General features: G+C 57.4%; 54 protein-coding genes (2 of these 54 running past the window's edge). 22 read left to right on the top strand and 32 right to left on the bottom strand.

The features are described from left to right. Together GOV88_RS02405 and GOV88_RS02400 are read right to left on the bottom strand one after the other, a co-directional pair. Positions 1–989, bottom strand: the 5' portion of a protein-coding gene (locus GOV88_RS02405; protein WP_171210610.1) for an O-acetylhomoserine aminocarboxypropyltransferase/cysteine synthase family protein. 304 nt of this gene lie to the left of the window's left edge; 989 of the gene's 1,293 nt are visible here — the first part of the coding sequence; its start codon is at positions 987–989; its stop codon lies off the left edge, out of view. Between the two features lie 72 nt (positions 990–1,061). Continuing rightward, positions 1,062–2,057, bottom strand: coding sequence for a hypothetical protein (locus GOV88_RS02400; protein WP_171239430.1), 996 nt, complete (start codon positions 2,055–2,057; stop codon positions 1,062–1,064). Positions 2,058–2,226: 169 nt separating this feature from the next. Between GOV88_RS02400 and GOV88_RS02395 the strand changes: the two genes are divergently transcribed. From GOV88_RS02395 to preA, 3 genes are all read left to right on the top strand, one after another. Beyond that, positions 2,227–2,859: a cupin domain-containing protein gene (locus GOV88_RS02395; RefSeq protein ID WP_171239429.1), complete on the top strand. Its 633-nt coding sequence runs from the start codon at positions 2,227–2,229 to the stop codon at positions 2,857–2,859. A 160-nt stretch (positions 2,860–3,019) separates the two neighbouring features. Continuing rightward, a complete protein-coding gene (locus GOV88_RS02390; RefSeq protein ID WP_171121136.1) occupies positions 3,020–4,354 on the top strand; it encodes an NAD(P)-dependent oxidoreductase in 1,335 nt (444 codons plus the stop codon). 45 nt (positions 4,355–4,399) lie between these two features. Continuing rightward, entirely contained in the window at positions 4,400–5,704 is a 1,305-nt protein-coding gene (gene preA / locus GOV88_RS02385; protein ID WP_171121137.1) for an NAD-dependent dihydropyrimidine dehydrogenase subunit PreA, read from the top strand. A 30-nt stretch (positions 5,705–5,734) separates the two neighbouring features. Here the strand turns inward: preA and GOV88_RS02380 are convergent, their stop codons facing one another. Next, a complete protein-coding gene (locus tag GOV88_RS02380; RefSeq protein ID WP_171122934.1) occupies positions 5,735–6,343 on the bottom strand; it encodes a TetR family transcriptional regulator C-terminal domain-containing protein in 609 nt (202 codons plus the stop codon). Between the two features lie 171 nt (positions 6,344–6,514). Here GOV88_RS02380 and GOV88_RS02375 point away from each other — a divergent pair, with 171 nt between their 5' ends. The 9 genes from GOV88_RS02375 to GOV88_RS02335 all read left to right on the top strand — a co-directional run bounded on the left by GOV88_RS02375 (position 6,515) and on the right by GOV88_RS02335 (position 15,405). Beyond that, entirely contained in the window at positions 6,515–7,765 is a 1,251-nt protein-coding gene (locus GOV88_RS02375; RefSeq protein WP_171239428.1) for a Zn-dependent hydrolase, read from the top strand. A 91-nt stretch (positions 7,766–7,856) separates the two neighbouring features. Then, on the top strand, positions 7,857–9,311 hold the full coding sequence (gene hydA, locus GOV88_RS02370) for a dihydropyrimidinase (RefSeq protein WP_171239427.1): 1,455 nt from the start codon (positions 7,857–7,859) through the stop codon (positions 9,309–9,311). Positions 9,312–9,366: 55 nt separating this feature from the next. Then, positions 9,367–10,161 (top strand): ABC transporter ATP-binding protein, encoded by a 795-nt coding sequence (locus tag GOV88_RS02365; protein WP_171239426.1) that lies wholly within the window; start codon positions 9,367–9,369, stop codon positions 10,159–10,161. After that, positions 10,154–11,086, top strand: a complete 933-nt coding sequence (locus tag GOV88_RS02360) for an ABC transporter permease (RefSeq protein ID WP_171121142.1) — start codon at positions 10,154–10,156, stop codon at positions 11,084–11,086. The genes GOV88_RS02365 and GOV88_RS02360 overlap by 8 nt, the downstream gene beginning before the upstream one ends. After that, a complete protein-coding gene (locus GOV88_RS02355; protein ID WP_171239425.1) occupies positions 11,083–11,928 on the top strand; it encodes an ABC transporter permease in 846 nt (281 codons plus the stop codon). The genes GOV88_RS02360 and GOV88_RS02355 overlap by 4 nt, the downstream gene beginning before the upstream one ends. Positions 11,929–11,987: 59 nt before the next feature. Beyond that, positions 11,988–12,977, top strand: a complete 990-nt coding sequence (locus GOV88_RS02350) for an ABC transporter substrate-binding protein (RefSeq protein WP_171239424.1) — start codon at positions 11,988–11,990, stop codon at positions 12,975–12,977. Positions 12,978–13,129: 152 nt separating this feature from the next. Then, positions 13,130–13,843, top strand: coding sequence for an ABC transporter permease (locus GOV88_RS02345; protein WP_171210617.1), 714 nt, complete (start codon positions 13,130–13,132; stop codon positions 13,841–13,843). Further along, positions 13,836–14,570, top strand: a complete 735-nt coding sequence (locus tag GOV88_RS02340) for an ATP-binding cassette domain-containing protein (protein ID WP_171239423.1) — start codon at positions 13,836–13,838, stop codon at positions 14,568–14,570. Before GOV88_RS02345 ends, GOV88_RS02340 begins: the two co-directional genes overlap by 8 nt. A gap of 19 nt (positions 14,571–14,589) precedes the next feature. After that, positions 14,590–15,405 carry a substrate-binding domain-containing protein gene (locus GOV88_RS02335; RefSeq protein WP_171239422.1) on the top strand — a complete coding sequence of 272 codons (816 nt, stop codon included), beginning with the start codon at positions 14,590–14,592 and terminating at the stop codon, positions 15,403–15,405. Between the two features lie 2 nt (positions 15,406–15,407). On the opposite strand, the gene GOV88_RS02330 is transcribed toward GOV88_RS02335, so the two are convergent. From GOV88_RS02330 to GOV88_RS02285, 11 genes are all read right to left on the bottom strand, one after another. After that, positions 15,408–16,280, bottom strand: coding sequence for a helix-turn-helix transcriptional regulator (locus GOV88_RS02330; protein ID WP_171239421.1), 873 nt, complete (start codon positions 16,278–16,280; stop codon positions 15,408–15,410). Then, positions 16,281–16,406 (bottom strand): hypothetical protein, encoded by a 126-nt coding sequence (locus GOV88_RS20585; protein WP_256367661.1) that lies wholly within the window; start codon positions 16,404–16,406, stop codon positions 16,281–16,283. It abuts the gene before it with no gap. Between the two features lie 13 nt (positions 16,407–16,419). Beyond that, on the bottom strand, positions 16,420–17,682 hold the full coding sequence (locus GOV88_RS02325; RefSeq protein WP_171239420.1) for a c-type cytochrome: 1,263 nt from the start codon (positions 17,680–17,682) through the stop codon (positions 16,420–16,422). Then, a complete protein-coding gene (locus GOV88_RS02320; protein ID WP_171239419.1) occupies positions 17,683–18,879 on the bottom strand; it encodes a formate dehydrogenase subunit gamma in 1,197 nt (398 codons plus the stop codon). It abuts the gene before it with no gap. 27 nt (positions 18,880–18,906) lie between these two features. Further along, the gene (locus GOV88_RS02315) at positions 18,907–19,257 is read right to left on the bottom strand and encodes a putative quinol monooxygenase (RefSeq protein ID WP_171121151.1); all 351 of its coding nucleotides are present in this window, start codon (positions 19,255–19,257) and stop codon (positions 18,907–18,909) included. Between the two features lie 110 nt (positions 19,258–19,367). Then, a complete protein-coding gene (gene fdh3B, locus GOV88_RS02310) occupies positions 19,368–19,961 on the bottom strand; it encodes a formate dehydrogenase FDH3 subunit beta (RefSeq protein ID WP_037307340.1) in 594 nt (197 codons plus the stop codon). A 12-nt stretch (positions 19,962–19,973) separates the two neighbouring features. Then, positions 19,974–22,868, bottom strand: a complete 2,895-nt coding sequence (locus GOV88_RS02305; RefSeq protein ID WP_171239418.1) for a formate dehydrogenase subunit alpha — start codon at positions 22,866–22,868, stop codon at positions 19,974–19,976. A 104-nt stretch (positions 22,869–22,972) separates the two neighbouring features. Next, positions 22,973–23,161 (bottom strand): ubiquinol-cytochrome c reductase iron-sulfur subunit N-terminal domain-containing protein, encoded by a 189-nt coding sequence (locus tag GOV88_RS02300; protein ID WP_039530250.1) that lies wholly within the window; start codon positions 23,159–23,161, stop codon positions 22,973–22,975. A gap of 57 nt (positions 23,162–23,218) precedes the next feature. Further along, complete coding sequence (locus GOV88_RS02295; RefSeq protein ID WP_171239417.1) at positions 23,219–23,827, bottom strand: molecular chaperone; 609 nt, start codon at positions 23,825–23,827, stop codon at positions 23,219–23,221. Between the two features lie 4 nt (positions 23,828–23,831). Next, positions 23,832–24,431: a DUF3306 domain-containing protein gene (locus GOV88_RS02290; RefSeq protein WP_171239416.1), complete on the bottom strand. Its 600-nt coding sequence runs from the start codon at positions 24,429–24,431 to the stop codon at positions 23,832–23,834. After that, complete coding sequence (locus GOV88_RS02285; protein WP_171239415.1) at positions 24,428–24,982, bottom strand: DUF3305 domain-containing protein; 555 nt, start codon at positions 24,980–24,982, stop codon at positions 24,428–24,430. The genes GOV88_RS02290 and GOV88_RS02285 overlap by 4 nt, the downstream gene beginning before the upstream one ends. Positions 24,983–25,245: 263 nt before the next feature. On the opposite strand from GOV88_RS02285, the gene GOV88_RS02280 reads away from it, so the two are divergent. Continuing rightward, positions 25,246–27,198 carry a 4Fe-4S binding protein gene (locus GOV88_RS02280; RefSeq protein WP_171239414.1) on the top strand — a complete coding sequence of 651 codons (1,953 nt, stop codon included), beginning with the start codon at positions 25,246–25,248 and terminating at the stop codon, positions 27,196–27,198. Here GOV88_RS02280 and GOV88_RS02275 read toward each other — a convergent pair. Continuing rightward, complete coding sequence (locus GOV88_RS02275; protein ID WP_171121157.1) at positions 27,192–27,920, bottom strand: cytochrome c; 729 nt, start codon at positions 27,918–27,920, stop codon at positions 27,192–27,194. The genes GOV88_RS02280 and GOV88_RS02275 overlap by 7 nt on opposite strands. Before the next feature lie 89 nt (positions 27,921–28,009). On the opposite strand from GOV88_RS02275, the gene GOV88_RS02270 reads away from it, so the two are divergent. Genes GOV88_RS02270 through GOV88_RS02260 form a run of 3 tightly spaced genes read left to right on the top strand, consistent with a single transcriptional unit; the run spans position 28,010 to position 30,242 of the window. Continuing rightward, on the top strand, positions 28,010–29,071 hold the full coding sequence (locus tag GOV88_RS02270) for an Mrp/NBP35 family ATP-binding protein (RefSeq protein WP_171239413.1): 1,062 nt from the start codon (positions 28,010–28,012) through the stop codon (positions 29,069–29,071). Then, positions 29,068–29,763, top strand: coding sequence for a biotin/lipoate--protein ligase family protein (locus GOV88_RS02265; RefSeq protein WP_171134776.1), 696 nt, complete (start codon positions 29,068–29,070; stop codon positions 29,761–29,763). Before GOV88_RS02270 ends, GOV88_RS02265 begins: the two co-directional genes overlap by 4 nt. After that, positions 29,763–30,242, top strand: a complete 480-nt coding sequence (locus tag GOV88_RS02260) for a DUF6505 family protein (protein WP_171239412.1) — start codon at positions 29,763–29,765, stop codon at positions 30,240–30,242. Before GOV88_RS02265 ends, GOV88_RS02260 begins: the two co-directional genes overlap by 1 nt. Before the next feature lie 3 nt (positions 30,243–30,245). On the opposite strand, the gene GOV88_RS02255 is transcribed toward GOV88_RS02260, so the two are convergent. The 8 genes from GOV88_RS02255 to acs all read right to left on the bottom strand — a co-directional run bounded on the left by GOV88_RS02255 (position 30,246) and on the right by acs (position 39,642). Beyond that, the gene (locus GOV88_RS02255; RefSeq protein ID WP_171239411.1) at positions 30,246–30,746 is read right to left on the bottom strand and encodes a flavin reductase family protein; all 501 of its coding nucleotides are present in this window, start codon (positions 30,744–30,746) and stop codon (positions 30,246–30,248) included. Between the two features lie 88 nt (positions 30,747–30,834). After that, positions 30,835–32,247 (bottom strand): 3'-5' exonuclease, encoded by a 1,413-nt coding sequence (locus tag GOV88_RS02250; protein WP_171239410.1) that lies wholly within the window; start codon positions 32,245–32,247, stop codon positions 30,835–30,837. 1 nt (position 32,248) lies between these two features. Continuing rightward, a complete protein-coding gene (locus GOV88_RS02245) occupies positions 32,249–32,767 on the bottom strand; it encodes a hypothetical protein (RefSeq protein WP_171121162.1) in 519 nt (172 codons plus the stop codon). 25 nt (positions 32,768–32,792) lie between these two features. After that, positions 32,793–34,616, bottom strand: a complete 1,824-nt coding sequence (locus GOV88_RS02240; RefSeq protein ID WP_171239409.1) for a DUF294 nucleotidyltransferase-like domain-containing protein — start codon at positions 34,614–34,616, stop codon at positions 32,793–32,795. A 112-nt stretch (positions 34,617–34,728) separates the two neighbouring features. Beyond that, positions 34,729–36,513, bottom strand: coding sequence for a sodium:solute symporter family protein (locus GOV88_RS02235; RefSeq protein ID WP_171239408.1), 1,785 nt, complete (start codon positions 36,511–36,513; stop codon positions 34,729–34,731). Between the two features lie 5 nt (positions 36,514–36,518). Continuing rightward, entirely contained in the window at positions 36,519–36,803 is a 285-nt protein-coding gene (locus GOV88_RS02230; protein WP_171121165.1) for a DUF4212 domain-containing protein, read from the bottom strand. 183 nt (positions 36,804–36,986) lie between these two features. After that, entirely contained in the window at positions 36,987–37,670 is a 684-nt protein-coding gene (locus GOV88_RS02225) for an adenylate kinase (protein ID WP_171239407.1), read from the bottom strand. 7 nt (positions 37,671–37,677) lie between these two features. Further along, positions 37,678–39,642: an acetate--CoA ligase gene (gene acs, locus GOV88_RS02220; protein ID WP_171239406.1), complete on the bottom strand. Its 1,965-nt coding sequence runs from the start codon at positions 39,640–39,642 to the stop codon at positions 37,678–37,680. A 429-nt stretch (positions 39,643–40,071) separates the two neighbouring features. On the opposite strand from acs, the gene dctP reads away from it, so the two are divergent. From dctP to GOV88_RS02205, 3 genes are all read left to right on the top strand, one after another. Continuing rightward, complete coding sequence (dctP, locus tag GOV88_RS02215) at positions 40,072–41,088, top strand: TRAP transporter substrate-binding protein DctP (RefSeq protein ID WP_171239405.1); 1,017 nt, start codon at positions 40,072–40,074, stop codon at positions 41,086–41,088. Positions 41,089–41,152: 64 nt separating this feature from the next. After that, on the top strand, positions 41,153–41,785 hold the full coding sequence (locus GOV88_RS02210) for a TRAP transporter small permease subunit (protein WP_171122984.1): 633 nt from the start codon (positions 41,153–41,155) through the stop codon (positions 41,783–41,785). Continuing rightward, positions 41,786–43,189, top strand: coding sequence for a TRAP transporter large permease (locus GOV88_RS02205; RefSeq protein ID WP_171121170.1), 1,404 nt, complete (start codon positions 41,786–41,788; stop codon positions 43,187–43,189). A gap of 133 nt (positions 43,190–43,322) precedes the next feature. Here GOV88_RS02205 and GOV88_RS02200 read toward each other — a convergent pair whose 3' ends face one another. Then, positions 43,323–44,366 (bottom strand): ornithine cyclodeaminase, encoded by a 1,044-nt coding sequence (locus GOV88_RS02200; RefSeq protein ID WP_171239404.1) that lies wholly within the window; start codon positions 44,364–44,366, stop codon positions 43,323–43,325. Continuing rightward, the gene (gene rocF / locus GOV88_RS02195) at positions 44,366–45,286 is read right to left on the bottom strand and encodes an arginase (protein ID WP_171239403.1); all 921 of its coding nucleotides are present in this window, start codon (positions 45,284–45,286) and stop codon (positions 44,366–44,368) included. Before rocF ends, GOV88_RS02200 begins: the two co-directional genes overlap by 1 nt. A gap of 86 nt (positions 45,287–45,372) precedes the next feature. Between rocF and GOV88_RS02190 the strand changes: the two genes are divergently transcribed. Beyond that, positions 45,373–45,801 carry an Lrp/AsnC family transcriptional regulator gene (locus GOV88_RS02190; RefSeq protein ID WP_171121173.1) on the top strand — a complete coding sequence of 143 codons (429 nt, stop codon included), beginning with the start codon at positions 45,373–45,375 and terminating at the stop codon, positions 45,799–45,801. Positions 45,802–45,901: 100 nt separating this feature from the next. Continuing rightward, positions 45,902–48,511 carry a bifunctional lysylphosphatidylglycerol flippase/synthetase MprF gene (gene mprF, locus GOV88_RS02185; RefSeq protein WP_171239402.1) on the top strand — a complete coding sequence of 870 codons (2,610 nt, stop codon included), beginning with the start codon at positions 45,902–45,904 and terminating at the stop codon, positions 48,509–48,511. A gap of 3 nt (positions 48,512–48,514) precedes the next feature. Here mprF and GOV88_RS02180 read toward each other — a convergent pair whose 3' ends face one another. The 6 genes from GOV88_RS02180 to GOV88_RS02155 all read right to left on the bottom strand — a co-directional run bounded on the left by GOV88_RS02180 (position 48,515) and on the right by GOV88_RS02155 (position 53,263). Continuing rightward, a complete protein-coding gene (locus GOV88_RS02180) occupies positions 48,515–50,077 on the bottom strand; it encodes an efflux transporter outer membrane subunit (RefSeq protein WP_171239401.1) in 1,563 nt (520 codons plus the stop codon). Positions 50,078–50,088: 11 nt separating this feature from the next. Further along, the gene (locus GOV88_RS02175; RefSeq protein WP_171121176.1) at positions 50,089–51,234 is read right to left on the bottom strand and encodes an HlyD family secretion protein; all 1,146 of its coding nucleotides are present in this window, start codon (positions 51,232–51,234) and stop codon (positions 50,089–50,091) included. 20 nt (positions 51,235–51,254) lie between these two features. Next, positions 51,255–51,617 carry a DUF3302 domain-containing protein gene (locus GOV88_RS02170; protein WP_171239400.1) on the bottom strand — a complete coding sequence of 121 codons (363 nt, stop codon included), beginning with the start codon at positions 51,615–51,617 and terminating at the stop codon, positions 51,255–51,257. A 34-nt stretch (positions 51,618–51,651) separates the two neighbouring features. Further along, entirely contained in the window at positions 51,652–52,221 is a 570-nt protein-coding gene (locus tag GOV88_RS02165; RefSeq protein ID WP_171239399.1) for a disulfide bond formation protein B, read from the bottom strand. A 9-nt stretch (positions 52,222–52,230) separates the two neighbouring features. Further along, positions 52,231–52,386 (bottom strand): DUF5993 family protein, encoded by a 156-nt coding sequence (locus GOV88_RS02160; RefSeq protein ID WP_171121178.1) that lies wholly within the window; start codon positions 52,384–52,386, stop codon positions 52,231–52,233. Positions 52,387–52,501: 115 nt separating this feature from the next. Next, a complete protein-coding gene (locus tag GOV88_RS02155; RefSeq protein WP_171239398.1) occupies positions 52,502–53,263 on the bottom strand; it encodes a DeoR/GlpR family DNA-binding transcription regulator in 762 nt (253 codons plus the stop codon). Positions 53,264–53,467: 204 nt separating this feature from the next. Here GOV88_RS02155 and glpD point away from each other — a divergent pair, with 204 nt between their 5' ends. Next, positions 53,468–55,051 (top strand): glycerol-3-phosphate dehydrogenase, encoded by a 1,584-nt coding sequence (gene glpD, locus GOV88_RS02150; RefSeq protein WP_171239397.1) that lies wholly within the window; start codon positions 53,468–53,470, stop codon positions 55,049–55,051. Between the two features lie 53 nt (positions 55,052–55,104). On the opposite strand, the gene GOV88_RS02145 is transcribed toward glpD, so the two are convergent. Next, on the bottom strand, positions 55,105–56,444 hold the final stretch of the coding sequence (locus GOV88_RS02145) for an efflux RND transporter permease subunit (protein WP_171121181.1). The gene runs 1,798 nt beyond the window's last position; only the last 1,340 of its 3,138 coding nucleotides appear in the window; its start codon lies off the right edge, out of view — the gene reads right to left on this strand; it ends in the stop codon at positions 55,105–55,107.

Here is a 56,444-nt window from a genome sequence, read left to right as displayed (position 1 = left end):
TTGTAAGGCGACGAGGGCAGCCCTGCATAGGTCACGTATTCCACCCGGTCATCCGCTTCGAGCCAGGCCGCGATTTTCTGAGCGTTCTCGACATGGCGCTCCATCCGCAGCGACAGGGTCTCTATCCCCATCAACGTATAGTGGGCAGCTTGCGGATTCATCGTCATGCCAAGATCGCGCAGACCGATGGCGATGCCATGGAAGGTGAAAGCCAACGGGCCGAACGTTTCGTGGAACTTCAGGCCGTGATAGGCGGGTTCAGGCTGGCCGAGCGAGGGGAATTTGTCATTCGCCGACCAGTCGAATTTGCCCGAATCCACGACGCAGCCGCCCGTTACGGTGCCGTTGCCGGTCAGGTATTTGGTGGTCGAATGCACCACCAGCGTCGCGCCATGCTCAATCGGGCGGCACAGGTATGGGGTGGCCGAGGTGTTGTCGACGATCAGAGGAATGCCCGCATCGTCGGCGACATCTGCCAGCGCACGGATATCGGTGACGTATCCGCCTGGGTTGGCGATGGATTCGCAGAATATCGCGCGGGTGTTGTCGTCGATGGCGGCCTTCACCGCGTCTACGTCATCCGTATCCACAAATGTGGCGGACCAGCCAAAGCGTTTGATGGTTTGGCTGAACTGCGTAACGGTCCCCCCATAAAGGCGCGTCGAAGCAACGATATTGCAGCCCGGAGTCATCAACGGGAACAACGCCATGATCTGCGCCGCGTGGCCCGAAGAACAGCAGACAGCGCCCACACCACCTTCCAGCGTGGCGATACGCTCCTGCAGAACGGCCACGGTTGGGTTGGTCAGGCGAGAGTAGATAAAGCCGACTTCCTGCAGGTTGAACAGGGCGGCCGCATGGTCTGCGTCACGAAAGACGTACGCCGTTGTCTGGTAAATCGGGGTCTGACGCGCCCCCGTTGCCGGATCAGGGCGCGCACCAGCGTGAATTTGAAGCGTGTCAAAGCCGTAGGTTGGACCGTCTGACATCGTTGAACTCTCCCTCTGGAATGTGTGTTGCTGACTCTCTAGGCGATTGGGCGCTTGCGCACAACAACCCAGTCAACGCATCCAAAGGCCGCTAGTTTTGATCCTGTTGCGAATGACTTGTTCGCGTTGGGGCAGGTTGTCGCGGTCGAACATCTGACGGATCTTATGCCCTTTGCGCTGGATCACCAGCTTTCTGATCGGCTCATACCCCTTGAGCACTTTCTTGATCTTGTTCGGTGCAACGACGGTTTCTAACACCTCGACCACATGGTCACTCTCGCGTGCGTATAGCAGTGGAAACAGGCGGTAATGGCAGCTCACCGATCCATCCAGCAGACCTTGGGGCAGGGTGTCACGCCCTCCGCCAAGCGAATGGATGACAAGGGGAAGTGCGATTTGATCCAACCAAGGGGTCAGCGTTTGCCCGGCCATTTCGGGGATGTCTTCGTCCCGGATGGTGCGGGCATATTCCAGATAGCGTTCCCCGAACTCTTTGGGACAGCGGTAATAGAAAAAACCGGCATTGAAATACAGATACCGCCGCCAGTAGTCGTGCGGCTGCGATCTGTCCAAAGAGCTGTCAAAATCCAGTCCGAACCGGCGGTACAATGCGCCCCAAATGCCATCAAAGCCGGGTCCATACAGTGTTGGGCGGGGCCATGTCCCCTCGACTTTTTGCGAGGCGCTTGGACGATCAAAATCGAATGCGACGCTGTTCAGATCCCCGATGATCAGCGTGTCGCTGTCAAAAAACACAAACGGCTCACCCTCGGGCAGCGCGAGCAAGGCTTCAATCTTGTTGCCGTTGGGATAGCTTTCACCAAATACGAGGTTGTCGAATGGCAAAACCTCGGCGTCCAACTGCTTCAAAGCCTTAAGTACATCCTCGTTTTGTAGCCCGGGGTCTTGGGACCAACGCGGCCCGGAATTGGGTGAGGCAACGAATAATCTGCCCGCAAAATCCGGTGAGCTGTGCCGCAACGAAGCGGCAAACAAAAGCGCCTCGTACTGTAGGCGGTTGTTCTGTCCGACGATTACGACGTTGAACTTTGGGGTCTTGGCCTGCATCGAGGGACTTTCGGAATTTGGCCGCTCATTGGCGCATTATTTGTGTTGCACGTACTGTACGCAGCAAGGCTCGTCAAAACCAGAGTTCACGCGGCACCGGAAATGGGAATTTTGAAATTGGCGGCAGCACGCCCATCTATTGGACACGGGACGAAACAGGAGAAGACTCATGAGGGTCAACGCAGATTTCACCAGGCGCGTGGCAGTTCATTTCGACGAAAACGAATGGGTCGCGTCCCCGGCTGCTGGGGTTGAACGGAAAATGCTTGATCGGATCGGCGAAGAGGTCGCTCGCGCGACGACGATTGTTCGGTTTGCACCGGGCAGCGCGTTTGCCGCGCATACCCATAATGGGGGTGAGGAATACCTTGTTCTGGATGGCGTCTTTCAGGATGAAACGGGTGACTTCCCTGTGGGCAGTTACGTGCGGAACCCGCCGACATCGTCCCATACGCCTTCGGCAAAGGAAGGAGCGACGATATTGGTCAAGCTGCACCAATTCGACCCCGAGGACCGGACCCAAGTGCGGCGTTCAATCAACGGAGAGGGCAACATGCAACTCTTCAAAGACGCGCAAGAGGACGTGCGGGTTCTGACGTTAGGCCCCGGCGAAACGGTGGAATTGGACGCTGCCGGAGGGCTTGAGCTGTTCATAATCGAAGGCTCGGTGCAGGAATCGTCCGAGGATTTTGCGGTCTGGGACTGGCTCAGGCTACCACCCGGAGAGAAGTCTAGCGCGCAAGCCGGGGCATCTGGCGCACGTGTTTGGATGAAGTCCGGCCACCTGAACCAGATGATCTGAATTCCGCGATTGCTTTAAAAACAGGCATTAGAACGGTGAAGCCGGGCTTTTTGGCCCGGTTTTTTCATTTTTTGACCAATTGGCAAATTTTACCAATTGATAAAAAATCAGATTGTGGCAAGCTGAGATCATAACGAACATATCTACAGGGAGTAGAGCGATGGCACAGGGCCAGATGGTCCCCGGCATAGTTTCCGGGCGACTTTCCAGCGATGAGCTGACCTCGAATTTCACGGATCTGCATCCGCCATTGGCCCCGCATGAGGCTGCCGTGGCTGCTGATCGGTGCTATTTTTGCTATGACGCGCCGTGTGTGACGGCTTGTCCCACAGACATCGACATACCGCTGTTCATGCGACAGATTCAGGCCGGACAACCCGAAGCGGCGGGTGAAACTATTCTGGCGCAGAATATCCTTGGTGGAATGTGCGCCCGCGTTTGCCCGACCGAAACGCTGTGTGAAGAAGCCTGCGTACGCGAAACCGCAGAAGGCTCGCCAGTGGAAATCGGACGTTTGCAGCGTTATGCGACAGATAGCGTGATGGCCGATGGTGCGCACCCGTTTGAGCGTGCTGCACCTACCGGCAAGACAGTGGCCGTTGTAGGGGCTGGCCCTGCGGGTCTGGCCTGTGCGCATCGTTTGGCCATGCTGGGTCATGACGTTGTCATTCACGAAAGCAAACCCAAGCCGGGCGGATTGAACGAATACGGAATCGCGGCCTACAAATCGACCAACGATTTCGCGCAGGCCGAGGTGGATTGGCTGCTTGGAATCGGCGGGATCACCATTGAGACGGGTTCGGTTCTGGGCGAGGGGATTTCGCTGGAAGGTCTGTCTGCAAATTATGACGCTGTCTTTTTGTCAATCGGTTTGGCCGGGGTGAACGCCCTGCGCGCGGGTGGTGTCGACAAGGACGGTGTGCGGGCCGCAGTCGACTTTATTGCTGATGTACGGCAGGCCGGCGACTTGGCGGATTTGCCGGTCGGTAGGAATGTCGTGGTCATCGGTGGCGGAATGACGGCCGTAGATGCAGCGGTGAAGTCCAAGTTGCTAGGGGCCGAACACGTCACAATCGCGTATCGGCGCGGCCGTGATGCGATGGGGGCCAGCCGATACGAACAGGACTTGGCTGCTTCGCATGGGGTCAAAATCATGACCAACGTGCAGCCTGTGGCCGTGCACGGAAACGGGGCAGCCGCTGAGATCGAACTGGAGTATACTGCCAGCCATGACGGTCAACTGACCGGCACGGGTGAGATGGTCCGCGTTCCTGCTGATCAGGTACTCAAGGCGATTGGTCAGACATTGGAAGGCGCGCCGGAAGGCTTGGAACTGGACGGCAACAAGATTGCTGTAACTGGGGCCGGGCGTACTTCGATCGCAGGTGTCTGGGCCGGGGGCGACTGCGCTGCTGGTGGTGAAGACCTGACCGTGACTGCCGTGGCCGAGGGCCGCGATGCCGCAATGGATATCCACGCAAGCCTGACTGCGTGAAACCCACAGATTAAGATGCTGAACTGCATCAGGGAGGCCGGATAGATGGCTGATTTAAAAACAAACTTTCTGGGTATTGAAAGCCCGAACCCGTATTGGTTGGCCTCGGCGCCGCCGACCGACAAGGAATACAACGTCCGCCGCGCTTTCGAGGCCGGATGGGGTGGCGTGGTCTGGAAAACGCTCGGGGCCGAGGGGCCTCCGGTCGTGAACGTGAACGGGCCGCGTTATGGCGCGATCTATGGTGCCGATCGGCGGCTTTTGGGCCTGAACAACATCGAGTTGATCACGGACCGCCCGTTGGAGGTGAACCTTGAAGAAATGGCGCGGGTTAAATCGGATTACCCGGACCGTGCGCTGATCGCTTCGATCATGGTGCCGTGCGAGGAAGAGGCCTGGCAAGCCATCCTGCCGCGCGTGGCGGAAACCGGCGCAGACGGGATTGAGCTGAACTTTGGCTGTCCGCACGGGATGAGTGAACGCGGCATGGGTTCCGCCGTGGGGCAGGTACCGGAATACATCGAGATGGTCACGCGTTGGTGCAAAAAGTACTATGATCGCCCGGTCATCGTGAAGCTGACGCCGAACATCACAGACATTCGCAAACCTGCCGAGGCGGCAAAGAACGGCGGTGCCGATGCGGTGTCGCTGATCAACACGATTAACTCGATCACCAGCGTCAATCTGGATACGTTCAGCCCCGAGCCTTCGATTGATGGCAAGGGCAGCCATGGCGGGTATTGCGGCCCTGCGGTGAAACCGATTGCTCTGTCGATGGTGTCCGAGATTTCGCGGGCGCAAGCGACGCACGGCTTGCCGATTTCCGGCATCGGCGGCGTGACCACGTGGCGCGACGCGGCAGAGTTCATGGCGTTGGGATGTGGCACCGTTCAGGTTTGTACGGCGGCGATGACCTATGGCTTCAAGATCATCGACGAGTTGACCGCTGGCCTGTCCAAATGGATGGACGAAAAGGGCTATAAGGACGTTTCGGAAATTGTTGGTCTTGCCGTTCCGAATGTTACAGATTGGCAGTATCTGAACCTGAACTACGTGGCGAAGGCCAAAATTGATCAGGACCAGTGCATCAAGTGTGGCCGGTGCTATGCGGCTTGCGAAGACACCAGTCATCAGGCGATTTCCATGTCCGATGACCGCGTGTTCGAGGTCATGGATGACGAATGTGTCGCCTGTAATCTTTGCGTGGATGTCTGCCCGGTTGACGGCTGTATCTCGATGGTGCCGATGACGGCCGGAGAGGTTGACCCACGTACAGGACGCGAGGTTCAACCAGACTATGCCAACTGGACGACGCACCCGAACAATCCCATGGCAAAAGCAGCTGAGTAAGCAAAGAAAGGGGCCAGCGCTGGCCCCTTTTTATGGCGTCAGTAGCTTACGATAGAGCGTATCAACGAACGGCTCGGCCCCCTCATATGGGTCTTCATCCCCTAGGATCGCCCGAACCTGAACGTCAAAATCCGCATAGTGCTGGGTCAGCGCCCAGATGGAGAAAATCAGGTGATAGGGGTGCAGTCGCGCAATCCTTCCCTGATCCATCCAATCGGACAATATCGCGGTTTTTTCATCGACCAGGGCCTTTAGGTCATTGGACAGCGAATCGTGAATGCGTGGCGCGCCCTGTACCAGTTCATTTGCAAACAGACGGCTTTCGCGGGGCAGATCGCGGCTCATCTCTAGCTTGCGTTGGATATACGCCAGGATTTCTTCCATCGGGTCGCCTTGTGCATCAAGATCGTGCAAAGGGGCCAGCCATGTTTCCAGAAGGCCAGACAACAGCGCGGTGTGAATCGCTTCTTTCGATGGGAAATAATACAGCAGATTGGGCTTGCTTAGTCCGGCTTCGGCGGCAATCTGGTCAACCGTTGCGCCACGGAATCCATGGGCTGAGAACACATTAAGTGCGGCGTCGAGAATTGCGGCGCGGTTCTTTTTCTGAATTCTGGTCGGGGCGCGGTCTTCAGGCATGTTTTCAGGGTGTCTCTTTTTCCGGCAGGCGGGTGCTGAATAGGGCAAAAAATCTGGCTGAGTCCTGCAATTTCTTGACTGATCTCGAACCCGTGATAGCGTGAGTTTGACCAGATGGTCAAATCAAGACACCAAAAGCGAGCCAAATCGCAAGCAACAGGGAAAAACAAGATGGCAGCTCCGGCGCAGAACCTCAGGATCAATGGCGACAGGTTGTGGGACAGCCTGATGGAGATGGCCAAGATTGGCCCCGGTGTGGCGGGTGGGAACAACCGTCAAACGCTGACGGATGAGGATGCCGAAGGCCGCGCGCTGTTCCAAAAATGGTGCGAGGACGCGGGCTGTTCGATGGGGCTGGACCAGATGGGCAACATGTTCGCGCGTCGCGAGGGGACGGATCCCGAAGCCTTGCCAGTCTATGTCGGCTCGCATTTGGACACGCAGCCTACGGGCGGAAAATACGATGGTGTCTTGGGAGTTCTGGGCGGGCTGGAGATTATCCGCACTCTGAATGATCTGGGGATTAAGACCAAGCACCCGATCGTCGCGACCAATTGGACAAATGAAGAGGGCACGCGCTATGCACCTGCGATGTTGTCCTCAGGCGTGTTCGCAGGGATGCACACGCAGGACTGGGCCTATGATCGCGAGGATGCCGAGGGCAAGAAGTTCGGCGACGAATTGCAGCGGATCGGTTGGCGCGGGGATGAAGAGGTCGGAGCGCGCAAGATGCACGCCTTCTTTGAGCTGCACATCGAGCAAGGTCCGATTCTCGAAGCCGAAGGAAAAGACATCGGTGTCGTTACCCATGGTCAGGGCCTAAGCTGGACGCAAATCACAGTCACCGGAAAGGACGCGCATACTGGCTCGACCCCGATGCCGATGCGCAAGAATGCTGGCCTCGCCATGGCGCGAATTCTTGAAAAAGTAGATGAGATTGCGTGGTCCCATGCACCTCATGCGGTTGGGGCGGCGGGGCATATCGATGTCTTCCCGAACTCTCGCAATGTGATCCCCGGCAAGGTTGTGTTTACGGTTGATTTCCGGTCACCTGAACTGGATGTGATCAAAGATATGGAGGCGCGCCTTCGGGTTGCGGCTGAGGACATCGTGGAAGAGATGGGCCTTGAGATTGAGTTCGAAAAGGTTGGTGGGTTTGACCCGGTGAAGTTTGACGACAGTTGCGTCGCGGCGGTGCGGGATGCGGCCGAACGGCTGGGCTATTCGCATACGGATATCATCTCGGGGGCGGGGCATGATGCGTGTTGGATCAATCGGGTGGCGCCGACGGCCATGGTGATGTGCCCCTGTGTGGATGGGTTGAGCCACAACGAGGCTGAAGAGATCAGCAAGGACTGGGCGGCTGCCGGGGCGGATGTTCTGTTTCATGCGGTCGTCGAGACAGCGGAGATCGTGGAATAGGGGGCGCTGCCCCCGTCGCCCGAGGGCGACTCCCCCGGGATATTTTTAGCCAGATGAAGCAAGCGGCGCAGACCGCAGCAGGGAGATCAAAATGAGCACTGTTATCAAGAACGGGACCGTCGTGACCGCGGATTTGTCCTATAAGGCGGATGTGATGGTCGAAGATGGCGTGATCACTGAAATCGGGATGGATCTGAAGGGTGACAAGGTACTGGATGCGACCGGATGTTATGTGATGCCGGGCGGGATTGATCCGCATACGCATCTGGAGATGCCGTTCATGGGCACCTATTCCAGCGATGACTTCGAAAGCGGGACGCGGGCGGCTTTGGCCGGGGGCACCACGATGGTGGTAGATTTCGCGCTGCCTAATCCGGGCGAAAGCCTGCTGGATGCATTGAAACGCTGGGATAATAAGTCTACGCGCGCGAATTGTGATTATTCGTTCCACATGGCCGTCACCTGGTGGGGCGAGCAGGTGTTTGATGACATCAAGACCGTGATCGAGACGCGGGGGATCAACACTTTCAAGCATTTCATGGCCTATAAGGGCGCGCTGATGGTGAATGACGATGAGCTGTTCGCCTCGTTCAAGCGTCTGGCCGAACTGGGCGGGATTGCGATGGTTCATGCCGAGAATGGCGATGTGGTCGCTGAGCTCAGCGCCAAGCTGCTGGCCGAGGGTAATACCGGGCCGGAAGCGCACGCTTATTCCCGCCCTCCGCAGGTTGAGGGGGAGGCGACGAACCGTGCCATCATGATTGCAGATATGGCGGGGGTACCTTTGTATGTGGTCCATACCTCGTGTGAAGAGGCGCATGAGGCCATTCGCCGGGCCAAGATGCAGGGCAAGCGGGTTTGGGGGGAGCCTTTGATCCAGCACCTGACCTTGGATGAGAGCGAGTATTTCCACCAAGATTGGGATCATGCCGCGCGCCGGGTCATGAGCCCTCCGTTTCGGAACAAGCAGCATCAGGACAGCCTTTGGAACGGGCTGCATTCGGGAACGCTGAGCGTGGTGGCGACCGACCATTGCGCCTTTACGACCGAGCAGAAACGCTATGGCGTGGGTGATTTCACCAAGATTCCGAATGGTACTGGCGGGTTGGAAGATCGGATGCCGATGTTGTGGACCTATGGGGTGAATACCGGGCGTCTGACCCCGAATGAGTTTGTGGCCGTTACATCAACAAACATCGCTAAGATCATGAATTGCTATCCAAAAAAGGGTGCGATACTTGTGGGCGCGGATGCGGATATCGTGGTTTGGGATCCTGAAAAGACCAAGACGATCACTGCCGACGCGCAGCAATCCTCGATTGACTACAACGTGTTCGAGGGAAAAGAGGTCAAGGGCCTGCCGCGCTTTACTCTTACACGGGGCCAGGTTGCGGTTCATGATGGGGAAATTCGTACTCAGGAAGGACATGGTGACTTTGTGGCTCGAGAACCGAACGGGCATGTGAACCGCGCGCTGAGTACGTGGAAGGAATTGACGGCCCCGCGGCCCGTTGAACGGACGGGAATCCCGGCGACGGGCGTGTGATCTGGTTGGGCTGCTTTGGAAGCGGCCCATAACCGAACCTTTTCAAGGCACTGGAATGAATACTGAAAGCACTGCGCAGCCTGTAATAGAGGCGAAACAACTGGATCTCACCTTCCAGACAAACGACGGTCCGGTTCACGCGCTGAAGGACGTGAACCTCACTATCGACAAGGGGGATTTCGTCAGCTTTATCGGCCCCTCGGGCTGCGGCAAAACCACCTTTTTGCGCTGTATCGCGGCGCTTGAGACGCCGACGGCTGGGACGTTGACCGTCAACGGCATGACCCCGGATGAGGCGCGGCGGAACCGGGCCTATGGCTATGTGTTTCAGGCGGCGGGCCTGTATCCGTGGCGGACCATCTCCAAGAACATCAAACTGCCGCTTGAGATTATGGGCTGTTCCTCAGCCGAGCAAGGGGATCGCGTCAAGAAGGTCTTGGAACTCGTTGACCTTGAAGGGTTTGGTGGGAAGTTTCCATGGCAGTTGTCAGGCGGGATGCAGCAGCGGGCCAGTATCGCGCGGGCATTGGCCTTTGATGCTGATATCCTTCTGATGGACGAACCCTTTGGCGCGCTGGATGAGATCGTGCGCGACCACCTGAATGAACAGCTTCTGGCGCTGTGGGCACGGACGGAAAAGACTATCGGGTTCGTGACGCACTCGATCCCCGAGGCGGTCTATCTCAGCACCAAGATTGTGGTCATGAGCCCCCGGCCGGGTCGGATTACGGATGTGATCGACAGCCCTCTGCCCAAAGAGCGGCCTCTGGATATCCGCGACACGCCGGAATTCATCGAAGTTGCCCATCGCGTGCGTGAAGGGCTGCGGGCGGGGCACTCGGATGAATAGTTCTGGTTTCAAAGCGTTCTGGGCGGTTCTTACTGTCCTCGCCGTGATCGTGGCCTTCTGGTATGCGGCGTGTGTTCCGATGAATATCAAAGGGGTTCTGACCGAGCAGGAACGCGCAGGTGCCGAAGTGCAGCCGCCTTCGGCCAAGGATCGCCGGGATATGTCCGAGCTGGGTCTGGTGCTAAACAACAGCTTTGCCATTCCCGCAACATGGGAACAGGATCGCCCCCGTCTGCCCGCACCGCATCAAGTTGCGATTGAGATGTGGGAGACGACGGTTCTGAAGAAGATTACCTCGAAACGGTCGCTGATCTATCACGGCTGGGTGACGCTCAGCGCGACGGTTCTGGGCTTTGCGATTGGAACAGGTTTGGGCATTTTGCTGGCGGTCGGAATTGTGCATAGCCGCGTTATGGATATGTCGGTGATGCCTTGGGCCATTGTCAGTCAAACGATCCCGATCATCGCTTTGGCCCCGATGATCATTGTGGTTCTTTATTCCGTAGGCATTCAGGGGATTATCCCCAAGGCCGTCATTTCGGCTTATCTGAGTTTTTTCCCGGTTGTCGTGGGTATGGTCAAAGGTCTACGAAGCCCCGATGCGATGCAGCTTGACCTGTTGCGCACCTATAACGCCAGTCGGTCTCAGGGGTTCTGGAAACTGCGCCTGCCTGCGTCGATGCCGTACCTGTTCACCTCATTGAAGATAGGTATCGCTGCCTCGCTGGTCGGGGCCATTGTCGGAGAACTGCCGACCGGTGCTGTCGCCGGGCTGGGAGCGCGTCTGCTCGCCGGCAGCTACTATGGTCAGACGGTGCAAATCTGGTCGGCGCTGTTTGCTGCCGCGATATTGGCGGCCTGTCTTGTCGGTTTGCTTGGGCTGATCGAACGGACGGTTCTAAAGCGGATGGGGATAGCGCAATGATGTGGGTTTTGTGTGCAATCCTGCTGTGGCTGTTTGGCTGGTGGCTAAACAGTCGCCTCGCCAGCGGGCCTTATGCGGATACGCGAATGGTTCGGTTCCTTGCACCGTTGATCTTTGGCCTGACGATTATCGGGATTTGGGAACTGGTCGTCCGCGGGCTTGAGGTGCCATTGGTCATTCTGCCGGCCCCGTCGGTCATCGCCGTGCGGTTTGCCGACAGTTTGCCCATCCTGTGGGCTGACTTTGTGCAGACCATCATCAAGGGGGCCTTGAGCGGGTATATTGTTGGGTGCGGCGCGGCCTTCCTGACGGCAATCGCGGTGGATCGCTGGGACTTTCTTCGCCTAGGGCTACTGCCTGTGGGGAACTTCGTGGCAGCCCTGCCGATTGTAGGGACGGCGCCCATTCTGGTCATGTGGTTCGGGTTTGATTGGCAGTCCAAGGCGGCGGTTGTCGTTGTCATGGTGTTCTTCCCAATGCTGGTAAACACGGTCGCAGGGCTGCGCGAGGCGACTGCCATGCAGCGCGATCTGATGGAGACCTATGCCGCAACCTATTGGCAGAGTTTCCTCAAGCTGCGCCTGCCTGCTGCAATGCCGTTTATTTTCAATGGCTTGAAAATCTCTACGACCCTTGCTTTGATCGGTGCTATTGTGGCCGAGTTTTTTGGCTCGCCAACATTGGGAATGGGCTTTCGGATTTCGACCAGCGTTGGTCAGCTTTCGCTGGATATGGTCTGGGCGGAAATCGTGGTCGCGGCTTTGGCCGGAACAGCGTTCTATGGCTTGATGGCGATGATCGAAAAGGCGGTGACATTCTGGCATCCGTCGCAACGTGGATAACAACAAAACCTTAACAGACCCCGAAAACGGGGCATCAACAGCAACTAGGAGACATGAAGATGAAGAAGCTACTTAGCGGGGCGGTCGCCGCCTTTAGTTTGGCAGCCAGTGCTGCACTGGCAGCGGACGAAGTGACACTGCAATTGAAGTGGGTCACGCAAGCTCAGTTCGCGGGATACTACGTGGCCAAGGACAAAGGGTTCTACGAGGAAGAAGGGCTGGACGTCACAATTTTGCCTGGTGGTCCCGACATCGCGCCCACTCAGGTGATTGCGGGCGGCGGTGCGGATGTAACCGTTGAATGGATGCCTGCGGCGCTTGCTGCACGGGAAAAGGGTTTGCCGCTGGTGAACATTGCGCAGCCTTTCAAAAGCTCGGGCATGATGCTGACCTGCTGGAAGGATGCAGGTATTTCCTCGCCCGAAGATCTTAAGAACCGCACGCTGGGCGTCTGGTTCTTTGGCAATGAATTCCCGTTCATGAGCTGGATGAGCCAGCTTGGTATCGACACAGGCGGCAAGAGCGAAACCGGTGTCGAAGTTCTGAAGCAGGGCTTTAACGTTGACCCGCTGTTGCAGCATCAGGCCGATTGCATCAGCACTATGACCTACAATGAATATTGGCAGGTCATTGATGCAGGCGTCAGCCCCGATGAGCTGGTGACCTTCAAATACGAAGATCAGGGCGTCGCGACGCTGGAAGACGGTCTGTATGTTCTGGAAGAGAACCTTAGTGATGATGCATTCGTCGATAAGATGGAGCGGTTCGTACGTGCCTCGATGAAGGGTTGGAAATACGCAGAAGAAAACCCGGATGAAGCAGCGGATATCGTTTTGGAAAATGATGCGACGGGCGCTCAGACCGAAGAACATCAAAAGCGCATGATGGGCGAGATTGCCAAGCTGACCGCAGGTTCGAATGGCGCGCTGGATCCGGCGGATTTTGAGCGGACTGTTGGCACTCTGCTGGCAGGTGGTTCGGACCCGGTGATCACCAAGCAGCCTGATGGTGCCTGGACCCATCAAATTACCGATGCAGCCCTGAACTGAACCTGTTCATTAGAGCAACATTACGCGGTCCCATTCGGGGCCGCGTTTCTTTTTTCAGTGTCGTAAATGTGCGTGTACTTAACCCGAAAATGGCCTAGTATTATCCTGAAATTAGTGGCGTTTAGCGAGTATTTCACACTTGAAGGGAGAATATGCAAGGTTTTGCATCAGAATTCAGCGCAGCGATATCTCTGATCCTTGAAGGCGATTCAGAGCTTTGGGCGATTGTGTTGCTCTCCCTTAAGGTTTCGGTATTTGCGGTGCTGATTTCAGCGTTGATAGGGATGCCGGTTGGGGCGGCGCTGGCCGTTGCACGGTTTCCGGGACGAAGGGTTCTGATCATAGTCATGAACGCTTTGATGGGGTTCCCTCCGGTTGTTGTTGGCCTTTTGGTTTATCTGATGCTGTCACGATCGGGACCGTTGGGCGTGTTGGAGCTACTTTATACGCCGACGGCGATGATCATCGCTCAGGTGGTTTTGGTCACACCCATCGTCGCTGCGCTGACCCGGCAGGTGATCGAAATGCTGGCCGAAGAATACTCGGAACAGTTGCGGTCGCTTGGGGTGTCGCGCCTGGCCTCGGTCCCAGTACTTTTGTGGGACGCAAGGCTGGCTTTGATAACTGCGCTACTGGCCGGTTTTGGACGCGCGATTGCCGAAGTGGGCGCGGTCATCATTGTCGGCGGAAATATCAACCATGTGACGCGGGTGATGACCACGACCATCGCGCTTGAGACATCCAAGGGCAATCTTGCGCTGGCGCTGGCCTTGGGCGCGATCCTGATCGGAATAGCTGTGGCCGTGAATGCGATAGTCAGCACGCTTAGCCTGCGTGCCGAGCAAGAGGGGCTGCGCCATGCGTGATCTGACCCCCGAGATAGTCCGGCGTCTGTCCGTTCGCAATCTTGAGATAGCGCGCAACGGTAAGGCTCTGTTGACGGTGCCGCGTCTGTCTTTGGATGGCCCGGGGCCAACTTTGATCCTTGGCCCGAACGGGTCGGGGAAAAGCCTGCTTTTGCGTTGCCTACATGGGCTGATTGCACCGGATCGGGGGCAAGTCGAACAGGACGGAGCGCCACTTGGTCTGGAACACAAAGCTCGGCAGGCGATGGTATTTCAACAACCCGTTTTGTTGCGGCGATCCGTTGCGGCCAATCTAGATTTTGTTTTGAAGCGACAAGGCGTTCCACGCCGTATCCGCAAAGCCCGGATCGAGGAATTGCTGGGCGAGGGTGGGCTTGAAGGCAAGGCGCGCCAGTCTGCAAGATCGTTATCTGGGGGCGAGGCACAGCGCCTTGCTATCCTGCGTGCGCTGGCGTTGGACCCTGAAACCTTGTTCCTTGACGAACCAACCAGCGCACTGGACCCCGGTGCCACACAAACGATCGAAAGAATGATCCAGCGGGCCTCGAACCGGGGGGTGCGGATCGTCATGGTCACCCACGATATTGGACAGGCGCGCCGCTTGGCCGCTGATATCGTGATGATGCAAGGCGGGCGCGTGGTTGAACATGGGGCCGCCAAACAAGTACTGGATGCACCGGAAAGCGATGCATCGCGCCGTTATCTTGCCGGTGGGTTGGTAACATAATCAATTAGCGGAGATCAGAATGATCCGGAAATTCGTTCGGGCAGCATTGGTAACGCTCGGCCTGACAGTTACGGCAGCCGTGGCCGAAGCACCTTTTATCGTGGTGCAATCAACAACCTCGACGCAGAATTCGGGTCTGCTGGATTATATCCTACCGGGGTTTGAGGCAGAAACCGGGATCGACGTCAGGGTTGTTGCCGTAGGTACGGGGCAGGCGATACGCAATGCGATCAACGGGGATGGTGATGTTTTGTTGGTCCATGCAAAGCCGGCCGAGCAGAAGTTCGTGGCCGACGGATGGGGGGTCGAGCGGTTTGACGTGATGTATAACGACTTTGTCCTCGTCGGGCCAAAATCAGATCCTGCAAAAGTCAAAGGCGGGACAGATATTGCCGCCGCTTTGACGGCCGTATCACGGGCGGAGGCTCCGTTCGCCTCGCGTGGGGACGACAGCGGGACGCACAAGGCAGAACTAGATCATTGGGCGGCAGCAGGGATTGACCCGACCGAGGCGTCAGGCACTTGGTACCGCGAAACGGGGTCCGGTATGGGTGCGACGCTTAATGTCGCCAGCGGAATGGGGGCCTACGCCCTGACGGACCGCGCGACGTGGCAGTCATTCGGGAACAAGGGAAACCTTGATATTCTGGTCGAGGGCGACCCGCGCTTGTTCAACCAGTACGGAGTTATACTGGTTAACCCTGAAAAGCATCCAGGCGTTCGGGCTGCCGCAGGGCTGCGGTTCATTGACTGGTTGATCGGTCCTGACGGGCAGGCTGCGATCGAGTCCTACAAACTAGACGGTCAGCAGCTATTCTTCCCGAACGCGCAGTAAGATCAGCCGCTGGCCCCGTTATGGTGGATCGAGCCCAGCCCTGACAGGTCATATCCACCAAACTCAGCAGCGCGTGTGGCAAACCTGTCGGATTGAACAAAGCTGAGGAGCTTGAGCATAGGCTCATCAAAATAGGCGCGCCGCCAGATGGCAAGGTCCAGCCGTTCACTGTGGGTCGGCACGAACTCAAGATCGTAAAGGCCGGCCAATGCACCAAGGCCAAAACCCGCTTCGGCCTTACCGTCATGCAGGGCGATGGCCAGTTCTTCTTCGGTTCGGGCACAGGTTGGAAGGGTGTCCAGATCATCGCGCGTCAACCCGAGGGTGGCGAGCTGAGTGTCAAACAACCTTTGGCTGGCCGCGCTGTCCTGCCTTAAAATGACATGTCGGCCTTTCAGGTCACCGAACTCTGAAATTCCAGTGACACCGGGGGCAAGAAGCAATCCGCGTTGCCGCTGTGCTATCTCGTATAAGACGACGGGGGCTTCACCCAACTGATCCCGCAAAGCGCCTTCGTTGAACCCGTCATCTTCGTGAATGTGGAGGGCTGCGGCCTGCGCGGTTCGGTCCCGGAGCCGGTTCAAACCGTCGAACGAGCCATCGTAATATGTCGCAAGGCCAGAACCGCTTTCACGCAAGGCCCAATCCAGCAATGGATCATGGCTGCCCGCGACAATCGGGGGCAGGGGCGGTTCAGCCACCTGCGGGCCAGTCCGTGACGCGTTCAACCAGGCGATAACCTCGGCTCGTGGAAACAACAGCTTTCCCATCGCGCGCACACAAGGCACTTCGCCCGAAGAGGCAAGGTCATAGGCTTTACGCTCGCCAATGCGCAGCAGGTCAGCCAGCTCTTTCGTGGTCAGGTATTCGGGCATCTAGTCCAATCGCACGGATGAGCCGGTCCCGGCATCTGCGGCACTGAAACCAAGCTGGCCCAAAGCGTACGGGGCTGCCACGGTAATCACGACCATCGCGGCGACGGCGGCAAGAAAGGCTTTCATGTTCTCCTCCGGCTCAGTTTTCGGGCGCCGTGGCACGACGCAAGAAAGCGATAAGGTCTGTCCTGTCGCTGGGTTGCGTGATCCGCTGCATCGGCATCTTTGACCCCGGAATGTAGTGGTCAGGCCCTTCGTCGAAAAGAGCATTTATCGTTTCGCTATTCCAAACGATATCAGAGTCTTGCAGCGTCTCCGAGTAGAAATATCCCGGCAGCGTACCTGCCTTGCGGCCGAAGACACCGTGCAACGTCGGTCCGGCGCGCCGCTGACCATCGGGTGTCAGGCTGTGGCAGATCGAGCATTTGCGGGCGAATTGGCGTTCACCATTGCCCATTTCGTTTGGGTTTTTCAGAAAGCTGGGTTCGGAAGACGCCATCTTTTCCCGATCTCCAAGATCTGAAACCGGCCAGCTATACATGGCCTCATCAATGCCTCCGGCGTGGATATTGCGGCCATCTGCGGAAAAGGCCAAGGCCCAGACCGGTCCGCGCAGGGTGGCGCGAAAATCCTGTGCAATGCGCCATTCGACTGTGTCGATGACCATGATATAGCCTTCTCCGTCACCCACCGCCAAAAGGCTCCGGTCTGGGCTGAGGGCCAGGGCGAGGATCGGGCGTCGATCCAGGGTAAAATCCTGTTCTTCCCCGGTGGTCAGGTCCCGGATGCGGGTAACGCCGTCAACGGCCCCATATGCGATCCAATTGTCCTGAGAGTTCAGAATAAGCTCGTTGATGCCGAAACCATGCTCTACCAAACGCAAGGTTTCCTGACCTGTGCTCAGGTCCCACACCCGTAGCGCGCCATCCATTCCTGCGGAATATAGTTTCGATCCGTCAGGCGAAAACACCACTGTATTCACACCACTTCCGGTCGGGCCAAGCACCACGGGGGCTGACCCGTCCACCGGCCAAACGCCTATCGTGCGGTCCCAGCTTGCCGTTGCAACATGGGTTTTTGAGGCCGCGATACTGACGATCTTGCCTTGATGCCTCCCCACAACTTCACCACCGGGCCAGCGTCTGAGTGTGAAGTCATCCCCGGCGGAGTAAATGGATGTACCGTTGAACACGACGGAATTCACCGCCGCTTCGTGTCCTTCCAGCCATTCGGGAGTCTGGTCAGACCAAAGACCCACGGAATTGTCGAAACTTGCCGTTGCGATACGCCCGTCAGGTGCCGTGGCTATACCCATGATCGGGCCGCCGTGACCCTTGAGCGTAAAGAACTCCGCCCAGGCGGGCAGGGGTAGCAATACCAGTGCAAAGGCCAGAGCGCGCATTTATTCCGCAGGTGAGGCCGCTGCTTTTCCTGCCTCTTTTTCCTGCACCTCTTCCAGCCACAGGGAATGGTGTTCACGCGCCCATTGCTCCTCGACCTCTCCAGTGCCCATTGCGTCAAATGCGCCTTCCATACCGACAGACCCAAGGTAGATATGTGCGATGATTATGGCGATGAAGATATACGCAACCATCACGTGCCATACCTGCGCATATTGCATCTCTTCTTGCGGGGACATCTGCGTCGGCAGGTCCAGACCCAGCAGTTGGGGCAAGCCCGTTGCATTGGCAACCGAGAAGGTCTTGGCAAATAGCGGCATCTCAAACGGGAAGAGCAGGGACAGACCCGAGAGGCTGATCGAAATTCCCAACAGGATACAGGACCAGAAGATAATCTTTTGACCCGCGTTAAACTTCTTGGCGGGTGGGTGTGATCCCTTGGTGAAAAGCCCTCCGCCTGCGGCCAGCCATTTCAGATCGACGCGGTTCGGGATGTTGTGCGAAATCCAGTTGATAGTGACAATCACCAGCCCGATCATAAAGGCCCAGGCAAGGTTGTTGTGAAGCCATTTGCACCCCTGTGCGATCGTCGCAAATCCTTCCTTGCCAAAAATAGGCATCAGAAAATCTCGACCATAAAGCGTCAGCAGCCCGGTAATCCCAAGGATCAGAAACGACCCGGCAAACAGCCAGTGGCCAAAGCGCTCGAACCCATTGAATCGAAGAACGGTGCGACCCGTTTTTTCTCCGTCGATGCGGATTTTTCCACGGATCAGGAAGAACAGCAGAATGATCGCGGCCATGCCAGCAATGATATAGCTACCATATTCGCGCAGGGGGCCGGTGCGAAAGTTCAGCCACCACATGCCTCCGTCCTGAATAAGGACACTGGCGGCGGGTCCCTTCGAGGATACTGTGACATCGGCCGACCCATAGCGCAGCGCGCGATATACATCGCTGTCGGACGCAACGCCCCGCGTGCCAAGCTGGCCCAAAAGGCCCTCGGCATTTCCTTGACCGGTGTTTTCGGACCGGTACGAGTTATCGACCTTTTCGCCGCGCTGTCTGGCAAGGATGTCCTCTAGCGTGGTTGCCCCGCCGGTCGAGGCGCGTTCGGGCTCCTGAGCTTCGGAAGTGTCCTGCGCCCAAGCGACCCCTGTTAGGAATATCGAAACAAGCAGGAAGTAGATCAGGCGCATTTGGACACCCTCCTGTGGGTTAATGACTTAGCGGTCGAACCCGCCGATCTGTTGGTGAAAGACCGCGCCAACCGGGGATAGGGCCGCACGCAGGTCATCTTTCGCAGGTCCGTAAACTTCAAGTTGCACGGGTGTCAGTAGGGACATGAACCGCTCGGCGAAGTTGGCGCCGAAATTCTGCATATGGATCAGGGCATCGTCAGAGCTGGCGTAACGCTCATAGATATGGATCGCATTGCCGCTCTGGTGCCATTCATAGCTTTTGGCGCCGTTTTCCTGAAGGGTGGCCGCCACCATCTCGGCCATCAGTGCCTCGAAATCAGATTGTTTTTCGGGGTTCAGATCCAGCTTCAGCAGCCAGTAGATATCTTCGGTCATTTCAACTCCGTCACGGTCAAGTCGTACGGCGGAACCAATCAGTGGATGCCGCGCAAAATATTGCGATAGCCCCCGACGTGACGCGGGGACTATCGTTTTGTTTTAAGGCCTTAGCCGTCTTTCTGGTCGTAGGCGGTGCCCCAACCCCACGCGCCCGAGCCAAACCCGCGCGCAACAACGCGCTCGCGGTAGATGGCCGAGACCACGTCGCCGTCACCGGCAAGCAGGGCCTTGGTGGAGCACATCTCGGCGCAGATGGGCAGTTTGCCCTCGGCGATCCGGTTGCGACCATATTTGGCGAACTCTGCGGTCGAGTGCGTTTCCTCGGGGCCGCCGGCGCAGAAGGTACATTTGTCCATCTTGCCGCGCGATCCAAAGTTGCCCGCCTGCGGATATTGCGGCGCGCCAAACGGGCACGCGTAGAAGCAATAGCCGCAGCCAATGCACAGGTCTTTGGAGTGCAGGACGACACCTTCTTCGTTCTGATAGAAGCAGTCGACCGGGCACACCGCCATGCAAGGCGCATCCGAGCAATGCATACAGGCCACCGAGATCGAGCGTTCGCCCGGGTTGCCGTCATTGATCGTTACCACCCTGCGGCGGTTGATGCCCCATGGCACCTCGTGTTCGTTCTTACACGCGGTGACACAGGCGTTGCACTCGATGCAGCGTTCAGCGTCGCAGAGAAACTTTGCTCTAGCCATTCGTTTTCCTCCTTACGCTGCCCAGATCTTGCAGAGAGTACACTTGGACTCCTGCATCTGGGTCACTGAATCGTAGCCATAGGTCTGGGCGGTGTTTGAACTTTCGCCCAAGACATAGGGGTCTGCACCTGCGGGGTACTTCGACCGCAGATCATCCCCCTGGAAATGGCCGCCAAAGTGGAACGGCATGAAGGCCACACCGGCACCGACCCTGTTGGTCAGCATCGCCATCACCTTGACCTTTCCGCCTTCGGGACCTTCGACCCAGACCTGTTGCCCATCACGGATACCAAGGTTGTTGGCATCCCGGGGGTTGATCTCGACGAACATGTCCTGCTGCAGTTCAGCCAGCCACGGGTTTGACCGTGTCTCATCACCGCCGCCTTCATATTCGACCAGACGACCAGACGTCAGGATCATCGGATAATCCTTTGAAAAGTCGTTCTTCTGAATCGAAGCGTAAAGGGTTGGCAGGCGATAGGCCTGACGGTCCTCGTAGGTCGGATAGTCCTCGACCAGATCGCGCCGGTTTGTATACAGCGGTTCGCGATGCAGTGGGATCGGATCCGGGAAGGTCCAGACGACCGCGCGGGCTTTGGCGTTCCCGAAGGGCGCACAGCCATGCTTGATCGCAACCCGCTGGATACCGCCAGACAGGTCGGTTTTCCAGTTGGTCTCTGGTCCCGCAACGGCGTCGATTGCCGCGCGTTCCTCGTCCGTGAGGTCGCCGTCCCAGCCAAGATCCATCAGCATCTGCATCGTGAACTCGGGATATCCATCCTGAATTTCCGATCCAACGCTATAGACCCCTTCGGCCAGCAGGTTGTCACCGTCGCGTTCCACACCGAAACGGGCGCGGAAAGTCAGGCCACCTTCGGCCACCGGCTTGGACATGTCATAGAGGTTCGGTGTCCCCGTATGACCCATTTCCGGTGTTCCCCAGCAGGGCCAGGGCAGGCCGTAATATTCGCCGTCGTTGGGTCCACCAATGGCTTGCAGCGTGGTTCTGTCGAACGTGTGCTGGTTAGCCATATGGCTTTTCAGACGTTCCGGCGACTGACCGGTGTAACCGATGGTCCAAAGACCCGAGTTGAACTCACGCGTGATGCTTTCAACATTCGGCGTTTCCGGGTCTTCCATCTCGATATTGCGGAAGAAACGGTCCGCCCAGCCGAACTTGTTGGCGAACTTGGCCATGATGACCTCGTCCGGCAAACTTTCGAACAGCGGATCAACCACTTTGTCGCGCCACTGCAGCGACCGGTTCGATGCAGTGGCCGAACCACGTGTTTCGAACTGCGTACAGGCAGGCAACAGGTAGACACCGTCGGTGCGGTCATGCAGCACGGCGGAAACAGTGGGATACGGGTCGATTACGACCAGCATATCCAGCTTTTCCATCGCCGTCTTCATTTCCGTCATGCGGGTCTGCGAGTTGGGCGCGTGGCCCCACAGAACCATGGCACGGACGTTGTTGTCCTGATCCATGTTGGCCGGATCTTCCAGAACACCGTCGATCCAGCGGGAAACCGGGATGCCACGCTCATTCATGAGCGGCTTGTCCTTGCCTTCCTTGTCCTTGATCGTGGCGAACTGACCTTTCAGCCAATCCAGATCTTCACCCCAGACACGGCTCCAATGGCCCCATGCCCCTGCGGACAGGCCGTAATAGCCGGGCAGGGTGTGGGACAGAACACCAAGGTCCGTCGCGCCCTGCACGTTGTCATGGCCACGGAAGATGTTGGTGCCACCACCCGAGGTGCCCATGTTGCCCAGCGCAAGCTGAAGAACACAGTAGGCGCGGGTGTTGTTGTTGCCGTTGGTGTGCTGTGTGCCGCCCATGCACCACACAACGGTGCCGGGACGGTTGTTCACCATGGTCCGTGCGACGCGGCGTAGCTGAGAGCCGGGCGTGCCGGTGACGCGCTCAACCTCATCCGGGTTCCACTTAGCAACTTCCTCGCGGATCTGGTCCATGCCCCAGACACGGGTGCGGATGAACTCTTTGTCCTCCCAACCGTTGTCGAAGATATGCCACAGGATACCCCAGACCAGAGCGACGTCGGTGCCGGGGCGGAAACGGACATATTCATCCGCATGGGCCGCGGTTCGCGTGAAACGCGGGTCGCAGACGATCAGAGGGGCGTTGTTCTGCTCTTTCGCACGCAGGATATGCAGCAGCGAGACGGGGTGCGCCTCGGCCGGGTTACCACCGATGATAAAGATGGCCCGGCTGTTGTGCATGTCGTTATACGAGTTGGTCATGGCGCCGTAGCCCCATGTGTTCGCAACGCCCGCAACAGTGGTCGAGTGGCAGATACGGGCCTGATGGTCCACGTTGTTCGTGCCCCAGTAGGCAGCGAACTTGCGGAACAGATAGGCCTGTTCGTTATTATGTTTCGCGGACCCCAGCCAGTACACGCTGTCCGGACCGGATTCCTGACGGATGTTCATCATGCCGTCGCCGATCTCGTCGATCGCCTGTTCCCAGCTGATGCGCTTCCACTCTCCGCCTTCCTTTTTCATCGGGTATTTAAGGCGGCGCTCGCCATGGGCGTGCTCGCGGACCGAGGCCCCCTTGGCGCAGTGTGCACCCAGGTTGAACGGGCTGTCCCAGCCGGGTTCCTGCCCGACCCATACACCGTTCTGCACTTCGGCAACGACGGTACAACCGACCGAGCAGTGAGTGCAGACGGATTTGATATTCTCAACGGCAGTGTTGGCCGCTGTCTGGGCACTGGCTGGCGTCACGGTTCCACCCGTGGCGCTGATCGCGGCAAGGCCGCCGATCGTCAGGCCCGAGCCACGCAGGAATGCGCGGCGATCGACGGTTTTCTCGCCGACCTGGGACAGGATACTTGTCCGCTGGGGGCGTCTCGCAACCCCGTTGGTCTTTTTCCTAAGCATTTCTTTCCTCCCTTGCTGGCCATGTAAGCCATGGCTGGCTTGGTACTGTTGGTGCCGACGTCAGGGCCAATCGCAACCGTCAGTCGGGTGTGACGTCGTCCGGCTTAGAACCGGGCGCTGTCGAGATAGGCGCGTGTGTGCGCTGTGTCCTGCATCCGGGTTTCGTCCGTCGGCAGCTCGGCTGCTTCGGCTTTCCCGGTCAGGCTGGCGGCGGCTACGGCAGCGGGCGCTGCGGTTCCGGCCAGTTTGAGGAAGTCGCGGCGCGTTGCGCCTTCTTCCTTGGTCTTGCTCATGGGCTCCTCCTGTCCCAATTGCGGTTTGATGCCCATCGGGCACCGGCGAGCGGCGGGTTACGCCGACATTCGGAAGGCTTCGCGCTCGATCTCCATAAAGACCCGACCGGCAGTACCGACCGAGGCATAAAGAACCGAGTTCTCGGCGCCTTCCAAATCTGAATAGAAATGCGTGGCCCAGGGGCCAATGTGCTTGTTCCAGAACGCTTTCTGGTCGTCCAACGTAGCAGGCGGTCCGAAACGCCCGACGATCATGCCCGACATCATCTCCATCAACGAGGCGATGTTGTCTTCTGGTTCAAACACGTTCTGCGCGCGGGTTATCCCACGCGCGGCCATGTCATTGCGAAGCTGGGCCAAAGGTTTTTCGTTCAGGAAACCTGTCAGGTAGTAACTTGCATAAGGCAGCAACTCTCCGCGTCCCAAACCGATGAACAATGCGTTGAACTCGCGCTCGGCCGCTGCGGGCTTGGTGACCTTTGCCACCCGTGCCATTGCCTGAACGGCCTGACCCAGATCTGTATCATCCCCGCTGAGGCCCACCACCTGATCCAGCAGCAACTGATCCGGTGGACCTGACAAAAGCAGACCCAAAAAATTGTAGAAATCCGCGCGCAGGCGATCCTCGGCCGAGACATCCATCTGTTGCGCTTCATTTGCGGTCATTCGGTCATCCTTCGAATTCAAATTTCATACGGCGCGGGGCAGGGGCCAGTTCGACCTCGTCCGGCTCATCAAGTTCTATTTCGGCCGCCATCAAAACGGGTTCCGCATCGGGCGTGCCGGTTTCTTCCAACTCGATCTGAGGTTCTTCAGCCTCGCTCTCGTCTGCCTCGGTCTCGTCAGCCTCGGCCTCGTCAGCCTCGGCTTGGGCGGCCAATGCTTCGACATGAGCCAGCATTCCCTTACCGACCTGATAAGCGGTCTGCAGATTTTCGATGACACAGGCCGCGTCTGTGTAATCCTCGCCATAGTCAACAAGCCCGTCGACATTGGCCAGAACCGGGTTCAGCCGCCACAGCCGACGCAGTGCACGGCGACGCAGGCGGTCAGGCACAGCTTTGGCCATAAAGCCCGACACGTCATCTCCGGCCTGCAAATGATCGGGATCGGGCAGATTGAACTCGGCAAGAATTTCGGCGTCTGTCTTTTCTTCCAGTTCGGCCTTTTGCGCAGAAATTGCCTGTTCCTCGGCAGTCAGCAGTTCGGCATCGGCTTCGGCCTGAACAGCAGCCTTGCGGCGGGACCAGAAATCGCGCGCTTCGGTCACTGCAGAATCCTCCGCGGGGCACGGTAGACATCCGAGGTTTGCCGTATGCGTGCATCGCCCTTGCCACCTTCGACCAGATCAGTGCGTTTTTTGTCTCGCTTGCGTTTGACGAAGACCTCATCGCGGTGATGTTCCAACGCAAAATCCCGAACCCAGGCAATCAATCCTTCGGTCATCGGGATTTTTTCGACAATCTCTTCTCCGGTATCCGCATAGTCCTGCCCCTCGAACGGGGATGCGGTGACCAGAACTGCGTCCATCGGGCGCTTCCCATCCAGCGCATCACGCAAAACCAAATAGATCGACGGTTGCCCGTCCGACAGGTTCACCATGTAGGCTTCTGTTTCATCTGCCCAGAGGGTCAGTGGCAAGGTGGCGGCATGGTATTCAATGGCCTCACCTTCGCGTCGCATTTCAAGCCAATCAGCCGGTCCCGCACCGGGCAGAACGGCAACGGCGCGCCAGTTCCATTTGGCCCAGCGGGTTACACCGGGTGTTTTGCGCACGACGACGCCAATTGGCATTTCGATCTGGCTTGCGGCCTTCGCCACTTAATCCTCCCCGGAAGGCTCTCCCCTGCCTTCCCCTCGGTCCACTATGGTACACAAAATAGCTCTGTGCCAAGCCCGACATCTACGACCTTAGTCGTAGACCGTGATCGCAAGTTTGCGAGGAACCCTTGGGATGCCTTGGTTTTAAGGCTTGAATGGGATCATAAACCTGCACCCAACCGTTTTTGAGGTGGGGTTTACATTGCCAGTTTGGGAATACAGCCTACTGTGCTGAGAAAAGGCGCGACGTCCGGGGAGGGGATATGAGCACCAAAATACTTCTTTGTGACTGCGCGGGGTCTCAATCCATTGACGCCGAAAAGCTGGCGTCGGCCTGTGATGTGGCGTGCTCAAAGGTTCACACCGCCCTATGTACCCGTGAGATCGAAGCGGCGGCTGCGTTAATGCAAGAAGGCGACACACTTATCGCCTGCGGGCAGGAGCAGGACGTATTTCGTGCGCTAGCGGAAGAATTGGAATTGGATGCGCCGGGGTTCGTCGACCTGCGGGATCGTGCAGGCTGGTCCGAGCAAGGGAAAGATGCAGCGCCCAAGATGGCCGCCCTTGCGGCCGAGGCTTTGTTGCCCCAGCCCATAACGCCAAGTATGGATGTTTTCAGCGAAGGGACCTGTTTTATTATCGGACCCGGAGCTGTCGCTTTTGACGTGGCCGAGCGGTTGGCAACCGCGCTAGCCGTCACAGTTTTGGTGACGGACGACGCCGAACCAATGTCGCGCGCCTACGACGTTGTTCGGGGGCGCATCAAATCGCTGAATGGGGCATTGGGCGGGTTCACCCTGTCGATGGACGCCTTGCAGCAACTTGAACCCGGTGGGCGAGGTGCCTTTGCCTGGAGCGAGCCGCGCGATAAGGCTAAATCGTCCTGCGACATCGTATTGGACCTTACGGGCGGGACCCCGTTTGTGCAGGCCCCCGCCAAACGTGAGGGGTATCTGAGTGCGGACCCTAAGGATGCTGCCGCCGTCGAACGGATGATGTTCGACGCCGCGCAATTGGTCGGCACGTTTGAGAAACCTCTTTACGTTCGGGTTGAGGAAAGCCTTTGCGCACATTCCCGGGCCGAGCAGGTCGGGTGTACGAATTGCCTGGACATCTGCCCGACCGGAGCAATCACTCCGGCAGGTGAGCATGTGGCAATTGACCCGATGATTTGCGCGGGATGCGGAGCGTGCGCAGCACTCTGCCCATCGACCGCAATCACGTATGAAGACCCGCCTGTATCGGCCTTGCTGTCGCGGATGCATATCCTTGCGCGGACTTATCGCCGGGCCGGAGGGCAGGCCCCTCGGCTGCTGGTCCACGATTCACATGGGGCGGAAATGATCCGGCTTGCCGCTCGTTTCGGCAGGGGTCTGCCGTCAGATGTAATTCCGATCGAGTTGGCTGTGATTTCCGGTTTTGGTCATGCCGAAATGCTGGCTGCCCTGGCACACGGATTTGCACGGGTTGATGTCGTTCTTGCACCGACAACGGAACGGGACGCATTGGATCGTGAGCTTGAACTGGCGCAGGCGATTGCCGGAATTGGCGCGCTTGGTCTGATTGACGAGGCAGACCCGGATGCGCTGTGCGACGCGTTGTATGAACAAAACGCCCCGGTTCCGCTGGCTGATCCGGTTCTGCCGCTTGGCAACCGCCGGCAGATTGCGCGGCTGTCAGCTCAGGCCCTCAGTCCACAAGCTGAGGCACCGTTGCCATTGCCCGAAGGCGCGCCCTATGGTGCCGTTGCGGTCAACACCGACGCCTGTACCTTGTGCCTGAGTTGCGTGTCGTTGTGCCCATCCGGAGCATTGATCGACAACCCGGACAAGCCGCAGTTGAACTTTCAGCAGGACGCCTGTCTGCAATGCGGGATGTGCAAAACGATCTGCCCCGAGAACGCGATTACGCTTGTTCCGCAACTGGACCTCAGCGATGCGGCCCTGTCTCAGCAGGTGTTGAATGAGGAAGAACCCTTCGCCTGTGTCGAATGCGGGGCGCTGTTCGGGGTCAAATCGACAGTCGAGCGTATCATGGAAAAACTGTCGGGCACGCACCCGATGTTCGCAACCTCGGACAAGGCGCGGATGATCCAGATGTGCGACAACTGCCGCGTGAACGCGCAGTTTCAGCAGACGGACAACCCCTTCCAGTCCAATCCGAAGCCAAAGGTCGTCACCACCGACGACTATTTTTTAAAAAGAAAGGATCACTGAAGCTGAAGCGGCGCGCCAAGATCGGCGGCTTTTATGACGGATACGAAAGCCAAAATAGCCTCCAAGTCATCCAGCGTCATTTCGACAGGATGGATGGGGGACGGGCGTTCAGGATCGAACGGAGCAGTCAGCCCTTCAATTTGCGTGAAGGCCGGATGGGGGTTGAGGGCAAAAAACGCCTCAAACCGTTCAGACCAGTCAGGCATCGCGCGCAGCACCGCAAAAGATGGGGTAGAGCCCAGACCGTTCATTCGGTTCCTGGGGCCGATCACGTGGCACCGCCCGCAATGAGTCATCGACAGTTCTTCGCCCAATGCTGCATTGCCGTCGATTACGGTTTCCTGCTGAACGGCGGCGACCTCAAAGCTGGCAGAAAACGGCGGGCCGCTGTTGGGGCTGAACCCTTCCACGGTGCGTTTGCCGATATCCGAAAGCAGCCAGTCACGGAACCTTTCGTGTTTGGCGTCATCTTGGATACGCAAGTGGTAAATTACGCCGTTCCGGGCAAAGACAGGATCGCCCGGCGGTTCCGCCTCCAGAACAAGAACGCCTGTGTCATCCGTAATAACGCGTATCCCGGTCTTGAGAGAGAAGCGCGGAAGGATATGTTGCAACAGACCAGAGTCTGTAACCTCTGTGGGGGCAGCAAGTCCCAACGCCTCTTGCGACCAAGAGGGGGTAGCGGAGAGCGTCAGGCTCAGGCACAAAAGGACACGGCGCATGGCAGCAGCCTAAGGGCACCGCCCCGGATGCGTCAAATAAACAGAAAGAGACAAAGACACATGGTAGGTCAACTAAGTGGGTTTTCGGCATGAGCGTGCGTGACGCGGTTCTGGCGAACCTGAAGAAGATCACGGATCCTGTTTCCGGACAGGATATCGTCAGCGCGGGTGTTGTACGTGCACTGAATGTCGAAGGCGATAGCGTCAGATTTGTTCTGGAAATCGACCCGAAACAGGCCGAGCGGATGGAGCCGGTTCGCGCTGCTGCGGAACAGGCCGCGCAGATGGTGGACGGGGTTGCCAAGGTTTCGGCGCTTATGACCGCGCATTCGGACAAGGCACCGCCCGATCTTAAGCCCAAGCCCAAACCGTCGCAGACCGGACCGCAAGCTGTGCCGGGTGTTGACCGGATCATTGCCGTGGCGTCGGGCAAGGGGGGCGTCGGTAAATCCACTGTTTCCTCAAACTTAGCCTGCGCACTTGCAGCGGAAGGGCGACGTGTTGGCCTGTTGGATGCTGATGTGTATGGCCCGTCGCAACCCCGGATGCTGGGTGTTTCTGGTCGTCCTGCCAGCCCAGATGGAAAGACGATCCTGCCGCTGCGCAATCACGGCGTCACCATGATGTCGATGGGATTGATGACGAACGAAGGTCAGGCGGTTGTTTGGCGCGGGCCGATGCTGATGGGCGCACTGCAACAGATGATGAACCAGGTGCAGTGGGGTGCGCTTGACGTACTGATCGTCGACTTGCCGCCGGGTACCGGTGATGTCCAGCTAACGCTGAGCCAGAAGTTCAAGGTGGATGGGGCGATCGTTGTGTCGACTCCGCAGGATGTTGCCCTGATCGACGCCCGAAAGGGGATCGACATGTTCAACCAACTCAAGACACCGATCGTCGGGATGATTGAGAATATGTCCACTCATATCTGTTCGAACTGCGGGCATGAGGAACACGTGTTCGGTCACGGTGGCGTTGCCTCCGAAGCCGAGTCGCTGGGTGTTCCGTTGTTGGGGGAAATTCCCTTGCACCTGGACATTCGGGTCGCGGCGGATGGTGGAGCCCCCATCGTGGTCAGTAAACCCGACAGCCCTCAGGCCGAGGCATTCCGCAAGATTGCCCGCGACCTGATTGCCAAGGGCAACGTATGAGCGAACCGGTCTTTCCCCCATTGCTGACGGGTCACCCAGTTCAGGGCGGAGAGGACCCGTTCCAGCGTGCTCAGGCCATGGCCGCGCTGGGATGTGATGCGGGAACAGTGGTCTACAACATCCAGGCCGACCGCCTGCGGGTTGCCATTGTCTTTGCGCCCGAAGTTTCCTTGCAGGATGCAATGGCTATGCTGCCGCTTTGTTCGGTGGGATTCCAGAATGCGCTGGGTGCCTTGGCCCCGCCCGAGGTCGCGGTGCATCTGGATTGGGACGGACCGATCCGCGTGAACGGCGCCACGTGCGGTGTGTTTCACGTCGCGGCATCAACTAACGCGCCGGATGAGGAGCCGGATTGGTTGATTGTTGGTTGGGAACTGGCTTTGCTGCAAACCAGCGACGCGCCGGGCGAAAACCCAGATATAACAGCACTTTATGACGAAGGGTGTGCCGAAGTCACGGCGCCCCAGTTGGTCGAAAGCTGGTCGCGCCACACGCTGACATGGCTCAACCGCTGGCAAGAGGACGGTAACGCGTCGCTCCATGCTGAATGGATGGGTCTATTGCGTGGGGTTGGTGAGCCTTATGGCGATAAGGGCGTTTTTCTGGGAACGGATGAAAGATTCGGTATGCTGATCCGAGATGGGTCAGACACACACCTGGTGCCGCTGACGGAGTTACTGGAGAACGGATGATGAAACTGGCCCGAGCCATCCATTTCGATGAAAGCGACTTGAATGTGTTTCACTCTCCGGCCCGAACGGGTGAGTGGTGCATTTCCGGTGGGTTCGAGTTCTCGAACTGGGGCGAAGGCGATCTTGAAGGCAAGGCACGGCAGGCTTTTGCAAATGGGTGGTTGGGGCTGGAAACCTTTGGTCGTGTGACTTTTGTTGCCGTCACGCAAATTGAACAGGCCGAGATTGATCAGATCACCCGGAACCTTGCTGAACACTTCGTTCACCTTTACGGGGCACCATCCGTCGATGCGGCGTTGGACGTCGCGCGGTCTGAAATCGCGCACATGAACGAACTGTGCGAAGAACACGCGCCCAATACGTTGCTGACGGTTGCCCGTGAATTGTCAGATACAGGTGTTCATGAGGCGTACCGGATAATCACGCCACAAGAAACGCAGCTTGAAGCATTGGCCGTTCACGGCTCGCTTGACGACTGACGCCTAAAGCAGGTCGGCGAAACCGCCAAATTGACCGCGTTTGAAGATCAGGCCTTTACCAGTGCGATACATGACTTTTTCGACCAGACCCACAAGGATCAAGTGATCCCCCGCTTCGTGACAGGCGTGCAGGTGACAGTCGAACCGCGCCAGACAATTCTCCAGTTGCGGGCGGCCGATATGGTCAGAAACCCAATCCGCATGCGAGAAGTCCTCGCCATTCCGCGCGAATTTCACGGCCTGTTCCTGTTGTTCCTCGGCCATCACGTGAATGGAATAGTGCCGACAATCCTTGAACGCATCGTATCTGTTCGAGTCCTTGGCCAGACACCACAACACGAGAGGCGGGTCCAAAGACACGGATGAGAACGAATTCACCGTGATTGCCCGCGGCCCCTGTGCCGTATTGGTGGTTACAACGGTTACACCTGTGCCAAAGCACCCCAAGGCCTCGCGGAACGCGGTGCTTTGGTCTGTCGTTGGTGTAAAGGTGTTTTCCGTCATCTTCCGCTCAATCCGTGGCCGCGCATCAGGTGCCACGGCATGTGGGGATTGTCCACGAAAAGCTGAGTCTGCGGCGTATTTTTCCCGCTCAGTTCAGGTCTTCCAGCAGTCGACCGTGCTGACGCGTTGCTTCGATCACCGCCCCAAACGTGTTCATCCCGCGCGCCTGTAGCATCGGCAGCATTTTGACGAGGGCTTCAGCCGTCGCCACCGCATCACCTAGTGCCGTATGGCGCAGTTCAACCGGGATGGTGATGTCTAGCCTGTCGCACAAAGCATCCAGCGTGTGTTTGTCGCTGGCACCGAACAGCACGGCCGACAAAAGAACTGTATCAAGTATCGGGTGGTTCCAATCCACATCCATCCGTTTCGCGTGCCGTCGCAGGAACGCCATGTCAAACGGTGCATTATGGGCGACGATGACCGCATCACGCGCGAATTTGTGGAATACGCGCCCGGCTTCCGTGATGTCCGGCGAGTCTTGGACCATCCGGTCATTGATCTTGTGCACTTTGGTCGAAGCCGGCGGGATGGGTATGCCGGGGTTCACCAGTATATCAAGGTTTTCACCTGCAACGATGCGCCCATTCACAACCCGGACTGCTCCGATCTGAACGATCTCATCCTTATGCGGTAAAAGCCCCGTGGTTTCGGTATCGAATACAACAAAACACAAGTCCCGCAACGCCTTGGAGTCAAACTCGGTGTCAGTGTCAGAGTTCAAAAGGTCAAAATCATACACAAGTGGTCGGGCTGCCTCGGGCGAAATGTTGGCCGCGCTGTCTTCGAGGATCAACATATATCCCGGCGCATCCCCCAGGGGTTTCATCCGGGCAGAAAATGTTTGCGTTCCGTCGATACTCGTAAGGTCGCAGATGACTTCCCGCCCTGTTTTTGCCAAGGCAGCATAGGCGTCTTCCAACGGGCGCGGCTTCAAGTATTCAAACAGCGACGAATTCAAGCGGGGGTGGGCGATTTGCGCCAGAACTTGCGCGGCCTGTCCGTCGTACAGAACGATCTTATGCGTCGGACTTGCCAGAACCATGGCAACCGGAATTTCGGTCAGAAGAGCGGTCAGCCTTTGCTTTTCGGCAGCCAGATGAGCGGTTTCGGCAGCGACAGCTTCGGCGACACCCATGGTTTTTTCCGACAACTGACCTGCCAACCCGGCGGCGGCCGGGGCCAGATCCCCAAGATACCTTGCGGCCTGAACGTCCATGTCGGTGCTGACCCCCGCATGGGCCCGGGCACGCAGTTCAGCCGAGAGCCGCTCAATCGGTTTTGCGACGTTGTCGTCGAACAACAGCCAAACCGCGACGATCAGAGCGACAAATCCGAACGCCATGAGGATTTCCGCAAAGACAAACGCATTGATAAGTTCTGGGTCAGCGATGCGCTGATAACTGACCCACAGCGCGGTCGAACTAACCGCCAGGCCACCAACAGCCAGCAGGCAGAAAAACAGGAAAATGCGCAGGCGCAGGCTTAGCCGGATCAGCATGTTACACTCCGCAGGTGGCCTCGATGATCGGGTCGTTGGTTTCCCCCTTGATCCAGTCAGCGTTCAGCAACTGGCCGTCCGCGCTGAATTCCGCGCCGTCTGCCAGATTGGCCCGCAGATTCTGAGCGCAGTCGACCGCGACCGGCAGTTTCGAAACCGGTGACCAGCGGCCAAAGAAATAGATATCAACCAGCCGTTGATCCGGCACTTGTTCGTTGCTGCGGACCGAGGCGGTGTCGATTGCCGCAAAGCGTTCCACATAAGGCACCGCATACGTCCACGGGCGATAGAAGGCACGACTTTCAACTTGTTGGATGACCTCCATGCCTTCGGGCAGGGTGTCAGACGTGCGGTCGTACCACGAATATTCGCTGCTGATCGTCGCCACGATCATGCCCAGCCCAGCGGCGACAGGGGCTATCCATTTGGGCAGACGCCCTTTGACCAGCTTGTTCACCAGCATCACGACGCCCGCACAGGCGATGCCGACAAAGATTGTGGCGATCAATTCCAGGAACATTCATTCTCTCCCAATTCCGGCTGGTTCAGCCGAGCATTCCTTTTCCATGCCCTACCGCGGATTGCATCGTTTTTACCACAACGAAGGCGTCGCGCAGATGGCTTCGCTCAAAGTCCGACAAGTCAGAGGGGGGCAGGAAATTGTCCGGTGCCTTTTCGCCTTTCACAAGTCGAACCTGATGCTCTAACCGGGTTTCGGCAATCAGATCGTAAGCGTCCAACAAGTCACGCGCGCCGGAGTCGCTGAGGATGCCGGCGCTGGCTGCGGCCTTGAGCCGGGCGCGTGTATTGGCCTCGGGCAGTTCCCCCTGCAGGCTGTAGATGCGCGCCAAATCCACAACTGGAACAACGCCATTATGCTTTAGATCCAGCGTGTTGCGATGCTCACCTGATCTAATTGTCGCGAAGCCGCGCAGCAGTCCTAGCGGCGGGGTGTGTTTCAGTGAATTCGAGATCATGTGCGCGACAAAAATCGAGTTTGCTTTGGCCGCGGCAAGCGTGTCGGCTTGCAGGTCATCAAACAATTTAAACGCGCCACCGATCGGACGCAGGTCGAACATGACCGAGGCCAGCATCTGTGCCTCGGGGTTGGGTTTGGCGATCCAGCCTTTGAAATAGTCGCGCCATACGCGCACCGGCTGACACCAGCGCGGGTTCGTCGCCATCATGTCGCCGGGGCAATAGAAATACCCACAGGTGTCCAGCCCGTCCGAGACGAATTTGGCCAGAGCCGCGAAATAGGCCATATCGTCATCCGTGACGTCGTCATCCAGCATCAGGCAGTTGTCCTGATCCGATACACCCGTCTGTTCCTGTCGACCCTGCGATCCACAGGCCAACCACAGGTAAGGGACGGGCGGCGCGCCAAGTTCTGCTTCGGCCAGTGTCAGCAACCTGCGGGTTGCCGTATCCGCGATGTCCGTGATCAGGCGTGTCACGATCTCATGCCGGTTTCCGGCGGCGACCAATTGCACTAAAAGCTGCGGGATTTCCTCGGTCACCGCTGCCATTTGCTGCGCCGTCTGCGCCGAAGCGATCCGGCGGACAAGTTCGGCGGAATTCACCGCCTGATAGTGGGTCAGGTCGGTCTGCGTTACGATACCGACAAGCCGCCCACCTTCCGAGATCGGGATATGGCCAATCCCGCGCTCCATCATGATGTGCAGAACATCTGATCCAATGTCCGAGGGTAACAAGGTAATCGGATCAGCCGTCATGATGCCCGACACAGGTGTGTCGTTCGGCAGCCCATCGGCCACGAATTTACCCGAGATATCGCGCAGCGTTACGATTCCAAGCAGCGCCTCGCCTTCGGTCACGCAGAGCGATGAGATGTGTTTGTCGCGCATCATCTTCGCCGCCTCGCGCACTGTTGTGGTAGGCGGGCAGGTGGCCGGGTTATGCGCCATCAAAACGTCTATGGCGCTTGTCGCCAAACTCTGAGGGCCAGACCGGGTGTCGCGGGTTCGATTGAAGAATTTGGATACGACCGGATGCCCGTCGATCAGATCACGCACCAGATCGGGTGGCAAAACCAGCAGCACCGAGGGCGTATGCGCCTTGGCCTTCGTCGCGGCCTTTCCACCCTTTAAAAGGCCTCGTTCGCCAAAGGAGTTTCGCAATCCCAGATGAGATACGACCGCGTCATTCCCATCCTTTATTTCCACCTGTCCTTCGTAGATCACAAAGACGCCGGGCAGGGTGTGGCCCAGCTCGTATACCGGGTAACCCTCTTCGACTTCCCAGACTTCGATCTGATGGGCTACCGCGTCCAGAACATCCGCTGGCAGGGCGTCATAAGGATGTACGGATTTCAGAAACCGAGTGATCTCGTCATGGGACAGGGGCATCGGATACTCCGCGGTTTCGGGGTTGAAAAATCCCGCCCGGTGGTGTGCCGGGCGGGAGTAGTCAGTCGAAAGATGCAGCCTTTGGCAAGAGGCCTTGGGGCCGCATCATGGCTCAGTGATCCTGAGCTGCGCCCGCGCCACGGGGAATGCGGATGCTTTCGACCATATCTTTGATCTCTTCCGGGGTCTCTTTGGTCGCGCCTGCTACAAAGTAGGCGATGGCAAAGTTGACCATGGCACCGATCGCACCGAACGAGGTCGACTTGATCGGACCCAGCAGCGGATCAGCATCTGTGAACGAGTTGGTGCCCGGAATGAACAGCCAGCCTTTGTGCAGGAAGATGTAGATCAGGGTCACAACCAGACCGGCCAGCATACCCGCGACCGCGCCGACATTGTTGATGCGGGTCGAGAAGATCCCCATCATCAGCGCCGGGAAGATCGAGGCCGCCGCCAGACCGAAGGCCAGCGCAACTGTCTGCGCCGCAAATCCCGGAGGATTCAGACCCAGATAGGTTGCAACCGCGATGGCAACAGCCATTGCGATCCGTGCCGACAGAAGCTCTCCTTTTTCCGAGATCTGCGGGTTGATCGCACCTTTGATCAGGTCGTGGGACACCGCCGACGAGATCGCCAGCAGCAGGCCCGCAGCGGTTGACAGAGCGGCCGCAAGACCACCGGCAGCAACCAGACCGATAACCCAGCTTGGCAGGTTTGCGATCTCGGGGTTGGCCAGAACCAGGATGTCACGGTTGAACTTGGTCAGCTCGTTTCCGACCCAGCCTTTTTCCTCGGCAAGTGCCTGCATGTCGGCATTTGCGTCGTTGTAGTACTGGATCTTGCCGTCGCCGTTCTTGTCTTCCCAGTCCAGCAGGCCGGTTTTCTGCCATGTCTGCATCCAGTCATAGCGTGCGTCATTGTCGATCTGTTCGACCGAAACGGCGCCACCTTCGATGCCACCATTGGGCCACATCATGTCGGTGATGTTCAGGCGGGCCATGGCACCAACTGCGGGCGCAGTCAGGTACAGCAGCGCGATGAACACCAGTGCCCAACCGGCGGACCAGCGTGCGTCAGACACCTTGGGAACGGTGAAAAAGCGCATGATGACGTGCGGCAGACCGGCGGTACCGATCATCAGCGACAGCGTAAACAGCACCATGTTCAGAGTGTCCGAATGGTGGGTGGTGTATTCGTTGAAACCCAGCTCGGTCACGATGGCGTCCAACTTGGCCAGCAGCGGTTCACCGCTGGCGGTATCGCCAAACAGACCCAGCGCCGGAACAGGTGTGCCTGTCAGTTGCAACGAGATGAAGATCGCCGGGATAGTATAGGCCGTAATCAGCACGCAGTACTGAGCGACCTGCGTGTAGGTCACACCTTTCATGCCGCCAAACACCGCATAGGCGAACACCACACAGGCACCGATCAGCAGACCGGCAGTGTTGCTGACCTCAAGGAAACGGCCAAAGGCAACACCAACGCCGGTCATCTGACCGATCACGTAGGTCACCGATGCGACGATCAGACAGATCACAGCAACGATACGGGCGGTCTGGCTGTAGAACCGGTCGCCGATGAATTCGGACACAGTGAACTTGCCGAACTTGCGCAGATAGGGCGCCAGAAGCAGGGCCAGCAGCACATAGCCGCCCGTCCACCCCATCAGGTAGGTCGAGTTGTCATAGCCGGTAAAGGCAATCAGGCCCGCCATCGAAATGAACGAGGCCGCAGACATCCAGTCCGCCGCTGTCGCCATACCGTTGGTAACCGGGTGAACGCCGCGACCAGCAGCGTAGAATTCCGATGTAGAACCCGCACGGGCCCAGATCGCGATGCCGATGTACAGCGCGAAGGATGCGCCGACAAATAGCAGGTTGATGGTAAACTGGTCCATGGGACTTATTCCTCCTCAACGCCGTATTCGGCGTCCAGTTTGTTCATGCGCCAGGCGTAGTTGAAGATCAGCACCAGAAAGACCAGGATTGATCCCTGCTGGGCAAACCAAAAGCCCAGATCGGTGCCGCCCACGGAAATACCCGACAGCAGCGGACGCAGCAGAATGCCGAATCCAAAAGACACCAGCGCCCAGATCACGAGGCTGATGTAGATGAGACGCAGATTGGCCTGCCAATAGCCCTTGTCGGCCTCGGCAGTCTGCGCGGAGTTTGTTGATTGATCCGCCATCGCGGGGTCCTCCTTCGCTTCCTCCTGTTGCGACCCTTTGCCCAATCCACCGGTGCTTGGGGCCGCTTTCCGATACGCCCAAGGCCGGTTGGCATCAGGCAAAACCTCTCCGATCCGCCAAGGCGGGTCCGATGAAGTATCCGTTTAGGAATTCAGCCCTTATTCAGGGCGGGCTGCATTCCCTTAGTTCATCGCGCTGCTGACAACTTTCTCAAGCTGGCTTGCGATGTCGTCGATATTGCCCATGGCGTTCAGTCCTTCCAGAACGCCATGGTCTTGGTAATACGTGATCAGAGGCGCAGTTTGCGCGTGGTAGGCCGCAAGGCGCGAGGCGACGGTTTCGGCGTTATCATCTGCGCGACGTTTGAATTCGGAACTGCCACACTTGTCGCATTTCCCGTCGGTCGCCGGGATTTTGAACGTGTCGTGATACCCTTCACCACACATTGCACAGGTGTAACGGCCCGATATACGCGTGACCATTTCCGCATCTTCAACCTCAAGGCTGATTGCGGCGTTGATCCTCTGGCTGGTTTCGGACAGCAACGTATCCAGTGCCTGCGCCTGAACTGTCGTGCGCGGGAAGCCGTCAAGGATGACACCCTTGCCGCAGTCCGGCTCGGCCAGACGGTCGCGCAGGATGGCGATGACAATATCGTCACTAACCAACTCGCCAGCTTCCATGACGGCTTTGGCGGTTTTGCCTGCCTCTGTTCCCGCAGCGACCGCTGCGCGCAGCAGGTCGCCGGTGCTCAGTTGAACCAGTCCGAACTTGTCTTCCAGCATCCGGGCCTGCGTTCCCTTCCCGGCACCCGGAGGGCCGAGAAGGATCAGAACAGCGGGTGTGGTGATCGTGGCAGCGTCCATCACATCCTCACTTATTTGCGCGGTTTTCGATCAGGTCTTCAACCACCGATGGATCAGCCAGCGTCGAGGTGTCACCGAGCGAGCCAAAGTCATTCTCGGCGATCTTGCGTAGGATACGGCGCATGATTTTACCCGAGCGGGTTTTTGGCAGACCTGGCGCCCACTGGATCACGTCCGGCGAGGCAATCGGTCCGATCTCGGTCCGTACCCAAGTGCGCAGTTCTTTCAGCAGATCATCCGAAGGCTCACGATCATTCATCAGAGTGACATAGCAATAGATGCCCTGACCCTTGATTTCATGGGGATACCCGACCACAGCGGCTTCAGCCACGGCAGCGTGGGCAACCAGCGCGCTTTCCACCTCGGCGGTGCCCATGCGGTGCCCCGAGACGTTGATTACGTCGTCAACACGTCCGGTGATCCAGTAATCGCCACCCTCGTCACGACGGCAGCCGTCACCGGTGAAGTAATAGCCTTTGTAGTCCGAGAAATAGGTCTTTTCGAACCGCTCATGATCGCCCCAGATGGTGCGCATTTGCCCGGGCCAACTGTCCTTGATGCACAACACACCCTCGACCCCGTTGCCTTGGATCTCGACACCCGACTGCGGGTCCAGAACCACGGGCTGCACACCAAAGAAGGGCTTCATCGCCGAGCCGGGCTTGGTCGAATGTGCGCCGGGCAGGGGGGTCATCATGTGACCGCCAGTTTCAGTCTGCCACCACGTATCGACGATCGGGCATTTACCCTGGCCGACCACGTCATTGTACCAGTTCCACGCTTCTGGGTTGATCGGTTCACCCACCGTGCCCAGCAGGCGCAGGTCGCTGAGGTCGTGCTTTTCAACAAACTCTTTGCCCTGACCCATCAGCGCGCGGATCGCGGTAGGGGCGGTGTAGAATTGGTTTACCTTGTGCTTGGCGCAAACCTCCCAAAAGCGGCCTGCATCGGGATAGGTCGGGACGCCTTCGAACATCAGTGTAGTCGCACCGTTGGCCAGTGGGCCATAGACGATATAGCTGTGGCCGGTAACCCAGCCCACATCCGCTGTACACCAATAGATGTCGCCGTCGTGGTAATCGAACGTCACTTCGTGAGTCAGCGATGCATAAACGATGTAGCCGCCAGTGGTGTGTACAACACCCTTGGGCTGACCTGTCGAACCAGAGGTATAGAGGATGAACAGCGGGTCTTCGGCATTCATTTCCGCCGGGGCGCAATAGTCATCCGCCTCAAGCGCCATTTCGTTGTAGTCAAAGTCGCGGCCGCTGATCCACGTGGTCTGGCCGTTGGTGCGCTTGACCACAAGGCATTTAACAGTGTCCTTGCAGTGCAGCAGCGCCGCATCGGCGTTGGATTTCAGCGGGGTCTTGCGGCCTCCGCGCGGCGCTTCGTCTGCTGTGATGACAACCTTCGCGTCGCAGCCATTGATCCGCGCCGCCAGAGCGTCCGGCGAGAAACCTGCAAACACAATAGAATGGATCGCGCCGATCCGCGCACAAGCCAGCATCGCATAGGCTGCTTCGGGGACCATCGGCAGATAGATCACCACGCGGTCGCCTTTGCGCACACCCATCGACTCGAGGATATTTGCCATCCGGCAGGTGCGACGGTGCAGTTCCGAATAGGTGATATGCTGGGCCGCGTCATTTGGATCATCCGGCTCCCAGATGATCGCTGTCTGATCGCCGCGTGTTTCAAGATGGCGATCCAGACAGTTGGCTGAAACGTTCAGCGTGCCATCAGCAAACCAGTTGATTCCGACCGAGCCGAAATCATAGCTGACATCCTTGACCTGGGTGAAAGGTTTGATCCAATCGATACGCTTTCCCTGCTCGCCCCAAAAGGCGTCGGGATCGTTGACGGAGGCTGCGTACATTTCGGAATATTTGTCAGCATCGACATGTGCACGCGCAACGGTTTCTGCGGATGGCGGATAAACATTGGCATCTGCCTGGGCAGCGGTTGTCATTCTGAGGCTCCTCCCTCTAGGACTGAAATTTACGGGCCCGATTTTGCCTGCTGATTTGGCAATGTCGACCCGCATCCTCCCGGTACCGAATAATACGGAGAACTGAAAACAAGGGAATAAATTACAGAAAACTATAGATTAGTTTGTAAATAAATTTCTGTGCATCTCGGAAAACAGAAAATGAATTTAAAAATTTTTCCTAAAAATATTTCAAAAACAGATAATTAGTTGTAATTGAATTGACGTGTAAAAGCTGACATCTGAACCATAGGCAATAGGTATTAGAAAATCATCTTTTGGTTGTTAGCGCCCAACAGATTCGAGGAACAAGAGGATGTACTGTGTGCCGGGGGTTGGCACGTTCAAATGTTGGCGCTAGCTTTGTTCCCAAGCGCCCCGGTAGGAGGCGCAACAAAGGGAGAAATCATGATGAATAAGATGTTGAGCGGTGCCGCCGTCGCCGCTTTGACCGTTGCTTTCGTGTCCGAAGCCGCAGCAACCGAATGGAGCGCCTCGGTTTGGGGCAAGCGCCGCGCCTTTACCGAGCATGTTGAGAAGCTGGCCGAACTGGTCAGCGAAAAGACAGGCGGTGAATTTACGATCAATGTCAGCTATGGCGGTTTGTCCAAGCCACGTGAAAACCTGGATGGGATCGAGATAGGAGCCTTTGAAATGGCTCAGTTCTGCGCTGGGTATCACCGCGACAAGAACCGGGCGATCACGGTTCTGGAGCTGCCGTTCCTGGGCGTAAACACGTTGGACGAAGAAGTGGCCGTCAGCCATGCCGTTTACGACCATCCAGCAGTCCAGGATGAGATGGCCCAGTGGAACGCGCGCATCATCATGACCTCGCCGATGCCGCAGTATAACCTTGTTGGCACAGGCGATCCGCGCGCAACCTTGGCGGATTTCGATGGAATGCGGGTACGTGCGACGGGCGGTCTGGGACAGGCATTCGAGGCCGTTGGCGGCGTACCGACATCGGTTCCCGCGACCGAGGCGTTCAATGCAATGGAATCAGGTGTTGTTGACACTGTTGCATTTGCCCAGCACGCACACCTGTCCTTTGGAACCATTAACGAAGCAGACTGGTGGACCGCAAACCTGAACCCCGGCACTGTTAACTGCCCCGTTGTTGTAAACATCGACGCGTATGAGGCACTGCCGGCCGAGCACCGTGAAGCGCTCAACAGTTCGATCGACGAGGCGATTGAACACTACCTTGCCAACTATGGCGGGCTGTTGGAGCAGTGGGACGGCGTTTTGTCCGAAAAGGGCGTTGAAAAGGTCATGATCGACGATGCGGTGATCGAAGAATTCCGCACAAAGGCCGCCGATCCGATCCGTGAACAGTGGATTGCTGACATGTCTGCGCAGGGTCTGCCTGCACAGGAATTGTATGATCTGGTTCAAACCACGTTGCAACAGCAGCGCAGCGGAAACTGATCTGCATGTTCCGGGTGCCTGGCAGGGCACCCGGATACCAATAATAAACAAGGGGATCACCGGAATGGCAGGACAGGCCACGGTGCTGGAAGATGGCAGTCGCCTCAGCCGGCTTGATCACCATCTGCTTAGGATAGAGCGGTTTCTTGCCCTGATAAGCGGCCTCGCTGTCTTTGGCCTGATGGTTCTTGCGGTTGTGTCAGTCAGCGGACGCAACGCATTCAACGCGCCTTTACCCGGCTATGTGGACTGGATCGAACAGGCCATGCCACTGATTGCGTTTCTTGGCGTGTCTTTCGTTCAGCGTGACGGGGGACATATACGTATGGATATCGTGATCTCTCGCCTGCACGGTCGGGCGCTTTGGCTGTTCGAACTGATCTCGGTCGTCCTTATCCTTGTGTTGATGCTGGCTCTTGTCTGGGGAAGCTGGTCGCATTTCGACCGCTCATTCGATTTCGGCGCACCATTGTGGAGCCGCGACAGCTCGATCGACATTGGTATCCCGCTTTGGCCTGCAAAACTGTTGGCACCTGTCGCGTTTTCTGTGCTGTGTGTGCGTTTGGTCCTGCAAATCTGGGGATATGGGCGGGCCTTTATTCTTGGGTTGGAAAACCCCGTGGCCGTGCCCTTAATTCAGGATGCCGCCGCGCAAGCCGCAGCCGAAGCCGAGCAATTTGAGGGGCAGGACGAGTAGATGGACAGTATTGACATCGGGCTCTGGGTCACCGGTGGCCTGCTTGTATTGGTCGTCACAGGTATGCGCGTGGCTTTTGCTGCTGGTCTGGCCGGATTGGTGGGGTTGGTTTGGATTTTCTGGGCCAAGTTCGGTTACGACCCGGACCGGTTCGGCAAGGCTCTGACGGTTGCCGTCAAAACGGCGGGGCAGGTGCCGCATTCCAAAGTCGCAGCCCACACCCTTAGCCTGATCCCGACTTTCATCCTGATCGGGTACCTTGCTTACTATGCAGGCCTGACCCGCGCATTGTTTGAGGCGGCCAAGCGTTGGGTCGCCTGGGTGCCGGGAGGGTTGGCCGTATCGACCGTATTCGCGACGGCGGGCTTCGCGGCTGTATCCGGCGCCTCGGTTGCGACGTCAGCAGTATTCGCACGCATCGCGATCCCCGAGATGCTGAAGGTCGGGTACAACAAGCAGTTCGCCGCGGGTGTGGTTGCGGCTGGCGGAACTTTGGCGTCATTGATCCCACCCTCTGCGATCCTTGTGATCTATGCCATTATCGTTGAACAGGACGTTGGAAAGCTCCTGTTGGCCGGTTTCATTCCGGGCGCGTTCTCGGCCGTGGTCTATGGATTGCTGATCGTGGGGATTGCGGTTGTGTTCAAGTCCGTTGGCCCACCGGTCACCGGCTTTACATGGAAACAGCGTTTTGCCGCGCTGCCGGGTGCATTTCCGATCGTGGCCGTGATCCTGATAATCATCTGTTTCGTCTATAACCCATTTGGTGAAAAAGCATGGGGCACACCGACCGAAGGCGGAGCAATCGGCGCATTTATCGTGTTCTGCTTCGCTCTTTTCCACGGGATGCGCTGGACCGAGCTGAAGTCCGCACTGCTCGAGACTGCAAAGCTGACTGCGATGATCTTTTCGATCATCTGGGGCGTTCTGATCTACGTGCGTTTTTTGGGATTTGCCGACTTGCCGGGCGCTTTCTCGGATTGGATCACCGGGTTGGAAATGTCCCCGATGCTGATCCTGATTTGTATCCTGCTCGCCTATGCGGTGCTGGGGATGTTCATGGATGCCATCGGGATGCTCTTGCTGACCTTGCCGGTTGTTTACCCGGCGGTCATGGCGCTGAACGGTGGCGAGACTGTCAGCGCAGCAGATAGTGCTTTTGGCATGTCTGGGCCGATGTGCGCCATCTGGTTTGGAATCCTTGTAGTCAAGATGGCCGAGTTCTGCCTCATCACACCACCGATCGGTTTGAATTGCTTTGTTGTTGCAGGTGTACGCCCAGACCTGAGTGTTCAGGACGTTTTTAAAGGGGTGACCCCCTTCTTTGTCGCAGACGCGGTCACTATCGCATTGCTTGTCGCGTTCCCGGGAATAGTTCTCTATCTTCCGTCGCTTGCCAGTTAGCAGTTTGTATTTTGCGAGGCTCTGCCTCGCGCTCCGGGATATTTTTGGCAAGATGAAGAACGGATCCCGCACTTCATCTGGCCCTAAATATCCCGGGGAGTCGCCCGCAGGGCGGCGGGGGCAGCGCCCCCAATCAACTTGCTCGCATCAACATTCCGTACAGGTCGCGCGGATCGTCAGGGTCAGCCAGCATATCGAGCGGCTCGTAGAAATCTGTCCCGTCGATTGTGGTTTTGATGTAGCGCAGGGCCGAGAAATCCTCGATTGCAAAACCGACACTGTCGAACAGGGTGATTTGTCGGTCGTCGCGCCGACCCGGAGCTTGCCCAGTTATGACCTGCCACATTTCGGTGACGGGGTGATCCTGATCAAGCGCCTGGATTTCACCTTCAATGCGGGTTTGTTCAGGATATTCGACGAAAATCTCTGACCTTAGCAGGATATCCCGGTGCAACTCGGTTTTGCCGGGGCAGTCGCCGCCGATGGCGTTGATATGAACGCCGGGGCCGACCATGTTATCGGTCAGAATTGTTGCGTATTTCTTGTCGGCGGTGCAGGTGGTGATGATCTGAGCACCCTCAATGGCGTCTTCAGGCGTTTTGCAGCAAACGACCGTCAGGCCAGATGCCTCGAGGTTCGAGGCGCATTTCTGAGTTGCATTTGGATCGGTGTCATACAAGCGTACCGTATCAATTCCGCACATTGCCTTGAAGGCCAGGCATTGGAACTCGGACTGCGCGCCATTGCCGATCATAGCCATCGATGTGGCCGATTTCGGAGCCAAATAGCTGCCCACAAGCGCAGAGGTCGCCGCGGTTCGCAATGCCGTCAAAAGGGTCATCTCGGTCAGCAATGTGGGATAGCCGGTATACACGTCGGCCAGCAGACCAAAGGCCGTGACGGTTTGCAGCCCTTCTGACGTGTTTTTGGGATGACCGTTGACGTATTTGAATCCGTAGGCTTCACCGTCCGACGTTGGCATAAGCTCGATAACGCCATGCGGTGAGTGCGCAGGTATACGCGGTGTTTTGTCGAAACTTTCCCACCGCTTGAAGTCGGCTTCAATCTGGGTCGCGATCTGCGTGATCATGCGCTCGACGCCGATGTGGTGTACCAATCGCATCATGTTGTCGACAGAAACAAATGGCACCAGTGCCTTGTCAGAAGGTTGTGTCATCAAAAACTCCGGGTCGGGCGGTCAAAGATTCGACGCCCCAGCAAAGAGGCGGCCAGATCGACCATCAGTTTTGCGGTTCTACCGCGTTCATCCAGAAAGGGGTTCAGCTCAACCAGGTCCAATGAGCACACAAGCCCGCTTTCGTGTAGAAGCTCCATAACCAGATGCGCTTCGCGTTCGGTTGCGCCGCCGGGAACGGTCGTGCCGACGGCTGGTGCGATCGAGGGGTCGAGGAAATCCACATCGAGCGAAACATGCAGGATTCCGTTTGCTGCCCGTACCCTGTCAAGGAATGCCATCAGAGGGGCTTTGATTCCATGTTCGTCGATGCTGCGCATGTCGGCCAGCATCGCGTTGTCTTGTTCAAGCCTTTGCCGCTCGGCTGGGTCAACAGAACGCAGACCGATCATGCCAACGCGATCGGTTGGAACTGGGATCGTTACCGCCGGAAAGCCATCAAAACCCGGCTGACCGGTGAAATAGGCGACAGGTGTGCCGTGCAGGTTGCCGCTGTCGGTGCTGCCGGGCGTGTGGAAGTCGCTATGCGCATCCAGCCAGAGCACAAACAGGGGTCGGTCAATTCCGTCGGCATATTCAGACATGCCTTTGACCGTTCCCATCGACAAAGCGTGGTCGCCGCCCATAAAGATAGGCAGTCCCTTCGCCGCGGTTTCTTGGGCGACGCGACTTAGCGCGTGCGTCCAGCCCACGCATTCCGGCAGGGCAAACAGGTGATCATGCGGCGGTATGTCAGTGTCGTCTGCACGAATGTCACCGACGTCCTGAACCGTATGTCCCAAGTTTGCCAGAGCCTGCTCCAATCCTGCCACTCGATAAGCGTCAGGACCCATTCGACAACCTTGCCGGCGTTTACCCGCATCCATCGGAGCGCCGACCAATATTACGTTTCCTGTATCCATATTACTATCTAACCACTCGTTGCGGGTTGCGAATAGACTGCAAAGTGTTCAAAAAGATATCTGTCAATACAAAGTGAGAAGTAGTTATGGACGATTTGGATGGTCGATTGCTCAGTGCTTTGCACCGCGATGCCCGCGCGTCGCTGTCAGAGCTTGCCGAAACGCTGGGAGTAACGCGCGCGACAGTGCGCAACCGCTTGCAGCGCCTCAAGCAGTCGGGCGAAATCGTAGGGTTTACGGTGCTGACTCGGCAAGATGTGGCGCAAAGCCCGGTTCGCGGCTTGATGACGCTTGAGATCGAAGGCCGCGGCACCGAACGGACCATGTCGCGGATCGCGGCTTTGCCGCAGGTTCGAGCCGTGCATTCGACCAATGGAAGCTGGGATCTGATTGCGGAAATCGGGACCGAAACCTTGGCTGAATTGGATGAGATCCTCTTTCAAATTCGGCGGATGGAAGGGATCACCCGTTCTGAGACCAATCTGCTGCTCTCGACCCGCAAGGGGCGCGTCTGACGCCCGTAGTGCTTTGACGTTCAATGAAATTGTGCAACAGTTTCCCGGCGTAGTGATACGCACGAGTGACCATAATCGGGCCTGAGAGCAGGGGAACATTATGACGACGCAGGACACAGGCGAAGAACTGTGGGCGGTTCGCTGGGCCGAACGTGCGACAGGTTTTTTTGAGCGACCTCTGGTCCGTATCGCAATTCCGGTGTTGGTCACATTGATCGCGCTGGTCGTTTTGCATGAGTTGTCGTCGCATGTGAAATGGTCAGACGTTCAGACAGACGTGGCAAGTACGTCTTGGAAGCTGATGTTCTTTGCCGTCTGCTGGACGGCATTCAGCTTTGTTTCCCTGTCCATGTACGACGTTTTTGCAGTTCAAAGCGTGGCGGATGGTGAAGTTCCCTTGCCCGTCGCGGGGATGGCGGGGGCGTGTGGCTATGCCGTGTCGAACTGTTTGGGCTTTTCCTACATCACGGGAACGGCGATCAGGTACCGCATTTATGCCTCACTTGGACTGGACCTTGGGCGGGTCGCGGGTGTTATCGCTACATCGTGGATAGCGTTCTGGTCAGGTATGGTCTTGTTGCTGGGCTGCCTGTTGACCCTTCATCCTGACGGGATTTCCAAGATACTGCCGATCAACGAAACTGTCGAAACCGTCATAGGTATCGGTCTTCTTATCGGCCTTGCGACGTTGTTGATCTGGCTGGCAAAGGGCGGGCGCAGGCTGGCCTATGGTGGGCTGGGGTTCAATCTGCCCGGTGGGAAATTGGCCGGATTGCTAACCCTCGCAGCCATTGGTGATCTGTTCGGAGCGTCCATGACGCTATATGTCCTGATGCCAGATGATCTGGGTATCGGTTTCCCGTTCTTTTTTGCTGTGTACATTGGCGCCATCGCGGTCGGTATTCTAAGCCACGCTCCGGGCGGGATTGGCGCGTTTGAGGCAACGCTGATCGCAGGGCTGGGGGCCTCGGGCCGCTCGGACGTCATTGCTGCCTTGTTGCTGTACCGGTTGGTTTATACGTTCCTGCCATTCGCTATCGCTAGCCTTTCAATCGCGGTCGCGTCTGCCTTGACGCATCGTCGCAGAATTGGCGGAGCCGCCACGTGGGTTTACCGCGTCCTACGCCCCATCGTGCCGATGGTCGCTGCGGGTGTGTCAGCCGTTGCCGGGGTGATCCTGCTTGTCTCTGGGGCGCTTCCGACCAGCAGCCAAAACCTTGGGGTCCTGCGGGATTTCCTGCCTTTATCTTTTGTCGAGGCGTCGCACCTTGCAGGAAGCGCGGTTGGCGTTCTGTTGATCCTTGTCTCGCGCGGGCTGTTCCGAAAACTCTATCGTGCTTGGATCGTGGCTATGCTGCTGATGGTTGCCGGCTTTTTTGCGTCACTGACCAAGGGCCTGGATACGCATGAAGCCGTTAGTATGCTGGGTACAATCGGTTTGCTTGCCATGTTCCGGGGCGCATTCTATCGCGTCAGCGGTGCGTCGATTTTTAGGTTGAATATCCCGTGGCTTGTCAGTGTGATTGCCCTGCTGGCCGTCATTTTCTGGATTGGTTTGTTCGCCTATTCCCACGTGGAATATCAAAATTCCCTATGGTGGGAGTTCGCGTGGAACGGTGACGCCTCGCGTTTCCTGCGCTCCAGCCTGATTGTGGCGGTCATTTTGGGCGTGGTTGCCGTGAACACGCTGTTTGGAAGGGACATTCCACCACCAGTTCGCACCGAGATCCCCAAAGCGGTCGAACGTCTGGCGATGGAAAGCGAAGATACCGAGGCGCAAATCTCATTGACTGGCGACAAGCAGTTTTTGATGTCGCCCGAGGAAAACGCTTTTCTGGCCTACGCCGATACCGGCAATGCCCTGATCAGCAAGGGCGAGCCTGTCGGTGATGAAACCGCCGGTCAGCAACTGATCTGGCAACTTCGTGAAATGGCGGATCGTGAGGGCAAGCTTTGTGCGTTCTACAGTGTTTCGACCAAATACCTGCCGACCTTTCTTGATCTGGGTCTGTCGATTCTGAAAATCGGTGAGGTCGCGCGTGTGCCGCTGAATGACTTTTCCCTGGACGGAAAGTCGCGAAAACGCTTCCGTCAGGCCAAAAACCGGGCCGAGCGGGAGGGGTATGTGTTCGAAATCATCCCTAAAGAGCAGCTTGCACCGGTTCTGCCCGAGTTGCGGAAGATTTCCGATGATTGGCTCGCGCAAAAAGCAGGTGAAGAAAAGGGGTTCGCCCTCGGTGGGTTTGACGACGAATACCTTTCATATTTTGACCATGCGGTTCTGCGTAATGGGGCGACGGGTGAAATCGTTGCGTTTGCCAATCTGTTTCAGGGTGGTCACAAATCTGAACTGTCGCTGGACCTGATGCGGTATGAGCCCGACAGTCCCAGCTTTGTCATGGACGCCCTGTTTGCCGAGATGATGTCTTGGGGGGCAGAGCAGGGGTTCCAATGGTTTTCGCTGGGTGCCGCGCCGTTTTCAGGGATCGAAAACCGTCAGCTTGCCTCGATCTGGAATCGCATTGGCGGGTTCGTTTACGAACATGGTGAACAGTTTTATCACTTTGAGGGGCTTCGATCCTTCAAGCAGAAGTTCGATCCGGACTGGAGCCCGAACTATCTGGCCAGCCCCGGAGGTCTGGCGGCCCCCCGAATATTGTATGAGGTGAACATCCTTATCTCAGGCGGGTTGAGGGGCCTGACGAAATAGCGATCAATTCAGGCTGACCCCGGTGGGCGCTTCCTGCAGCAGGTCGCCCCAATCCGTGCGGTATGCCATTTCTGCCAATACGGTCTCGGGCAGGAATTCCTGATTCTGACGAATTTGCCAACCTCCGCCCAGCCCCTTGTAGACTGCGACCAGATTGCTGGAGACCTGCTGTCTGGCTTCGATCAAATTCGCCTGCGACTGCAACAGCACGGTTTGCGTGTTCAGAATGCGGGAATAGCTGGCAGCCCCATCGCGGTACTGATCCACCGCAATCTCAGCCGCCTTGCGTGAGGCAGCGACACTGTTTTCATAAAAGCCAACCTGCTTGCGGGACTGAGTATAGGCGACCATCGCGCTTTCAACTTCGGAATAGGCCGTAAGGACAGTGTTCTGGTAGTTTGCGATAAGGGCTTGATAGGCTGCGTCCTGCGCGCGGACGTTGTTCTTGATCCGGCCATAGTTCAGGACGTTCCAGACCACCCCGGCATTGGCAAGCCCGGTCGTGCTGGCCGCCGAAAACAAATCGCGGCCGCCCGAAGCCTGCACTCCGATAGAACCCGACAGGATGAACTGTGGGTAAAGGTCCGCGAGAGCAATCCCGACCTGCGCCGATTGCGTAGCTGCCGCCAATTCAGCCGCACGCACGTCCGGGCGGCGCCGCAAAAGCTCTGCCGGAACGCCAACAGATACATTGGAACGAGCGGACGGAATGCGGCCAGAACTTCCCAACAGGCCGGACATTCGTGACGGGGTCGCGCCCAGCAGCACCGCCAGCGCGTTCTTTGTTTGCTGCAAGTCGCTTTCGATTGCGGGGACCAGAGCCTTGGTGTTATTCAGCAGCGCTTGAGACTCCTGAACATCCAGCTCAGTCGTGACGCCGTTCTTGAACCGGAGTTCGGTCAGGTTCGCGCTTTCCTGCTGCAACTGAATGTTCTCACGTGCGACAGAGAGCGACTCTTGCAACGCTCGGATGTTGACGTAAAGCGCGGCAACATCGCCTGTCAAAGTAACCAAGGCGTCGTCATAGTTGGCGACCTGAAGCGCAAGGTTAGATCGTGCTGCCTGCACACCCCGCCGTTGCGCGCCCCAGACATCCAGCTCCCATTGTGCATCAAAGCCGACTTGCGAGGTCGAAAATTCGGTATCCAAAGGGATGATCCGGTTGATGTCCGAAATCGGCCCGAGATTTTCGCTGATTTGGCGCCGATCGATAGAGCCGCCGATAGCCTGTGATTGCGGATAAAGCTCGCCAAACGCGATACCCAACTGCGCGCGGGCCTGCAAAACGCGGGCACCTGCCACTTGCAGGTCAAGGTTCTGGGCATAGGCTTCTGCGATCAGCTTGTTCAAGGTGGGGTCGTTGAATGTCTCCCACCAGCGGACCACGGGGGCGCTGCGCGAGGTCAAGCCACTGGGCCCTGTGCTTGGGCTGTTCACCTCGATCCATTCCTTCACGACCGGAGAGTTCGGCCGCACGAAATCGGGGCCAACTGGTGTGCACGCCACAAGCAAAGCTGCGCTTAGTGCTGTACCGATGATCCTGCTGCGGAAGTTGGCCCGGTTCATGGCGTGCGTCCTCAGATGTCCAGTGGTCGGATGAAGTTGGCGAAGGAATAAAGCCGGATATTGATGCGTCGCAGGAACTCAAAGCTTTTGCCCTGGCCTGTGTAGATCGCCACGGCTGCGTGCCCACCGGCGGGCAAAGTGTGGCCGTCGGGAAGATCGACCGTGATCTGCACCGCAATGCGACCCGGCAATTTGGGCAGTTCAAAACCGGGCAGGCGGCCGGATGGCAGGTATTGACCTTGGCGTGTGGCCCACCAGATCGCCTCGACCTTGCCGGTAAGGATTTCGCCCGGATACAGGTCCAACGCGACCTCGACCTCTTGACCGGGCTCAACAAATTTGAGGTTCTGCTGACGATAAGTCGCAAGAAGATAGGGGTTATCCTTGGTCACAAAGCTGGCGATCGCACCTAAACGAATATCCCCGACAACAAGACCGGGGCGCGCCTGTTGCGACACGATCATCCCGTCTTCAGGGGCGTATATCGTGGTGTTCTCAAGGAAGTACTCGGCCTTTTCCAACTGTGCCTGCGCTTGCAGGATGCCGGTATTCACCCCGTCGATTTGAGAATTCAGAGCAAGTTCCGCCTTTTCAAGGTTCGCTTCGGCCTCTTTGATCGACGCCTGGTCTTCGGTGACTTGTTCGTTCCAGCGATCCAACTCATCCTGTCGTGCGCCGCCTGCGGGAACAAGGTTTTCATACCGCGTTTGTTGCGTCAGCGAATAGGCAAGCTTGGCGTTCGCGCGTTCGACGGCTTCTGCGGCAACGATGACGTCCTGTTCAAGGATCTTCGCGTTCTGCTGTGCGGCAACCAATTGCGCGTTGGCTTCTTCAACTTCCAGCGAAAAAACGGTGTCGTCGAACCGGTATAGTGGGTCCCCTTTTTTGACCTCGGTGTTGGGTTCAACCAAAACCTCCGTCAGGATCGTCGGCTCGGTCAGGCGGGGGACGATCTGGATGGTCGAACGGACAACATGGCTGTCGATGGAAAACGGTTGAAAGAACCGCAAAGCAACAAGGAAGATCAGCAGCAGGTGTGCGCCCACCCAAAAGGACACGATGCCCCAGGCGATGTTGAAGCGCAGCCATTGCATTTTGAAGAAAATGAACCAGACGAAAATGATGTAGAAAAGCGTAATGCCGAGGGCGACAAACATGGTGTTTCAGTTCCTTTGGCTTAGCTTTTCTGCGTCTCGTCAAGGTCAAGCGGATCGCGGTATTCGTCGGTCAGTGTTCCGCCCAACCGCTTAATTTCTTTGCGCACGGCGTCCCGTTCATCGTCTGGCATACGGCGAATATCGACGGTTGTTCCATCGTGGAAGGCCCAGATAAAGGCGTGAACCCAAGGCACGATCGCCAAGAACCCCATCCAGCCCATGATCTTGACCGCCTCGGCATGAGGATGGTTTCGCTTGATCGCGATACGGCCGGGCAGCCCCATCAGGAACAGGAACAATCCCATAACCGCAGCAAGCAGCAATATCAGTGAAAGAAATGTCAGGTAGTCATAGTAGCCCAGCGGCTGCCCCAATAGTCCCATGCTCGTGCCTCCTTGAGGGACGGTTGACCCATCCTCAGTTGTTGGTCCCCAGTTCGTCAATCAGTTTGTAGTCCGTCGGCGGGTCAGCGCAGATGCCGGGGCCGCATTCCAGCAGGGTCGAGATTGCGTTCAAGGCGGCCAAGCCCAGCATTATGAAGAATGCAGCCTTCGCCAATGTGCTGCCACCGAACCGAGGCTGATCGGATGTGTCGTCAGCATATTGCCGGTCGAACATCAGCATGATGGCAGTTCCCAGCAAGATCAGGAAAAAGCAGATCGCTGCCCAAGTGTAGTAGTGGTAACCCAGTACGGGTGAGCCGTAATGCCCCGTACCTGGCACGATATGCAGCAGTATTTGCCTGACCGAAACGCTGATACCAAAGAGCGCGGCAATCAGCATCAGCGCATAATGTCTGGGCCGCGCGCCGTACAAAAGGTTCAAACCCAGCCCAACCCCAACGGCGACAAAGCCAACGCGTTGAAGCAGGCAAAGGGGGCAGGGCAGTTCGTACAGGGTCAACTGATAGATGTAGGCCAGAAGCAAAACCAGACTGACGGCCAGAGTGCCAAGGGCGTTCAGGTTTCGGGACAGATCAGGTGTCATCGCAGCCCCCTATAGTTGAATCGTCAATTGGCTGGTTGCATGGAACTTGAACCAGTAGACACTCATCGCAAGGGTGATGAAAAACAGCACATTGGCCGCTGTGGTCAATCGAAAGTAATTCAGCCCCATGGTGGCAGTAAGCAACGCAAACAAAAGCGCGATCATGGCCCGGGCCCTCCCTGCCGTGCAACGATTGCAATATGTTGTGATAGTGTCAGGCTAAGTCGCACCTGACAAGAACGGGTTTTAGAATAAGCCCCAAATACGGGAATGCAGCGCCTCACTGACCTATATTCAGCCGTGTCTGCCATTCCGCACATTTGTGCTGAAGATCACCAGTCACCGGTAAATCTGTATAGAAAACATCAACCTCAGCGAGTGAAGCTATCCTTGCCGGAGCGGTTCTTTGGAACTTGGAATGGTCCGCTACCAGCAATGTCTGTCTTGCTTGGGCGATGATTGTCTGGCTGACCCGAACTTCCTGAAAGTCAAAATCCAGCAGATCGCCTTCTGCATCAAGGGCGGAACACCCAATCACCGCATAGTCGAATTTGAACTGTTCAATTGTCGATATCGTCAGGTTTCCGACCAAGCCCCCATCTGACCTACGCAGGACGCCCCCGGCGACCACGATCTCGCAATCCGTGTTTTCGACAAGGATATTCGCAACGTTCATGTTGTTCGTCACAACCATCAGGTCCTTATGGTTCAGCAATTGGCGCGCAACCGCTTCGGTCGAGGTGCCGATGTTCATGAAAAGGGATGCGCCATCTGGGATGTCTTGTGCGCAGGTTTGCGCGATGCGGGTTTTTGTATCCGCATTCAGCGCACGGCGGTCTTCATACCCAATGTTCGAAACACCCGATCGCAACACAGCCCCGCCATGCACGCGGTCCAGTTTTCCCATATCCGCAAGCTCTGACAGGTCTCTGCGAATGGTTTGCACGCTGACATCAAAGGTTTCGGCCAGCTCCTCAACCATGACGCGCCCGTCCTGCTTGGCGATTTTCAGGATGTCAGACTGGCGGAATGAAAGTGACACGGGCATCTCCAACTGTACTGCGTATTCGTTTTTGTTCGGTTTTGGTGAAAATGCAAGGGATTGGAGTAGGATTTGCATTCTGATTTGCAGTATTTATGGCGTTTGGCGTGTCAAATACGAATAAAAACGAAAATCAACGTTGACGAACCGAGCGTCTGCCGGGTTAATGGCGGCGAATATGCCGGCAAGGGGAATCGACTGGATATGGCTGGGCGCAGCGAAGAGGTTACCGATCTTTTTATCATCGGTGGGGGGATCAACGGATGTGGTATCGCCAGGGATGCGGCAGGGCGTGGATTGTCTGTTGTGTTGGCCGAGATGAACGATCTGGCTTCGGCTACATCTTCGGCCTCGACCAAGCTGTTTCATGGCGGCCTGCGGTATCTTGAGTATTTTGAATTCCGGCTGGTCCGCGAAGCATTGGTCGAGCGCGAAACCCTGTTGCGAGCCATGCCGCACATTAGCTGGCCGATGCGATTTGTGCTGCCCTATCACGAGGATATGCGGTTTGAATCGGATACGCCGACGTCACGCTTGCTAAGTACTGTCATGCCGTGGATGCGCGGAAGGCGACCGGCGTGGCTGATCCGCTTGGGCCTGTTCATGTATGACCACCTTGGCGGGCGGAAAATTCTTCCGGGTACAACCTCATTAAACCTTCGGACCGAGGTAGGAGGTGGCCCCCTTCAAGACAGGTTTGAAACGGCTTACGAGTATTCGGATTGTTGGATCGAAGACTCGCGGTTGGTCGTCCTGAACGCCCGCGATGCCGAGGCCCGCGGTGCTCAGATTTTGGTTCGGACCAAAGTGATGTCGGCCGAACGAGTAGATGACCTGTGGAATGTCACAATCCTCGACGAAATCAGCGGCGACACTCGGATGATACAGGCGAAGATGCTGATCAACGCTGGAGGTCCATGGGTTGGCGACATCATCCAGACCAAAATCCGTGTGAACTCGCGCGAGGGCGTGCGGCTGGTTCGCGGCAGCCATATCGTGACCCGCAAATTGTTCGACCATGATAAGTGCTATTTCTTTCAGGGCGAAGATGGCCGCATCATCTTCGCTATCCCTTACGAGCGTGAATTTACCCTGATTGGCACCACAGATCAGGATCATCCGAACCCCTCTGAACCGCCGGTATGCACCGAGGCCGAGCAGGATTACTTGTGCGCCTTTGCGTCGAAATATTTCAAAACGCCTGTTACGCGGGAAGACGTCGTTTGGACATATTCCGGCGTGCGTCCGCTTTATGATGACGGGGCCAGCAGCGCCACGGCCGCCACACGGGACTATACGTTGAAGGTGGATGCGCAGGGTGGTGCGCCAGTATTGAATGTGTTTGGTGGAAAGATCACCACCTATCGCCGCTTGGCCGAAAGCGCGCTTGAAAAGGTTGCTGAGCATTTTCCGCACCTGCCGGGGCCTTGGACGGCTGGCGTCGCACTTCCCGGCGGTGACTTTCCGGTTGACGGTGTTCAGGAACTGATTGCCGGGTTGGAAGCTGATTATTCCTTCTTGAACAGGGAGTGGGCAGAGCGGCTGGTGCGCGCCTACGGCACCGATGCTCGGGGCATTCTTGCAGACGCCAAAAGCGCCAGTGACTTAGGCCAAGAGTTTGGTGCGACACTGACTGAGCGCGAGTTGGAGTGGCTGGCCGATAAAGAATACGCAAGAACCGCCGAAGACGTTGTGTGGCGGCGCAATAAGCTTGGGTTGAAGCTGACCACAGACCAAATCGACCAGATCGGGCGATGGTTGGACAAGCGGCAAAGATCAGCTTTGTAGATCCTCTACACTCTAAAAGGCCCCACTGTTTCAGCGGGGCCCTTTTTCAATGTTCAGGCTGTTTTTTCAGACGGCCCGGGATCGTTCTTGGTGCCTTTCAGCCACTCTCGCAACCCTTGTAGCAGCGCGTAGAGGACCGGAACAACAATCACCCCGACCAATGTCGCCGCCAGCATCCCGCCAAACACTGCGACGCCGATTGCCTTCTGACTGGCTGCACCCGCTCCGTTTGCGGCCAAAAGGGGCACAACGCCCAGCAGGAAAGACAGGGCAGTCATCATGACCGCGCGGAAACGCTGGAACGCAGCTTCGGCTGCGGCTTCTTTGATCGGCAGACCGTTTGCGCGCTGTTCCATTGCGAATTCGACGATCAGAATACCGTTCTTGGACGCAAGCCCCACAAGCATGATCATCCCGATCTGCGTATACAGGTTAATGTCGCTGCCTACGATAGCCACCGCAGCAACGGCCCCGAACAGGGCAACCACCACGGATAACAGGATAGAGACCGGCAGCGTCCAGCTTTCGTATTGCCCGACAAGGAACAGATACCCAAACAGGATTGCCAGTCCCAAGATCACGATGACCAATCCGCCAGACGCAAGCTGTTGCTGCGCTGTGCCGGTCCATTCGAAGGCATACCCAGGGGGCAGGGCGGTCGCGGACTCTTCGGTCATTGTATTGATCGCATCCCCGGTTGATAGCCCTGCGGCTGGAACTGCTGTTACCGTCGCGGACCGGAACAGGTTGTGGCGTTTCAGCAGAACCGGCCCAAGCACGTTCTCAACATCAACCAGTGTTCCAAGCGGCACCATCTCGCCCTTGGTGGAGCGCACATAGAGGTTCGAAATATCCTCGACGTTGTCGCGATAGCTTCCGTCGGCCTGGATCATCACGCGGTAGACCCGCCCAAACAGGTTGAAGTCATTCACGTAATACGACCCCAATTGCGCCTGCATGGTCTGGAAGACTTCGGCCACCGACACTTGCAGCGTCTTGGCTTTCTCACGGTCCAGATCAACAAACAATTGAGGCACGTTTGCCCGGAAGGTGGTGTAGGCCTGCGCGATCTCGGGCCGTTGGTTGGCTGAGTACACAAAAGAGCCCACGGCAGATGCCAGATCCTGAGGTGAGCCGCCGCCGGTTTGCTGGACTTCCATCTCGACGCCCGCCGACATGCCCAAACCTTGAATAGGCGGTGGGTTGAAGGCCACGATCGAGGCTGCGGATTCGCCATTTGCGATGGCCAGTACCTTGCCCAAAATCGCATTGGCGCTCAGGTCGTCTTCCTGACGCTCATCCCAGTTGTCCAGGTTCACAAAGATTGCGGCACCGTTGGTGATCGTTCCATTCAGCAGCGAGAAGCCGTTGATCAGAACCGTACTTGCGACGC

It is taken from the genome of Ruegeria sp. HKCCA5491 (assembly GCF_013034565.1).
Lineage (GTDB): Bacteria > Pseudomonadota > Alphaproteobacteria > Rhodobacterales > Rhodobacteraceae > Ruegeria.
This window is presented reverse-complemented; position numbering and strand designations above follow the sequence as displayed.

What these genes read in the sequence shown, in the direction of transcription:
- GOV88_RS02400 (WP_171239430.1), bottom strand. Translation starts at nt 2,057, where the DNA reads ATGCAGGCCAAGACCCCAAAGTTCAACGTCGTAATCGTCGGACAGAAC.
- GOV88_RS02395 (WP_171239429.1), top strand. Translation starts at nt 2,227, where the DNA reads ATGAGGGTCAACGCAGATTTCACCAGGCGCGTGGCAGTTCATTTCGAC.
- GOV88_RS02390 (WP_171121136.1), top strand. Translation starts at nt 3,020, where the DNA reads ATGGCACAGGGCCAGATGGTCCCCGGCATAGTTTCCGGGCGACTTTCC.
- preA (WP_171121137.1), top strand. Translation starts at nt 4,400, where the DNA reads ATGGCTGATTTAAAAACAAACTTTCTGGGTATTGAAAGCCCGAACCCG.
- GOV88_RS02380 (WP_171122934.1), bottom strand. Translation starts at nt 6,343, where the DNA reads ATGCCTGAAGACCGCGCCCCGACCAGAATTCAGAAAAAGAACCGCGCC.
- GOV88_RS02375 (WP_171239428.1), top strand. Translation starts at nt 6,515, where the DNA reads ATGGCAGCTCCGGCGCAGAACCTCAGGATCAATGGCGACAGGTTGTGG.
- hydA (WP_171239427.1), top strand. Translation starts at nt 7,857, where the DNA reads ATGAGCACTGTTATCAAGAACGGGACCGTCGTGACCGCGGATTTGTCC.
- GOV88_RS02365 (WP_171239426.1), top strand. Translation starts at nt 9,367, where the DNA reads ATGAATACTGAAAGCACTGCGCAGCCTGTAATAGAGGCGAAACAACTG.
- GOV88_RS02360 (WP_171121142.1), top strand. Translation starts at nt 10,154, where the DNA reads ATGAATAGTTCTGGTTTCAAAGCGTTCTGGGCGGTTCTTACTGTCCTC.
- GOV88_RS02355 (WP_171239425.1), top strand. Translation starts at nt 11,083, where the DNA reads ATGATGTGGGTTTTGTGTGCAATCCTGCTGTGGCTGTTTGGCTGGTGG.
- GOV88_RS02350 (WP_171239424.1), top strand. Translation starts at nt 11,988, where the DNA reads ATGAAGAAGCTACTTAGCGGGGCGGTCGCCGCCTTTAGTTTGGCAGCC.
- GOV88_RS02345 (WP_171210617.1), top strand. Translation starts at nt 13,130, where the DNA reads ATGCAAGGTTTTGCATCAGAATTCAGCGCAGCGATATCTCTGATCCTT.
- GOV88_RS02340 (WP_171239423.1), top strand. Translation starts at nt 13,836, where the DNA reads ATGCGTGATCTGACCCCCGAGATAGTCCGGCGTCTGTCCGTTCGCAAT.
- GOV88_RS02335 (WP_171239422.1), top strand. Translation starts at nt 14,590, where the DNA reads ATGATCCGGAAATTCGTTCGGGCAGCATTGGTAACGCTCGGCCTGACA.
- GOV88_RS02330 (WP_171239421.1), bottom strand. Translation starts at nt 16,280, where the DNA reads ATGCCCGAATACCTGACCACGAAAGAGCTGGCTGACCTGCTGCGCATT.
- GOV88_RS20585 (WP_256367661.1), bottom strand. Translation starts at nt 16,406, where the DNA reads ATGAAAGCCTTTCTTGCCGCCGTCGCCGCGATGGTCGTGATTACCGTG.
- GOV88_RS02325 (WP_171239420.1), bottom strand. Translation starts at nt 17,682, where the DNA reads ATGCGCGCTCTGGCCTTTGCACTGGTATTGCTACCCCTGCCCGCCTGG.
- GOV88_RS02320 (WP_171239419.1), bottom strand. Translation starts at nt 18,879, where the DNA reads ATGCGCCTGATCTACTTCCTGCTTGTTTCGATATTCCTAACAGGGGTC.
- GOV88_RS02315 (WP_171121151.1), bottom strand. Translation starts at nt 19,257, where the DNA reads ATGACCGAAGATATCTACTGGCTGCTGAAGCTGGATCTGAACCCCGAA.
- fdh3B (WP_037307340.1), bottom strand. Translation starts at nt 19,961, where the DNA reads ATGGCTAGAGCAAAGTTTCTCTGCGACGCTGAACGCTGCATCGAGTGC.
- GOV88_RS02305 (WP_171239418.1), bottom strand. Translation starts at nt 22,868, where the DNA reads ATGCTTAGGAAAAAGACCAACGGGGTTGCGAGACGCCCCCAGCGGACA.
- GOV88_RS02300 (WP_039530250.1), bottom strand. Translation starts at nt 23,161, where the DNA reads ATGAGCAAGACCAAGGAAGAAGGCGCAACGCGCCGCGACTTCCTCAAA.
- GOV88_RS02295 (WP_171239417.1), bottom strand. Translation starts at nt 23,827, where the DNA reads ATGACCGCAAATGAAGCGCAACAGATGGATGTCTCGGCCGAGGATCGC.
- GOV88_RS02280 (WP_171239414.1), top strand. Translation starts at nt 25,246, where the DNA reads ATGAGCACCAAAATACTTCTTTGTGACTGCGCGGGGTCTCAATCCATT.
- GOV88_RS02275 (WP_171121157.1), bottom strand. Translation starts at nt 27,920, where the DNA reads ATGCGCCGTGTCCTTTTGTGCCTGAGCCTGACGCTCTCCGCTACCCCC.
- GOV88_RS02270 (WP_171239413.1), top strand. Translation starts at nt 28,010, where the DNA reads ATGAGCGTGCGTGACGCGGTTCTGGCGAACCTGAAGAAGATCACGGAT.
- GOV88_RS02265 (WP_171134776.1), top strand. Translation starts at nt 29,068, where the DNA reads ATGAGCGAACCGGTCTTTCCCCCATTGCTGACGGGTCACCCAGTTCAG.
- GOV88_RS02260 (WP_171239412.1), top strand. Translation starts at nt 29,763, where the DNA reads ATGAAACTGGCCCGAGCCATCCATTTCGATGAAAGCGACTTGAATGTG.
- GOV88_RS02255 (WP_171239411.1), bottom strand. Translation starts at nt 30,746, where the DNA reads ATGACGGAAAACACCTTTACACCAACGACAGACCAAAGCACCGCGTTC.
- GOV88_RS02250 (WP_171239410.1), bottom strand. Translation starts at nt 32,247, where the DNA reads ATGCTGATCCGGCTAAGCCTGCGCCTGCGCATTTTCCTGTTTTTCTGC.
- GOV88_RS02245 (WP_171121162.1), bottom strand. Translation starts at nt 32,767, where the DNA reads ATGTTCCTGGAATTGATCGCCACAATCTTTGTCGGCATCGCCTGTGCG.
- GOV88_RS02240 (WP_171239409.1), bottom strand. Translation starts at nt 34,616, where the DNA reads ATGCCCCTGTCCCATGACGAGATCACTCGGTTTCTGAAATCCGTACAT.
- GOV88_RS02235 (WP_171239408.1), bottom strand. Translation starts at nt 36,513, where the DNA reads ATGGACCAGTTTACCATCAACCTGCTATTTGTCGGCGCATCCTTCGCG.
- GOV88_RS02230 (WP_171121165.1), bottom strand. Translation starts at nt 36,803, where the DNA reads ATGGCGGATCAATCAACAAACTCCGCGCAGACTGCCGAGGCCGACAAG.
- GOV88_RS02225 (WP_171239407.1), bottom strand. Translation starts at nt 37,670, where the DNA reads ATGGACGCTGCCACGATCACCACACCCGCTGTTCTGATCCTTCTCGGC.
- acs (WP_171239406.1), bottom strand. Translation starts at nt 39,642, where the DNA reads ATGACAACCGCTGCCCAGGCAGATGCCAATGTTTATCCGCCATCCGCA.
- dctP (WP_171239405.1), top strand. Translation starts at nt 40,072, where the DNA reads ATGAATAAGATGTTGAGCGGTGCCGCCGTCGCCGCTTTGACCGTTGCT.
- GOV88_RS02210 (WP_171122984.1), top strand. Translation starts at nt 41,153, where the DNA reads ATGGCAGGACAGGCCACGGTGCTGGAAGATGGCAGTCGCCTCAGCCGG.
- GOV88_RS02205 (WP_171121170.1), top strand. Translation starts at nt 41,786, where the DNA reads ATGGACAGTATTGACATCGGGCTCTGGGTCACCGGTGGCCTGCTTGTA.
- GOV88_RS02200 (WP_171239404.1), bottom strand. Translation starts at nt 44,366, where the DNA reads ATGACACAACCTTCTGACAAGGCACTGGTGCCATTTGTTTCTGTCGAC.
- rocF (WP_171239403.1), bottom strand. Translation starts at nt 45,286, where the DNA reads ATGGATACAGGAAACGTAATATTGGTCGGCGCTCCGATGGATGCGGGT.
- GOV88_RS02190 (WP_171121173.1), top strand. Translation starts at nt 45,373, where the DNA reads ATGGACGATTTGGATGGTCGATTGCTCAGTGCTTTGCACCGCGATGCC.
- mprF (WP_171239402.1), top strand. Translation starts at nt 45,902, where the DNA reads ATGACGACGCAGGACACAGGCGAAGAACTGTGGGCGGTTCGCTGGGCC.
- GOV88_RS02180 (WP_171239401.1), bottom strand. Translation starts at nt 50,077, where the DNA reads ATGAACCGGGCCAACTTCCGCAGCAGGATCATCGGTACAGCACTAAGC.
- GOV88_RS02175 (WP_171121176.1), bottom strand. Translation starts at nt 51,234, where the DNA reads ATGTTTGTCGCCCTCGGCATTACGCTTTTCTACATCATTTTCGTCTGG.
- GOV88_RS02170 (WP_171239400.1), bottom strand. Translation starts at nt 51,617, where the DNA reads ATGGGACTATTGGGGCAGCCGCTGGGCTACTATGACTACCTGACATTT.
- GOV88_RS02165 (WP_171239399.1), bottom strand. Translation starts at nt 52,221, where the DNA reads ATGACACCTGATCTGTCCCGAAACCTGAACGCCCTTGGCACTCTGGCC.
- GOV88_RS02160 (WP_171121178.1), bottom strand. Translation starts at nt 52,386, where the DNA reads ATGATCGCGCTTTTGTTTGCGTTGCTTACTGCCACCATGGGGCTGAAT.
- glpD (WP_171239397.1), top strand. Translation starts at nt 53,468, where the DNA reads ATGGCTGGGCGCAGCGAAGAGGTTACCGATCTTTTTATCATCGGTGGG.